Here is a 44,894-nt window from a genome sequence, read left to right as displayed (position 1 = left end):
CAAATCGACCGCCATGATCTTAAACGAATCATCAAATTTTCTATGCATCTCTACAAATTTAAAATTACTCCTTAAATCTGTCTCGCTCTAAAGGTAGCAACTCCACTGATGAGTTTTGCAGAACGCAAAGAACGTTTTATGGATTTTATGGGTTTGGGCGGACCGGCATCGCTAAGCCTAACTATTTTCGCTGAACTTTTCTGCTCTATATTGCTTATACTTGGCCTGGCTACCCGTTTGGCAACCATACCGTTGCTAATTACCGCTTTGGTCATCATGTCGGTTCATCATTGGGAGTTTTTTGGTGATCATGATCTGATTGTGGCGTTGCTCGTTGGCTATGTCGCTGTTTTATTGCTTGGTCCAGGTAGTTTTAGTTTGGACAAACTGATTGCTAGAAAGTAAGTGAGCTCCATTCACGTGCTATCCTGGCGTACTCCACACGACCTTCGTACTAAGGAAAAGCAAGGAAACACAGGGGGATAGTAAAAGGACAGTAAAAGAGAAGGTGGACCTAATGTGGATAAAAGGTGGACTTGACGTGGATTTTAGGTGGATTTAAACTTGTAAAGATGGGTGTTTTGTCTTGTGGCCTGTTGGTTAACAGCAATAAAGGGGAATCGTTTTACAAAAGTAACAAAAAAACTGCAAGTATTAAGCTTTTTAACTAATTTTGCTTCTGTGAGAAAATGGATGTCCATATTTTTTATGGTCGTAACCTTAACCGGTAGTACGGAACTAGGTCAGCTCTTACGTTTACCGATTTTATTTTGGCATTTTCACGAACATCAGGAAAGAGATGAGGCCATGACGTTTGTAGATTTTTTGAAATTGCATTATGAAACGGCGGATAATAAAAAAGAGTTTGACCCAAAGGATAGCAGCCTACCCTTTAAATCCTGCCAATGTGCACTAACGGCACATTTTGTAGCACTTCCTCCAACGACGCTCACGATGCCGCTGAAGCCGATAAGCTTATTTGCGACAACTATTCCACTGAGAAACGATAGCGAAAATCATTCTTCTTACCTCTCCAATATTTGGCAACCGCCAAAATTCGGTTAAGCTTTTTTCTTTATTCCAAATGCAGCAATAGGCAATAAGCCGTATGCTTTAAGCTATTTTGTATAGTATGCAAGGCTATATAATCGGTAAATGCTTATTGCTTAAAGCCTAAAGCGTAATGCTAGGCTTTACACTTTCTTTTAAATTCTGAAGCTTAACCATTTTTCTATGCTAAATAAGATTATTGCTTTTTCTATTCATAATAAACTAATCATTGGACTTTTTATGGTCGCTTTAATTGGCTACGGCGTATATGAGGTACAGCGTCTGCCTATCGATGCCGTGCCTGATATCACCAATAACCAAGTACAGGTGATCACACAAGCGCCATCCTTAGGTGCTACCGATATTGAGCGTTTGGTAACGTTTCCGATCGAGCAGGCTAACAGTAACATTGACGGCTTACAGGAGGTCCGTAGCTACTCGCGCTTTGGTTTATCGCTCGTAACCTTGGTTTTTGATGACGACGTCGATATTTATTGGGCCCGACAGCAAGTAGCAGAGCGCTTGCAGCAAGTACAATCGCAAATTCCTTCGGATATTGAACCGCCCGAATTAGGCCCGATCAGTACAGGCCTCGGTGAAGTGTACCAATATGTGATACGCCCGAAAAAGGGATACGAAGGGAAATACGATATAACAGCGCTACGCACGATGCAAGACTGGATTGTACGACGGCAATTGCTTAGTGTAAAAGGCGTGGCCGAAGTGAGTAGCTTTGGTGGCAAACTCAAGCAATTTGAGGTGGCGGTAGACCCCGCTAAACTGCAAGCCAATCAACTGACCATAAACGATGTGTTTACAGCCTTGGAACAAAATAATGCTAATACGGGTGGCGCTTATATCGATAAGGGAAATACCGTGCTTTACATCCGTAGCGAAGGACTCATTGGAAATTTGGAAGATATCGGTAACATTGCGATTAAACGCGTGGCGGGCATTCCGCTAACGGTTAAAGAAGTGGCTGATGTGCGTATCGGTCACGCCATTCGTTATGGCGCCTTGAACTACAATGATCAGGGTGAGGTGAGCGGTGCCTTGGTGCTAATGCTCAAAGGGGCAAATAGTAATGAGGTGATCCGCGCGATTAAAGAACGGGTAGCGCAGATCCAGAAAACCCTTCCTGAAGGGGTGGTCATCGAGCCTTTTTTAGACCGTACGAAAATGGTGAATAATGCCATTGACACGGTGAAACATAACCTAATGGAAGGTGCCTTGATTGTGGTTTTTGTGCTGGTGCTCTTTCTCGGTAACCTGCGTGCAGGCTTTTTGGTGGCTTCCGTTATTCCCCTGGCAATGCTGTTTGCCGTCATCATGATGAATGTATTTGGGGTGAGCGGTAACCTCATGAGCTTGGGCGCACTTGATTTTGGACTAATTGTAGATGGTGCTGTCATTATCGTTGAAGCGGTGATGCATCGTTTGTCACACTTGGGAAAATCGACTGGAATACAACGCTTCGGCAGATCGGAAATGGATAAGGAAGTGCAACAATCGGCCAGTAAAATGATGAACAGTGCGGTATTCGGACAAATGATTATCCTCATTGTGTACCTACCGATTTTGACCTTGACGGGGATTGAGGGCAAGATGTTCAAGCCGATGGCGCAAACGGTTTCTTTTGCCTTGATTGGTGCTTTTATCTTATCGCTAACCTATATACCCATGATGAGTGCGCTGGTATTGAAGAAGGAAGATGCGGTAAAGCAAAATTTTGCTGATCGCTTAATGGGTAAGGTAGAGGCTCGCTTCAAAAAGGCATTGCAGTGGGCACTGTTACGCACAAAGGCTATTTTGCTGGCGGTAATCTTCCTTTTTGTTGGAGCAGTGCTGCTATTCAGTCGCCTAGGAGGTGAATTTATCCCATCGATTGAGGAGGGCGACTTCGCCGTGGAAACACGGGTCATGACAGGCAGCAATCTACAGACAACATTGGGGAGCATCAATAAGGTTACCCATATCTTATTGCAACGTTTTCCGGAAATTGAAAAAATTGTCTCTAAAATTGGAAGTAGTGAAGTCCCAACGGAACCCTTACCGATGGATATGGGGGATATGATCATTAACCTCAAACCAAAGGATGAATGGACATCGGCTGCCTCTTTTAATGAATTGGCAGAAAAGATGGGGGCAGCGGCAGCGGAGGTGCCGGGTGTGTCAACGAGCTTTCAGTATCCGGTGCAGATGCGTTTCAATGAATTGATGACGGGAGCGCGGCAAGATGTCGTGTGCAAAATCTTTGGAGAAGACCTGGATACCTTGGCGCGCTATGCTCAACGCTTGGGGAATTTGGCAGGAGGCATTAAGGGTACGGCAGGCCTATATGTGGAGGCAGTAAAAGGTATTCCGCAGATTGCAATACAATATAATCGGGCCGCCTTAGCGCAATATGGTATTTCCGTAAGTGATTTGAACCGGATCGTTAATACGGCTTTTGCTGGTCAGGCAACCGGACAGGTGTTTGAGGGAGAACGTCGTTTTGATTTGGTGGTGCGATTGAAACAGGATCTACGGCAGCAACTGGAAGATGTGCAACACCTCTTGATTCCCCTGCCTTCGGGGATGCAAATTCCGTTAAACCAGCTTGCGGAGGTGTCCTTGCAGCCTTCCCCTAACCAGATTCAACGAGAAGATGCCAAACGACGGATTTTGGTGGGCTTCAATGTGCGGGGAAGGGATGTGGAAAGTGTGGTCAAAGAACTACAACAAAAGGTGAGCCAATCGGTCAAATTACCTGCAGGTTATTATGTGGTGTATGGTGGTTCTTTTGAAAACTTGAATGCGGCTAAGGCGCGTTTAAGTATTGCTGTGCCGGTAGCATTGGTATTGATTTTCTTGCTGCTGTATTTTGCGTTCGGTTCGATAAAGCAGGGCATTTTGATTTATACCGCCATTCCTTTATCGGCCATAGGAGGTGCCTTTCTTTTGGCAGCTCGGGGCTTACCTTTCAGTATCAGTGCGGGCGTGGGCTTTATCGCCTTGTTTGGAATTGCTGTACTGAACGGTATTGTGCTTATTGCCGAATTTAACCGGATTCGGACATCGGGGGTAACAGATCTGCGCCGGGTGGTGCTGCAGGGCGCCACAACACGTTTGCGGCCGGTGTTGATGACAGCCTTTGTGGCTTCATTAGGTTTTTTACCCATGGCCTTAAGCAACGGTGCCGGCGCTGAGGTACAGCGCCCCTTGGCAACGGTGGTGATTGGCGGACTGCTGTTGGCTACATTTCTTACCCTTTTTGTATTGCCTATGTTGTATATTTTGTTTGAACAGGGATTTAAAGGACTTCGTCAATTAAATCAACATAAAACACTGAATATCTTGATTTTTATTGGTATAATATTTTTGGGAGGTTTAACTAGTCCGCTTCAAGCGCAAGAGAAAATCTCACTGAAAGCAGCTATTGATACGGCATTAAAAAATAATAATCAGATAAGAAGTCGGGAACTCCTAATGGCGTATCAGGAGGCTTTGTCGAAGACGGCTTTCAGTGTACCGAAAACGGATATCACAGGGGAGTACGGGCAATTTAATAGTAACTACCGCGATAATCGTTTTACGATTAACCAACGCTTTGAATTTCCAACGGTTTACAGTCGACAAAAGCAGGTATACGAAGCAGGGTATCAGGCGGCAGTGGCAGGAAAGAAGTTAGAAGAGGCAGAGGTAGTTCGTTTAGTGACGCAGACCTACTATGCTTTTGCGTACGTAGAGGCAAAACAGCAGATTCTGATGGAGACGGATACGATTTATGCCGACTTTCTGCGTGTGGCTACCCTTCGACTGGAAACGGGTGAAAGTAATGCGTTAGAAAAGGCAAGTGCAGAAATGCAACGGACACAGATCCGGATTCAGCGCGAGCAGCTCAAGCATGATCGTAAGGCTTTGCAGGCACAATGGAACTGGCTCTTGCAGCTAAAACAGCCTTCACTTCCAGCGATCGATACGGGCAAACATCTGGCGGCCTTGGCAGACACGGTTCGAGGGGTAGCGCAGCACCCGCAACTGGAAGTCGCTAAGGAACAGGTGGTTTTAGCAAACGCAGAAACGCGTTTGGAACGTGCAAAATTATTGCCTGACTTGATGATGGGCTATAATAATACGAGTTTGATCGATGCTGGCACTTCTGGCGCAACACGGTTTCACTCGGGGCAGGTAGGGGTGGCTATTCCTTTATTTTTTGGATCGCAAAAGGCTCGCATTAAAGCTGCCGGCCAGAAGGAAGCATTGGCCACACAAGAAATGGATGCACTTCAGGCTTCGTTACAAACGCAATATCAACAGGTGTTAGAACAATATGCCCAAAACCGTATGGCCGTAAGGCAATATGAAGAAAATGCGCTACGGCAAGCGGCATTGATGCAGCAAGCGGCGAAATTACAGTACAGTGAGGGAGAAATCAACTTCATGGAGTGGACGGTATTGAATAATCAAGCCCTAGCGATTCGTACGGAGTATATCGATGCTGTGCGCAACTTGAATAATAGTATTATCACATTAAATTATCTTTCAACAAAATAAACATGCGTTATTTAATCACCTTAAGCGTATGGACGCTTTTATGGATTTATGGCTGCAGTAATGGTTCGTCTTCTAGTCCAACAGCAGCAGCAAGCAACGAAGAACAGATTGCCGAAACGGACAGTATAACCCGCATTACCTTAACGGCGGAACAACTGAAGAATACGGATTTAAAAGTGGGTGAGCTGGAAAAAAGGCCGATATCGGAAACGCTACAGGTTTTTGGAAAAATTGATGTTCCGCCACAGAACATGGTGTCAATCAGTATGCCTATGGGTGGGTATTTACGGACGACCAAGCTGTTACCGGGAATGCATGTGAACCGAGGGGAAGTGCTTGCCCGGATGGAAGATCAGCAATATATCCAATTGCAGCAAGACTACCTGACGACAAAGGCGCAGCTGGCTTCATTGGAGAAGGCTTATCAGCGACAGCTGAAGTTGAATACCAATCAGGCGGGGAGTGACAAGGCATTGCAACAAGCAGAGGCCGACTATAAAAGTGCACGTATCGCCCTACGGGCATTGGGGGAAAGGCTCCGTTTGATCAATATTAGTCCGGATCGTTTGGACGAGGACCATATTTCACGCAGTATTCAGGTGTTATCGCCCATCGACGGATTTGTAAGTAAAGTGAATGTGAATGTGGGGAAGTATGTCAATGCGGCTGAAGTGCTTTTTGAATTGGTTAATCCGGCAGATATCCACCTGAATCTGACCGTATTTGAAAAGGATTTGGATAAATTAAGCGTTGGTCAGGCAGTAAAGGCCTATACCAATAGTAATCCGCAGAAAAAGTATGACGCAGAGATCATTTTAATTAGTCGTGATCTGGACAGTGCCCATACGGCCGAAGTGCATTGCCACTTTGAATCTTATGACCCCAGTTTACGGCCGGGAACGTATATGAATGGGCAAATTGAGTTAGCCAATCAGCAGGCATACGTGGTACCATCAGAGGCTTTAGTGAGTAAAGATGGACAAGATTATGTTTTTTTGCAGGAAGGGCCAACTACTTTTCAGTTAAAAGCAGTAGATCAAGGTGCACGTGAGGAAGGCTATGTGCAACTGAAAACAATTGCGGGCATAGCGGGGAAAAAACTGGTTACGCAAGGCGCTTATGCCTTGTGGATGGAGATGAATAAGGATGGAGAGGAAGAGGAGTAAAATTCAGAAAAAAAGCTTAATTTTCTGCAATGCAAGAATACCTGCTTTTTGTCGATACGGAAACCACAGGTCTGCCCCGGAAATGGACGGCCGATTATGGCGTGCGGGATAATTGGCCTAGTGCGGTGCAGGTCGCTTGGGTGCTTTATACTCGTGATGGCCGTGAAATCAAGCGGGAAAATTTTTACGTCAGCGATAACGATGTGCCCATTACTAGTCGTGCGCAGGAAATTCATGGACTGGAACCTGTTTATTTGGCAAGGCATGGTGTACCGCGTCAATTGGTTATGCAACGCTTGGCAGAAGACCTAAACCAGTATCAGCCTTTGGTTATCGGTCATTTCGTTTTATTGGATTTTCATGTGCTAAATGCTGATTTTATGCGTTGTACTATAGCTTCACCATTGGAGAAGGCAAGGTTATATTGCACTATGTTGGCCAGTGTGAGGCATATCAAGAAACCTTGGAGGAAATACCTTCGCCTGAATGAATTATATCAAGAACTTTTTGGTAAACCCTTAGGTGCTATGCATCATGCTTTAGTAGATGCTGAAGCTACAGCGGCTTGTTTTTTTGAATTATGGAAGCGGGGCGAAATTGATGAAACAGCGGTGGCTGCGCAGCAACATCGATTGCGACAGGGGAGGGAATGCAACGCTACAGGAATAACAAGGCCATGGCAGTGGCTCCTTATTTTTGTGGTAGTATTAATGTTAATTGGGTTTGTTTTTCTAAGAAATTCCGCTTAGTAACAGAAATTCCGACTAAATATGGAAGATAAAAATTTGCTTATACACACGCCGGATGAACAGTATGTATTGTCGGAGCAAACCTATTCTAAAAAAATAAAAGAGCTGGCCTTCCGGGAAATCATCACCTGCAGGGAAACGACACCGGTATATGAGGCTGCGCAGCTAATGGCGGCAAATAAAGTAAGTTGCTTGTTTGTGACCAGCGAAAGCGGCGATATTAATGGTTTTGTAACGGATATTACTTTAAGGGATAACGTTATTGCACGCCAAGTGGATGTACGTCGGCCAATTTATTATGTGATGGACCGAGCCATTCGATCCATATCGGCAGAGACATATGCCTATGAAGCGCTATTGATGATGTACCAAACCAAATCGCGCTACTTGTTGGTTGAAGCGGATGGCAAATATGTAGGCTTTTTAAGTCGGAATAAGCTCATGTCCGAACAGGCGCAATCGCCCTTGGTGTTTATCCAATCGGTAAAACAAGCACGTACAAGCACAGAGCTTAAGGAGAAATGGGCCCGTGTGCCGTTTATGGTTGGACAGCTTTTGGCACAGGGTGTACAAGCGGAAATTGTCAATCAATTGATTACTGCAATTGCCGATACCATTGTCCAGAATGTAATAGAGGAGGTGTTGCTGGAAAAGGGTACTGCACCTTCAAAATTTGTTTTTATGGTATTAGGGAGTGAGGGGCGTAAAGAACAGACCTTGAAGACCGATCAGGATAATGCAATCATTTATGAAGACAAAGCGAATGAACATCGCGAGGCAGTACGGAAATGGTTTTTGGATTTTGCTGCAAAAGTCTCTGATCGTTTGAACGACATTGGTTTTGCCTACTGTACCGGTGGTTTTATGGCTAGCAATCCGCAGTGGACACATTCACTCTCGCATTGGAAAGCGAACTATAAACAGTGGATGGAGGAAGCCTTACCGGAAACGGCGATCAAGTTCTCTACCTTTTTTGATTGTCGGTTAATTTATGGTGACCGTGTCATCATGGATGAACTGCGCGAGTTCTTAGATGTGGAATTGCAACAACCGCTAGAAAAGTTTTTCGCATACCTCGCGAAGAATGCCCTCCAGTATGTGCCACCATTGGCCTTTTTTAAACCGATTAAAACAATAACGGTAGAAGGACGTGAAGTGTTTGATATTAAGAAAGCGATGACTCCTGTTGTTGATCTGGTACGTGTCTATGCCTTGCGGAATCGTATTTTTGTAGAAAATACGGGTGAACGGATGAAGTTATTGCGTGATATGGGGGTTTTCTCAGAAAAGCAATACCAAGAGCTGCATCTTTCCTACTATTATTTAATGGGAATGCGTTTAAAAAGCCAGTCGACTAAAATGATCGTCGGCAAGGGCCAACCGGATAATTACATCGATATCGAACAGCTGACACGCATTGAGCGGGTTACCTTGAAGGAAATTTTTAAGACAATCGAGAATTTCCAATCGGGCATCCGGATTAAGTTTACAAATAATCTGTTGGGATAGGCTTTTCGTTATGAGTTGCCAGTTGCGAGTTATGAGTTGTTGGTTGTTAGTATCAAGTAGCAAGACATATGTATCAAGACTTTTAGTAACGGTGGTAGCGGCAGCAGTATCTTTCTGCTTTCCGCTTTTGACTTTATCGCTTTCCGCTCTTATAACGTAAAACTCAATGGATAACAATACTTAAAAGTAAGGCTCCTATGAGTCCAACAACAGATACGATCGACTCCATCATAGACCAAGAACGTATAGTATCGCCAATACTCAAGTTAAAGTATTCTTTGAACAGCCAGAAACCGGAATCATTAACATGCGAAAAGGCCAGGCTTCCGGCGCCAACAGCAAGAACCATTAGGTTAGGATCCGTTCCGGTAGATTGGATTAAGGGTAAGATCATAGCTCCTGCGGTCAAACCTGCAACGGTGGCGGATCCTATGCAAATGCGGATAATAGCCGCCATTAACCAGCCCAAGGCTAGCGGTGGGATGGGTAATGTGCTGAAGTAGGCGGCGATTTCCTTGCTAACGCCGGTACTGGTAAATACCTGGCTAAGCGCTCCAGAACCCGCAATAATAAGGATGATGGTTGCAACATCTTTAATGGCTTGTGTACAATGCGATAGGAGGATATCCATTTTCTGGCGCTGTAAAACACCTAAAGAAAACAATGCATAGAAAAAGACGATCATCAAGACCACAGAGGGCGCGCCGATAAACGTAAATAGTTGATGCAGCGGACTGCTCGGAGGAAAGGCATGTTGGGTATAAGCGCTTAGCATTAAAAGAATGACGGGCAGCAATGCGGTGAAAAAGCTGTTAAAGGTGCCCGGAAGCTCATCTTCCGATAAATCATCAGCCACAAAAGTATCTAAAGGTTGAGCTGGGATTTTCTTCAAAAATTGTGCAAATAGCGGACCGGCAATGATGATTGCTGGAATAGCTAATATAAAACCGTAAATGAGTGTGAGCCCCATATTGGCATGAAATAAAATGACTAAAGCAGAAGGGGATGGATGGGGTGGAAGAAAACCATGGGTAACCGATAAGGCGGCCAACATGGGTAGACCAATATAAACAGCAGGTAATTTATATTTATAGACCACCGAGAAAATAAGCGGCACCATTAACACAAAACCGACCCCATAAAACAGTGGGATGCCAATAATGAAACCTACGACCATCATCGCCCATTGAATTTTCCGTTCCCCCACAAGGTTCATCATCGTTTGTGCAATGCGTTGGGCAGCACCACTTACCGCGATGATTTTGCCAAACATGGCACCAAAAGTGATTAAGATCAATAACGACGATAAGATATCACCAATACCCTTTTCGATGGCTCCGGGAATTTTAGCTAACGGTAATCCCAGTAGAAGTGCGGCACATACCGATGCAACTAAAAAGGCAGGAAAGGGATGAATCTTACAGGCATTAATGAGCAGAATTAAGACAATGAGAGATAAGGCAATAGACAATAGGGTCATAGCTCGTTTTTTTATACTTGGTTAACGGCAAGATACTATAAATGTTTTATGTACAAAAATGAGGTGGTGAATTTTGTATGAGGAGATGGATAAAAAAAGGCGCCTGATAAAGGCGCCTTAAGTAGTTAACGTTGACTTTTAATAGCCAGGGTTTTGTTTTAAGTTGGGATTGATGGCTATTTGGGTATTCGGAATAGGATATAGCTCTTTGTTTGCATCACCTGTAGCCTTATGATCCCACCAAGAAGTAGTCGTAAACTTACCGAAACGAATCAGGTCTGTACGTCTTTTACCTTCAAAGATAAATTCACGTCCGCGTTCAGCCAATAATTCATCTAGTGTTAAAGTAGCAGTGGTATACTGTGCCTTTGGCCAGTCTGCATCAGAGAAAGCGCGCTTTCTGCTATCATTAATAAGGGTTACGGCTTCTTGTGTGGCGGTACCGCCATTTTTGCGCATCAGGGCTTCCGCTTTATCAAAATAAAGCTCGGTTAAGCGGTAAATCATATAATGGTTTTCCCGATAATTATCATCGGTTATTCTACCGGCTACGTATTTATTGAAACGTGCACCGCTGTTTTCTTCGCCTTCTGCCATGCTGCCCTCGCTGGTCGTATCGCCTTTACTTTCTCGTCGGATACTATTCACGAATACAATGGGTTTGCCGCTATATTCTTCCGTACCTAGTACGGGCGTTTTCGTGCCATATTTGTACTGTGGTCCGAACAAAAACCATTCTTTTTTGCGCAAGTCATTATTTGCATAAGCATTAAAAGCGGAGGGTACGACTACAAAAGCGTTCCATCCACTATAGCCTACATCTAGTACTGCCTGCATATAATCGTAACCCATGAAAAAACCACTCCAATCGAAAGCGAACCCCCCTTTTTGACTGAATGCAAATTGAAAAAGCGCTTCAGTAGCCTCTTGGTTAGTATTGCTAAAGGTGGCTTTTAAATTTGTGGCTAATTTAGGTCCACCACCCAAACCACCAGCTTCACCATTGATGACCTTGTCGCATGCAGCAATACATTCATCCCACATCGGTTTCCCGGCCCATTTCTCGGCATTTAGATATAATTCAGCCAGCATGGCATATCCGGCAGCTTGATTAACACGACCAATTAACTCTGGAGAAAGTTTTGCCAAAGTGGGAACATTTTCCTCTAGCTCCTTTTGCACATAAGCAAAAACTTCTGCTCTGGGTTTGGTTTCCGGATTGGTGATTTCATCGGTAACCTCTTCCACAATCGGCACATTACCCCAAAGATCCATAATCCGCATGTAATGATAGGCGCGGAGTACCTTCAGTTCAGCAATGACCTGGTTAAATTCCGTTTCTTCCATACCTACTTCTTCAAATGTCTTTGTCTGAATTCTATTCAGTGCATTATTGACATATTGAAGGCCTGTCCACATACCAATCCAGGTATCGCGCAAGCGGGTTTCGTTATCATTCCACGTATGGTAATGTTGACGAAAATGGTCGCCCGCATCATAACCATTCCGGCCTTTTTGTGGCCAGGCAAGCTGATCTGCCGAGAGTTCGGAATGGTAATAGTAACCATTTCCTCCTGTTGGTGCCAACCAGGACTGCATATGTGTCATTGGTCGGATGGCTGCCTGAAGAATTTCTCTTCGATTATTGTAGAAATCTTCGTCTTTGATTTCGCTATATGGACTTTCATCCAATTTGGTACACGCTTGGTAACCTAATGCGGAAAAACCAAGTGCGGTTATATATATTGTCTTTTTGATTAGTTGTTTCATCAGTCTTGAAAATTAAAATCCAACATTAACTCCTAAAGTGAATGATCGTGTACGTGGATAAAAGCTTCTACTATCAATACCTGTAGTAAAACCAGTATCTTGCAGCTCCGGATCCAAGCCACTGTATCCGGTAAAGGTGGCCAAGTTTCTACCTGAGGCATAAACGCGAAGATTACGGATATAATTCGTGTTTAATTTAAAGGTATATCCGAGCGTAACATTATCTAGCTTGATAAAATCGCCCTTTTCTAAATAGTAATCGGAGTATTGTGGGTCATCATTAATCTGATTATGTTTGGTAACGGCGCTTTTAAAGATGTTTCTCGGTAAAAACTTCTTGTTTCCGAAATACAATTCTTGGGTATTCAGAATATCAAAACCCAGTTTCCCTCTGAAAAGTACGGTTAAGTCGAAATTTTTATAACGAAGCGAGTTATTCAAGGATACGTTAAATTTGGGAACGCCGTTTCCAATAATAGTCAGGTCGTCATTATTCATTTCACTCGCCAAACCAGTGCTTCCATCGGCTTTGTAGAAAAGCCACTTCCCATCATCAGTGAAGCCAGCGAAACGTTTCCCGTAAAAGTTACCTACTTTTCCGCCTTCTTCCAAACGTATGGTGTTACCTAGCGCACCTGGCGAAGGAAGCCCGCCAAATTCCAAGTAGTTCGCTTGGAAAAGGTCGCTCGAGAGTTCTTTCAATCGATTGCTCTGATAGCTGCCCGCAAAATCGATGTTCCAAGTAAATTTGTCATTCTTAATGGGTGATCCACTCAGTACTAATTCAATACCTTTGTTGGTAATAGACCCAACATTGGTCAGTATTTTATCGCGTACAAAGGCTGGTTGCTGTGCATTATAATCATAAAGCAAGTCGGTAGTTAGGCGATTATACGCATCGATGCTACCCGATAACCGATTGTTCAAGATCGCAAAGTCTACACCAAGGTTCCATTCCGTTTTTTTCTCCCAACGTAAATTTGGATTGGCATTTCGAGATGGACCAAAGGTTTGGAAATAGGTGCCATCCATTAAATAGGTACCTCCTGTGCTTAAGGTGAGTAGTGATTGGTAATTGGCAATGTCCTGATTACCGGTTACACCAAAGCCAGCCCTCAATTTTAAGTTATTGAAGAAGTTGTTATCTTTCATGAAATCTTCTTCACTAATGGTCCAACCTAAGGATGCGGCAGGGAAATTACCCCATTTGTTATTGGCTCCAAAGCGACTAGAGCCTTCGTGTCGTAATACCACTTGTGCCGAATACCGACCCAGATAAGAATAATTCACGCGTCCAAAAAAGGCAACTAACGTATTGTCGTCTTTAAAGCTGCCCATACCGGGTTTTGGTAAGCTGGTATTATTTAATGCACCCCCTCCACCAAGGTCCCAATCAAGCATAGCGTCGTTGGTGAAACCATTGTTGTTTACGTTGAATTTTTCCAGGGTATTGTATTGGTAACTATAGCCTGCCGTTGCATTGATGGAATGATCATCGGCAATAGTAGTGGTATAATCGATGGTGGATTCAAAGGTTCTTGACCAAGTAAGGTAGTTTGCTTTTGCGGCATAGCCAAAACCTTGATATTGTCCTTCTGGCCGTTGATCCCAATCGGCAGTGGAACGATACCTGCGATCATTATATTCGTCTCGTACATAAGAGCCAAATGCTGATACCTTTAAACCGTCCATGATATTATAGGTGAATCGGGCGTCTCCACTAATGGTGGATTGATCGCGCATAAAAATACGATTGGCTAAGCGAGCTAGGGGATTGTAATTATCAAATCCCTGTACCTCTAAAAATGAGCCGTCAGGATTGTATATCGGTGCTGTAGGGTTACGTTGAATGGCTTGATCAAAGTCAGATCCGGTTGTGGTTCCGTAATCAGCAGATGCCAAATCGTCGTTTATTCCACCACCTAATAGATTGGCTTTACTGATGTTAGCAGCAAGGTTAAACTGCATTTCCAAATGATCTTGAAAACCTTTTTGATTAACATTGATACGACCGCCGAACTGCCGTTTGGTATTTTCCTTGGCTATTCCCTGTGCATCGTTAAAAAAAACCGATGCCCGGTAGTTTGACTTCTCCGTTCCGCCCGAAGCTGCAAGGTTATGGTAATGACTAAAGTTGTCTTTTTTCAAGAGCTCTTCATACATGTCCGTTGATCCGCCAAGATCCAGGCTCTTATCTATAATGCCTTGATCAATAAGACTTCTAAAATCACTAGCCGTCATATAATCAGGCTTTTTTGCCACCGATTCATGTTGAATATACGATGAATAGTCATATCGAGGCTCGCCTGCTTTACCCTTCTTTGTGGTAATCAAGATGACGCCGGCATTTGCGCGGGTTCCGTAAATGGCTGCAGCCGACCCGTCTTTCAGTACCGAGAAAGATTCAATGTCATCTTGTTGCAAGAGGTCTAGGTTTCCGCCTGGAATACCGTCAATAACGACTAATGGTGCCGTTCCGCCTTTTAAAGAGTTGATACCACGAAGTTGAATCGAACTCTTGGAATTGGGATTATTCCCTTGTGTACGCGTGATATTCAAACCCGCTACTTTACCTTGGATAAGGTCCATTGGTGATCGTGAACCACCGGAATTAAAGTCTTCGGATTTTACATTGGCCACCGCAGAGTTGATTTCGTTTCGTTTTTGGGTACCATATCCTACGACGACAACTTCCTCTAAGTTATTGCTCTCTTCTCTTAATGCTAAGTTAATAGTGGTTCGGTTACCTACCGCTTGTTCGGTACTTATATAGCCGATATAGCTAAAAACCAATACGTCGTTATTGGCTGCTTCTATTTGAAAGCGTCCATTTTCGTCAGTCGTTACACCTTTAGTAGAGCCTTTGATTAATACGGATACTCCCGGTAGAGGAGCTTGATCCGTAGCGCTGGTTACCGTTCCGGTGATGGTTTGTTGCTGAACATTAACGGATGGAATGGTTTTAATCTTCATGGATCCAAAAGCTTGGATCGGTGATAGACCAAACGGACCTCCAATACCCATTAACACGGCCAAACTCCCAGTTAAGGCCATGTTCCTCATGTGTCTGTTTTTTTGATTAGTCATAGATGTCAATTATTCATTCAATTGTAGATGATTTTTAATGGCAAAAACCTTCCATGCCGAGCAAAACAGCTTAGCAGAAGGTTTAAGCATAAATTAAATGGAAATCGATTAGTGATGAACTCAGCTAAACGGTTTTAGTTTGAGATGCAAAAAAGATGTGTTCATGTTTTCAAGGTGTTTGTGTTTGTTAAAAAATGTTAATTAGGGGGCTAACTTCACAATAAAAAAGTTAATATCAAAGTACTTTTTTAAAAAAAGGCTTTTTGGAATGATCGCCAACGGTATTTTTACAAAGTAAAAAGTTTAAAAAAACACGTATTTCTTTTACTTTAATCTTATCTTTATCGCAAACCTTATCATCATTTAGTAAATTGCATGAAAAGAAATCGAATCTCTATTAAAGATATATCAAAGGCTTTAGGACTTTCCAATACAACTATTTCCTTTATTTTAAATGGTAAAGCAGAAGAGATGCGCATTAGTGCCCAAGTTGCTGAAAAAGTGTTAGCCTATGTAAAGGAAGTGGGATATACACCAAATTATCTAGCTAGGGGATTGGTTACCGGAAAAACCAATACGATCGGATTTATCGTGGAAAGTATTGGCAATCCCTTTTTCTCCCAAATTGCGTCTTTAATTGAAGAACAAGCTTATAACAGCGGCTATAAGATCATCTATAGCAGTACTAATGGAAAGCAGGAAAAGGCTCTGGAATTAATTCGCATGTTTAGGGATCGTGGAGTAGATGGTTATATTATTTGTCCGACAGATGGTTTGGCAGAGGAAATTAAGCAGCTGCGAGAAGAGAATAGATCGATTGTGCTCTTTGACCGTTATCTACCATCAGTTGTAGCACACTATATTGGTATTGATAATGAGCGGGCAATGTATGAGGCTTGTAAGCATCTGGCGGATGGGGGTAAGAAAAATATCGCTATGGTGACAACTGATTCTGAGCAAACACAAATGATTAGCCGACTGGCGGGGTATCAGCGTTTGTTAAAGGAGACGGGATTACAAAGCCATGTGTTACAGGTTCCTTATGATGATATTAAACAACGTTTGCAGCCTGATTTTGAGAGTTTTATAAAAAACAATCCAACTATAGATGCCATTTGCTTTGCTACCAATTATCTAGCTATCGGTAGCTTGGAGATTATGCGTAACCTGCATATTTCCATTCCCGATCAGATTTCGGTAGTCGCTTTTGATGATAATGAGGTCTTGCGTTTGTTTCAACCGGGTATCACGGCGGTTGAACAACCCTTGGAAGAAATGGCTAAGTTAATCATAGATCGTTTGCTATTAGACCTGAAGCTAGGGAAGGTGACCGAAAAAACGGTTCATAAGGAACTGCCTGCTCGCCTAATTATCAGAGCTTCTTCGTTATAATCTAAGGTTTTCAAGGGTACGGCAGATTTCCGTTCAGACAAACGAGATAGCTCGATTCTTTCACTTTAGTCGGAATGATACACTTTTTAAAAAACGAACAACTTTCAGTGAGTAGCTCATGGTTTTTGTCGTGCACTTGGCTCCCAACGGGGAATATCGATATCAAAACCAAATAGGTCTAAAGCGCGAGCAACAGTATGGGTAATCATTTCATCTATCGATTGCGGGTGCATATAGAATGCTGGTACGGGTGGCATAACGATACCTCCCATTTCCGTTACCTGAAGCATGGTTTTGATATGTCCCGTATGTAGAGGGGTCTCCCGAAATAATAGAACCAATTTACGCCTCTCTTTTAACGTAACATCTGCAGCTCTTGATAATAAGGAACTGGTAACACCCGTGGCTATTTCGGACATGGTTTTTACAGAACAAGGTGCAATCAACATTCCCATCGTTTTAAATGATCCACTAGCTATAGCTGCACCCACATCGGCCAAAGAATAAACGTTATTAGCCAACGATATGATCGATTGGTGATGGTATACAGTTTCATAACTCCGAACCAGCTCTGCTGCTTTGCTGATAACCAAATGGGTCTCTATATCTAATTGTTGGAGCAATTCTAACGCCCTTATGCCATACTGAATACCTGTAGCACCACTAATACCAACAATAATTCGTTTTTTATCTTTCATTACCTAATTCGCTTAGCCTATTGCTCCGATTGATAGCCAACCAAATAAATGGTTGAGCTACCAAAGATAATAAAATGCTTTTTGCTGCTATAATCTAAAAATAGCAAGGTATTGAAAATAAAAATGATTATCTGGATGAATACCTAAATGGGAACGTGGAAATAGATTCTTCCACTGCGGTCGAGCTGACGTCTTTAAGCCCTTTGGCTAATTTACCTGTCATATAAGAATATGATGATTATCTAGTAGATTATTTAGGGTCAAAATAATATATTACCTCTATAAAAACAAGCTCTTGATGGCAGAGGAGAGACCGATAAATACATGTGATATGCAACGCGATTATATTGCATATAAAAAGTTATTTATCTAAGTTTACGCTCAGCGGATCAGACAGCAAATTAGTGTTACTAACCTCTGACTTATACAATGAACCGTCCGTGATAAATCTGCCGGCTGGCGGATTTATCACACAAGGAAATGTAAATTTATTCACGGATTTTAAATATTCAATTGATGTTCATGAGCCCTTCGAGGTTTAAACATGGCAAGCTCCATCTAACTGATGGATAAAAAATTATTTGCAAATGAAAAGAAAAGAATTTATTCGGAAGACCCTTATTGGAGCAGCAGGGATCACCATTTTGCCAAGGCACGTATTGGGTGGACAAGGATTTCTAGCGCCCAGCGATCGTATTAACCTAGGTTTTATTGGTACAGGAAAACAAAGCCGCCATCTATTGGGCGCCATCAGTAGTTGTCCGGAAACAATCGTTTTGGCCGCTAGTGACGTAGACCAGCGAAAATTGCAAAACTTTATTACAGCTGCTTTGGGTGAAAATAAAAAGAAAACCAATGCTAAAGTGGATAGTTATGGTCACTATCGCGAATTGTTGGAAAGAAAAGATATTGATGCCGTGGTTATTGCCTCACCGGATCACTGGCATGCACAAATGGCGGTAGATGCGGCCAAAGCTGGGAAAGATATTTACTGCGAGAAACCCTTGGCGCTGACTATCGCGGAAGGCCGGGCAATGGTGGATGCTGCTAGGAAATACAAACGCGTATTTCAAACCGGTAGTATGCAACGGTCATCAAAGGTTTTTCGGGATGCAGCAAACTTAGTAAGCAATGGTTATATTGGCGCAATTAAAGAAATTAACGTATCCGTAGGTAAACCGGTTATGGCCTGTGATTTACCGTCTATGCCCACACCTGATTATTTAGATTGGAACAATTGGATAGGCCCTTCCTTGTATCGTGCTTATCATCCCGTATTATCACCTCCTCTTGGCGATGAGAGTTGGGCCGGGTGGCGTAATTATCGTGATTTTGGCGGAGGATATATTACGGATTGGGGCGCGCATATGTTTGATATTGTACAATGGGCCCTAGGGATGGACAATGCTGGTCCGGTAGAATTCGTTCCGCCCGAGCAACCAATGGCTGAGGAAGGCTTGTATTTTCGATATGCCAATGGCGTTCGGGTAAATCATAAAAATTGGGGTGTTGGTAATGGTATCCAATTTGTGGGTGAAGAAGGAACCATTGAGGTGACCCGAGAGTTTATACGATCTACACCGGAAGGATTAGTAAATACGGAGCTGAAATCTTCTGATAAAAAAGTATACCACAGCGATAACCATTATCAAGATTGGATCGATGCTATTAAAAAGCGATCAAAGCCGATTGCTGATGTAGAAGTTGGGCATCGCACGGCTTCGGTATGTAATGCGGTAAATATCGCTTATGAGCTGCAACGACCATTGCAATGGAATCCTAAGAAGGAATTATTTGAAGATGTTTACGCCAACAAATTGGTGTCAAGGCCTTATCGGGGTAAATGGGATTATACCGATTTTTAAGATCGACTTTTATGAAGAAGATGACCATCCCTAAACCGCTTCAGGCTTTTGCATATTCCCTGTTGATGTGCTGTAGCGTAAACACCGTTATTGATGCACAAGAAATAGCCGCTTATAAGAATCCGGCCTTATCACACGAAGAACGGGCGGAAGATTTGTTGAAACAGCTTAGGTTGGAAGAGAAGGTTAATTTATTAGGTTACCAAAATAAGGCGGTGCCCCGCTTGGGAATCCCTGCCTACAACTGGTGGAACGAGGCGCTTCATGGTGTAGCTCGAGCAGGCGAAGCAACCGTATTTCCTCAGGCCATCGGTATGGCGGCTACATTTGACGATACCTTGCTGCAAACCGTGGCCGATGCTATTTCCACGGAAGCAAGAGCAAAATTCAATATTGCTGATGAGCAAGGGGCACATCGGCAATATTTCGGTTTAACCTTCTGGTCACCAAATATCAATATTTTCCGAGATCCACGTTGGGGAAGGGGGCAGGAAACGTATGGAGAAGATCCTTACCTTACCGGAAGGATGGGGACGGCTTTCGTTCACGGGCTTCAAGGAAATGATCGACAGCACTTAAAGGCAGCAGCTTGCGCTAAACACTTTGCGGTGCACAGCGGACCAGAAAAGGGAAGGGGATCGTTTAATGCGATAGTAACAACCAAAGATTTACGGGAAACGTATCTACCTGCTTTTAATGATCTGGTAAATGCGGGGGTTGAAACGGTAATGGGTGCCTACAATCGGGTAAATGGCGAACCATGTAATACCAGTAAAACCCTTATTGGGATCTTGCGAAAGGAATGGGGATTTAAAGGCCACCTGGTGACGGATTGTGGTGCTCTGGATAATATATGGCACGACCATAAGGCTATTCCCACGCGCATTGAGGTGGCGGCGGAAGCGATTAAAAGAGGGGTTAATTTGGATTGTTCTACACTTTTGCAAGAGGAATTAATGGAGGCTTTTAAGCAAAAATTAGTGACGGAAAAAGAGGTAGATCAAGCGCTGAAGCCCTTATTGTTGACCCAACTGAAATTGGGGTTTTATGATGATCCAAAAGCTTCTCCCTATGCCAACTATGGAGTAGACAGTATCCGAAACGTATACCATGTAAACCTTGCACGAGAAATGGCCCGCAAAAGTATGGTGCTGCTAAAAAATGAAAACCAGGTGCTTCCGCTTGCTAAGCAGCAGCTAAAAAGCATTTTCGTGACAGGACCAGGCGCTTTTAATGCCGATGTGCTCTTAGCCAACTACCGCGGAATGTCTAGTAATTTAGTAACTTTTGCGGAAGGGATAAGTAAAAGTGCGGGGCCAGGCGTTGCGGTAAAATATGAGATGGGCTGTACCTTGGACGATACGGTACACTTTGGTGGAATTAATAATGCCCAAGAAAGTGATGTAACCTTGGCCGTGATTGGCCTCAGTCCGCTGATGGAAGGAGAAGAAGGTGATGCTTTCCTTTCCAGAAATGCTGCCGACAAGCTGGATTTGAGTTTCCCAATGGCGCATGTAGCTTTCTTAAAAGCCCTACGAGCAGCTACTAAAAAACCAATTATTGCCGTCGTAACGGGGGGAAGTGCACTGGATATGGCGCAAATTGAACCTTATACCGATGCCATTATTATGGCATGGTATCCGGGTGAGCAGGGGGGAAATGCACTGGCTGATTTGGTTTTTGGTGATTATTCGCCTTCAGGTAAATTACCAGTCACATTTTACCAATCGGTAAAGGATTTACCCGATTATCGAAATTACAATATGACCGGTAGAACCTATCGTTACTTTCAAAAACCAGTGCCCTATCCGTTTGGGTATGGCCTAAGCTACACCAACTTTAGTTATCAGTGGAATAAGCAGCCCGAAAAGCGTTATCGTAAAGCCGATACGTTGAGGTTTGCAGTAACGATTGCAAATACTGGTGCTTATGCGGGTGACGAAGTGGTACAAGCCTATATCCAATATCCACAACTTCCGGGTATGCCTTTTAAGGAATTGAAACAATTTAAGCGAATTTCCATACCAAAAGGTGGTCAACAACAGGTGCAGCTGGAAATACCCCTGGAAAAGCTTCAAAAATGGAACGAAAAGAAGCAAGCTTGGGAATTATATCCAGGGAACTACGAATTGGTGTTGGGCGAAGATGCACAAGATGCAAAATTAACGGCATCTTTTCAGGTTCATTAATAGTAGTGGGATCCATCAAAATATTCCGATATTGAACCTGCTCTAAGAATTTTGTTGTGTAGCTATATTAAAAATAATATCATGATTAATTTACCCTTGTACTTGCCACGAAAAAAGCATACCAAAGTAGGTAATATACTCGCCGTCGATATTGGAGGTACCAAAACCAGTTTAGGTCAATTTGAGCTTAAGAAGGGAGAACTCAAGTTAATACAGGAAACCACTTATCCGTCAAAAGACTTTTCTTCATTTGATGTACTGTTAGATCGGTATTTAGAAGAGCAGGCTGTTGGTACGTTCGATATCTTGAGTATTGGTGTGGCGGGTCCAGTCGTAAACAATAAAGTAGAGCTTACGAATTTATCGTGGAACATCGATGCCGAATTGATCAAACAGCATCGTAAAATTGCTCATGTTTGTCTGCTGAATGATTTGGAGGCTACCGCTTATGGTTTGGTTGGAATCGAACCGGATGATTTAGCACCTATTCGCGTAGGCATGCAGCAAGCAGGCAATATGGCTATCCTCGCTCCTGGAACGGGCTTAGGTGAAGCAGGGTTATTTTGGGACGGATCGTTCTATCGCCCATTTGCCACAGAAGGAGGACATAGTGAGTTTTCCCCACGTACGGAAACGGATATCGCTTTGTTTCATTATTTACGGCAAGAAACACCGCTAATCAGTTGGGAACAGGTGATTTCCGGAGATGGTATTTATCGAATTTATCGTTTTTTACGTGACGTAAAAGGGTATCGGGAGCCATCGTGGTTGCAGGAAAAACTGGCTACCGAAAACCCCGCGGCCGTGATAAGCCACACCGCGATGCGTGAATTGAATGATACGTGTGTGCAGACCATGCACCTTTTTGTGACCTATATGGCTCGAGAGGCCTCCAGTTTAGTGCTTAAACTGAAAGCTACCGGTGGATTGTTTTTGGGTGGTGGCATACCGCCAAAAATCTACCCTTTGTTACGAAGTGAACTATTTTTGCAACAATTTACGCAAAGTGATCGTATGGATAAGCTGTTGCAAGATATTCCCATCTATGTAACATTGGATAGCAAGGCGGCTTTGATAGGGGCAGCGTACTTTGGGGCTTTTGGAAATCGGGAGGATGAACGATAGGGTACGCCCAAACTGAATTCTTTTTCGTTTGGGCGTAGTATATTAGTTTAACTGAACAGTTTGGGGTCCAAATTCTTCAAAGAAGATGTGTTTATGATCAACACCATACGCAATTAAATCTGCATAGGCTTTTTCAATAAAAGGTTTAGGGCCACATAAGTAATACTCAGCTTCAGGAAGCAGTACACTATCTTTTACTTGTTCGATATTTAAGCGGCCTCGTTTTACGGAAGTATTGTTGCCATCATCGTGTTCATAGAATACAATATGTTCAAACCACTCGTGTGTTTCTTGCCACTTATTCATTTCTTCCTTAAAAGCATGTACATTTTCCGAGCGGCAAGCATGTATCCACTTAACAGAACGGGTATGATCTAGGTTTGTTAAGTGCTCTACCATCGAAATGAAAGGTGTTTGACCAACTCCTCCGCTAAGTAAAATTAAGGGGGCAACGCTTTCTGTGTTAAAGGTAAAGTTTCCTGCTGGGATACTTGCTTCTACTGTACTACCTATCTGAATAGCATCATGTAAGTGGTTGGATAAAGTCCCTTTAACCCCTCTATTGGGATCGATTTCCTTTTTAACCGATATACGATAATAGGTGTTATTGGGTGCCGAAGAGATACTATACTGCCTTGGCTGTGAAATGCCAAGTTGGGGTAAGAATAGTTTAATGCTTAGGTATTGGCCAGGTTTGTGCAAAACAATCTTTTGGCCGTCTGTAGGGTATAGGTAGAAAGACGTAATCTCGTCCGATTCGATAACTTTTTTCTTTACCGTAAAGGAACGCCATCCTTTCCAGCCATCTTGCTGGCTTTCTTTTTGTTGATAAATTTGTTGTTCAAGATTGATCATTAACTTGGCTAATTGTTTATAAGCCGCTGTCCAAGCTTGTAACAGATCGTCACTTGCTTGATCGCCCAGTACTTCCTTGATGGAAGCGATGAGGTGATTACCCACTAGGTCATATTGTTCGGGTTTGATCTGTAAACTGGTGTGCTTATCTCCGATGTGCTGTAAAACCGGAAAAAGGACACTTGGATTTTCAATATGCTCGGCGTAAGCCAGCACACTCATTGCAAGGGCGGTTTGCTGTTTTCCATTCTGCTGGTTTCCCATATTGAAAATGTTCTTTAGTTCAGGATTGAGCCGAAACATACGTTGGTAAAAATGTTGCGTTAAAGCAACACCATGTTCTCTTAAGATGGGTACGGTAGCTTTTATTAAAGCTATTTCAGGTGATGAAAGCATTGTTATAATAATATGTAATTAATAAATGAACGTTGCTATAGCAACGTCTTTAGTTGCAACATTATGAATTGTTTTTCAGTCTTTCTGCTAAGGACAGGGCTTTTGGAAACAGTATATTGTTTTCTAGGTGGATATGAAGGTGCAAATCTTCTTCGAAGTCCTTGAGTGTAGCATACGTAAGTTTGTATGTGTTACAGGCGTCTTCAGGAGCTTGATAATGGCGACTTAATGATGCAATTTTTTCGAAGGTTTCGCCTTCCTGTTCATGTTCTGCCATCATAACTTCGATAGGGAATCCAATATCGCCGAATAGCGGTTGAGGAGGACGCCCACCCTCGTCTTTGGCACTTGCCATTTTTCTAATATAAGGGAAAAGCATCACCTCTTCTTTTTTCATGTGCAAGAAGAGCTCTTCTATTACAAGGGTAAATAACCTTTTAATAACCATTAATTCAGGATGCTTATTTCCATGTATCTCGGTGATTTTATTCAAATGCCTATGTAACCGAGGCGCTTGTTCCAGAATGTAGTGGTGATGTTTCTTTTCAATGTAATGCGCTAGCATATCTAAGCGCCAAGCATTATAGTCCGGTACATTATTTTCCGTTAATGGAACGGATAATACGGTACGTAGTTCCTGTATCAGTGTTGATAAACTGATGTGGTGTTCTATGCAGGCAGTCTTTATACTTTTATTACCGTTACAGTAAAAATCAATTTGATAATTGTTAAATATTGCTGCCGTAGCATAATTCTTGGCAACTATTTGCCCAATAATACTGTCATCAGAGATATCCATCGTCATAGAAATTAAATAAAAAGCTATCGTAGGGGATGAGCAGGGCTGTTTCGATAGTACGCTAGTTTAAATTGAAACATTTCTGCCATTTTATTTGCTCTCCAAAGGGCTTCTTCGGCAATTGCTCCGGAAAAATTTTCTTGGATCGTTTGTTTAAACAAGATCAACCATCGTTCAAAATGTATGTTATCGATCGGCAAACCGGCATGCGGTAAAAAGGGACTACCATAATAGGTATGCTCATCCAAAAGTACTGTCTGCCAAAAAGCATACATCTTTTCCAGATGTTGGGGCCATTGGTCTTGTATGATTTCATTAAATAGAGGTCCGATTAGTTCATCGGCTCTAACTTTATCGTAAAAACAATCGACCAAAACCTTTATATCGTCTATGGTTTTAATTTCATTTCCTGGTTCCATTTTACTATGTTGAATAGAGATAGCGGGCTAAGTAATAAAGGGCCCAACCTACAAAGCCTATTATAATAATCCATACCCAAGATGGAATGCTTTGTGGCGTTTCACTACCGGAGATTAAAAAGTGCGTTTGATCACCTTTGCCATAGGCGTTAATCATGATGGGAATAACTCCATCGACGATATCGTGTTCTTTAATGCCTTCTACAGCGATTGCAGGTCCGTTTTTTACGGTAAAAGGGATACGCCTGATACCTTCTTTACCACTCGGATCTTTACTAACAATCTTGAGCTCATGTTCGCCATCAACTAATTTGCGTGTATCCAATTCAAAATTTAAAGGCGATTGAACCCGGGCAATGGGTTTGGGTTCGTCGTCAATAAAGATATAAACCGTACTTTTATCGTTCATGGTTCTCGTTATTTAAAATAAATCGTTTGATGTGATGTTCTGAACGTTCGCCCGGTTTGATCAACCATTTAATGGAAAAGAATAAGGTGACCAGTACGATGGCGACGGTGACCCACACGATGATATAATCCCAATTGCTTTCAGGGCCAGCTCCATGGGTGATACCGCGAAATAATTTGGGTTGTTGCCGCTCGCAAAGGGGGCAGGCCCATAGACTGTACTGTAGGAGTTGCAATCCGATAATCATCAGCATTCTTTTCATCATCACTATTCGGTAACGTTTAGTTTAACAAAATCCATTATTTTCTTGATCTCTTCTGGGCTTACTTTTTTGGCCTCATTTCCCCAACTACTTCGTTCAAAATTAATGATGGCAGCTACCTCTTTCTCTGTAAAATCCATATTGGTACCCACCGCTGCCATCACACCATATTCAGGTCTAGCATCGTATCCATTCATAATAATAGACACATAAAGTTCCAAGTCATCACCATTCACAATGGGGCTACCTTTTAGTGGAGGAAAGGCACCGGGTAAGCCTTCGCCATTAGCTTGATGACAACTTTGGCAGTTGGCAGCATATAAAGCTGCACCATCTATCGTTTGTTCGTCCGTATCCGCTGTGGCATCTGTTTCTTTTTTCACTCGTTTATAGATGAATTCAGGTGTTGCTGTTCCATCGGGTAATTTGGCTTGCTTCAAAGACTGTAAGTAGGCTACTAACTGTAACGCTTCCTGGGTAGCGACTACTTTGCCCGGTTGCCCGTTTAAAAAGGCAGCAGGTACATTGACGATAATATCCTTTTCAGTGGGATTAGGTTTGACTTCAAAAAGCCAAGGATAGGCAGGCATAATGGACTCTTTGACTACTGTGCGGGGATTAAATAAGTGCACCAAATTCCAGTCGAGGCTTGGCTGCCTGTTGCCTACGTCGGTTAAATCAGGCCCTGTACGTTCGGTTCCCATTAAGGTAGCCGTATTGCGCCAGGTATCTGTCCGCTTGATCGCCGCATAGTCGGCCGCTATGCTGGGTCGATTACCCCAAGTCTTATCCATATCGATATTGCGCACCTGTTGGGTATGGCAGGCAACACAACCATTTGCGATGAATATTGCTTTACCTTTCATCGCTGCATCGCTTAATTTTTCGGCATTTGGAAGAGGGGCATTGTTGCTTTGATTGCGCAGTGCCGGTATAATAGCCACAAACAGGGTGAGCCCTGCAAAGAGAAGAAATGCAGTAAAGAAAAGCTTTTTATGATTATCAAAAAAGTCCATAATGATCGTCAACTTATTATGCCTATACCATGTGCTTAGCCTCTTTGTCAAGCAGGCTGATCGCGTACTCATTTACATCTAATAGCTGTTCGCTCTTAAGCATGCGATATACATTATAAGCGAAGAATAAATGCGATAACCACATCAGACTTCCACCAATGGCACGCCACAGCCAAAAAGGCGCCATAAAAGTTAAACTTTCCAAAAAAGGTTTACCATCTATCCAGCGTAAGCCTCTTAATGTACTACCATACATAAGGGGTATCGTATAAAAAAGAAGGCCAAGTAATGCTAACCAAAAATGAGCGCCAACGGTGATTTGAGGCGGTTCTTTGCCCGAGAGACGGGGAATGATGGCATAGATGCAGGCCCATAGAAAGAAAGAGATGATGCCATACATCGTTAAATGGGAGTGTGCTACCGTAAAATCAGTAAAATGCCATAGCTGATTGGTGAAGCGAAAAGCCTCCGCTGTTCCCTGCATAGAACCGGTAAAGTAAAAAATGATGCCTACTAGAAAGAAAGGTAATGTATAGCTGTTGTTTACCTTATGCCATGCGCCACGAAAGGTCATCAAGAAGTTGGTCGTACCGGCAATAACGGGAATCGCCATACCAGCACTACCCACGATGGCCACCGTTTGTAGCCACCAAGGAATGGAACTAAAAACAAAATGGTGAGAGCCGATCAAGGTATAGAATAAAATTTGCGTCCAAAAAGCCAGAATACCCAAGCTATAGGAGTAAATAGGTTTATTGAGTTGTTGAGGTAAAAAGTAGTAGACAAGCCCCAAGGTAAAAAGCATAAACCACATTCCTACGCCTTGATGCATATAATAGCCTTGCACGATGGTTTCGCCCAATCCATTTTGCCAGAAAGGAATATATGCTACCAAAGCGATGACGAGGGTGAAGATAATTGCCGCTATCATATACCAGTTGGCGATGTAAATCTCTTTCGTGGTACGCTGCGCAATGGTCTGTAAAAAATTAACAAGCGTTAAGGCTAGACCAATACCAAACAGCAGCATGATGGGCCATATGTATTCCCGGTACTCACCACCACCATTATTAATACCCGCCATAAGACTCCATGTACCTAAGATCACTGTTGCATTGATGAGGTATAAGGTATACCATCCTTTTTTTAAGCTGGCAAGCTTACAATTACTGACACGTGGCACGATGTAATAGCCTAAACCGATCATACCGAGTGAGGCCCAGCCCCAAAAAACAGCATTTGTGTGAACTGGACGTAATCGTCCAAAACTCAACCAGCTTAAATGATCAGCATCCGGAGCAATGAATTTAATACCTAAATATTCCCCTATTGTGGTACCAAATAACAGCCAAAAGGTAGCACTGCCTAGAAACCAGATGATTAATTTGCTTAAGGCTGGATCAATATTAGGACGTGGTTGAGCCTTTTTCTTGATCGGCGCAATCGGAAGATCTACCGTTGGACTAATCTGTAATAATGCCCTGTCGTCTTGCGGTGCTTCGGTGCCAGATAATTCATGATGGGTGAGGCTATAGTCGAGCGCTGTTTTCCGTCTAAGCATAGCCGCCTGTTCTTCGGGGGATAAATGGCGTAAATGATCGGCTAAAGTGGCTGCATCCAATTGATTTTGTTTATTCTGAAGCCGTTTAAAGATACGCACGATTCGACTTAACAACAACGCTAAACCCAATAATATGGGGATTAAGATTAATACAATAGTGATAATAATACCAGATTGGCTAAGGAGGTTGATACCACTTTTTATTTGGAGTATCAATGGGTAAGGTATGCATAAGAGTAATGCGCGTTTGTGCTTTTGATATTGACCTAAAATGGTTTGTAATTGCGTGCTGTTGAGTGTACGGCAATAATGCTGAAGTAGCTCCTCTTTGCTGGTCGCTAGTCGCTCTTGATATGCTTTTCGTGTTTTATTGGCCTTACTGTTAAGTGTGACCGCAAAGATCAAGACGATAACAAGTAGTATAAGTACATATATCATCCACCATTTATCGGTATGAAAGGTAAAATCAGACGGAATGTGCTGTCCAAACGAATATGCAGGTGATAACCAGGCGGAAAGGCCGATGCATAAGAATACCGCTTTATGATCTAATGTGTTCATATGAAAGAGATATAAATACCTTTTTATCTTTTATTTAATCAAAAAAAACTAATTCCGCTTTAAAAAGGTTACTTTCTGCACCAGTTCTTCCGTAAAGGCACCTAGTTTTGCCTTTTCAAGCATGGCCTGCATTTGTGCTCTTACTTGCTTAAATTCGTGATGAATAGGGCAGGGTTGAGCTTCCGAACACTGTTTTAGACCTAGGCCACAGCCATGGAAAATTTTATCTCCATCGATAACTTTGATAATATCAGCCAATGATCGATTCAAAGCATCTCCGCTTAAATAAAATCCACCATTTGGCCCTTTGGTAGATTGTACCATGCCTTTTCGGCTCAAATCCTGTAAAATTTTGCCAATAAAATGCTCTGGAGAATCAATTCCCTGAGCAATTTCCTTAATTCCCACTTTATTCTCTTCGTCCGACTTTTGTGCAATGAATATCATAGCACGTATAGCATATTCGCAAGTTTTTGAAAACACGTTGTTATTGAACCTTTCATGCAAAGGTAGTAAAATATTTTCTAATAAAAGATATTTTTGTCTTTTATTATTTATTGAAGATCTTTATTGGATGCCTTACGAATGGCTATTCGTAAATCAGTGATCAAATCATTAGCATCTTCAACGCCTACCGATAAGCGCAAGAGATTATCTTTAATGCCTAACTGTAGTCTTTCAGTTGGAGACATGGCCCGATGTGAAGTAGCGGCAGGAGAACAAATAAGGCTTTCTACACCTCCTAAGCTCACTGCGGGTTGGATCACTTTTAGACTCTTTAGAAAAGTTAAGTATTGATTCGGTGGCAAATCTAATTCAAATGCTAACATACCACCAAAACCTGTCATTTGGGTAAGAGCTAAGGCATGATCTTCATGTGTTGGTAAACCTGGATAATATACACGGCTAATCAGAGAGTGCCTATGCAGGTACTCCGCTAATTTAAAAGCATTGGCATTTTGCCGTTGTACCCGTAAAGCCAACGTTTTTATGCTGCGTTCAGCAAGATAACATTCGTGCGGAGCAAGTGAGCCACCATAGAGCTTAGCCGAAGAAAAAATAGCATCTTGGTAATCGGTGTTACGAGCTACTAATGCACCGTAAGGAAGGTCATTATGCCCACCTAAGTACTTCGTGCCACTATGCACCACGATATCTATCCCGAATTGTATAGGGCGTTGGTTTACGGGTGACGCAAATGTATTGTCAACAATGGTGGTAATGCCATGGGTTTGCGCCAATGTTGCAATTTCCTTTAAAGGGACTAAACGTAATAGGGGGTTTGAAGGGGTTTCTAAATAGAAAAGCTTGGTGTTTGGTTTCAGTTCTTGTTGAAAGCTCGCTAAAGAATTATCGGCATAACTAAAAGAAATATTTCGCTTTACCAGTTCTTGTTCGGCAAATTTCCATGTGCCACCATATAGATCTTTAGAAAAAACAATGTGTTCGTCCGCTTTGACAACGGATAATATCGCTGTGGTAATTGCAGCCATACCGGAGCTAAATGCGATACCCCAACTCCCGCTTTCTAAATTAGCAATAATTTTTCCAAGCCGCTTTTGATTAAAGGTAGAATAGAATCCGGGATAGCGTAATTCTTCACTTTCTAAATAATTATATGCTGTTGAGGTGAGCGTAGGTGCTGTTACCATTCCTGTTTCTTCCTGCTCGCGTAGCGGATGTATGCATAAGGTCTGAAAATTTTTCATTCGAATAATTAGTGATATGTTACTTGTTTCTTAGGACATCAATGAACTCACCACACTCAGTTGCTATTCATGGCTACCTATTTTTATTTCTTCCCGTAAAAATTTGATGAAATAATCAAAATAAATGGGATATTCTCTTTCCCTGATACGGGCGATGTATTGTTGTCGGAAGAATCCTTCCGGATTGATTTTTACTGCGGTAATTGCTTCATTAATATAAGGCTGTAAGGCCCAATTAGCCAATACAATAACACCCATATCAGCCTTAACCAATTCAATGGACGCCTCGGTAAGGGGAAGAACGATCAGTTTTTTGGGTTCAATACCTTTTGGACGTAACTGTGTCCGGAAAATAGAAACCGTATCCAACGGAAGCGAGTGGATAATGAGCACTACATCCTGAAAGTCTTCTGCCGTGACAAATGATCTTTTTGCCCAAGGGTGTTTACGGCTGACTATCGCCAGCATTTCATCGGTAAAAAGCTGGATAAATTCAATTTGCTCGGCTTGTTCTGGATTACTCGTTATGGCCAGATCTAACTCGCCAGCGAGTAACTTAGGGATAGGGTGATGTGTTGCTTCAAATACAATTTCGATTTCTACGTTTGGAAATTCCGCTTTGAATTTTTTTAAAACTGCTGGTAGCCAATGATAGCTGGTGTAACATTCTGTGCTGATACGAATGACCCCAACGTCGCCGTTTACCATTCTTTTGATTTCCGCATCGGCATGGTCTAATTCCTTTAGTACGTTGTTCGCTGTAGCATAAAGTTTTTTTCCTACTGGTGTCAGAATAAGCTTTTTGTTACGACGATAAAAGACCTGTGTACCAACCTGTAGTTCCGCTTCTTTAAGTTGATAACTGAGGGCACTTTGCGATAGATGTAATACTGCCATTGCCCGTGTGATACTTCCTTCTTCAACAATGGCTTTTATTAGTCTAAGGTATCGTATTTCCATGCTGCATCAATTATCCAAAGATACAGATAGCTGGTTTTAAAACGATTCCATTTGAATGAAAAAGCTTCATGTTTCTGATTGAATTTGTTCATATATGAATAGCAGGATCTTCTTCCCCATGTTCTAAACCGCTTACCCCACCAGATACGACGAGCTTCATAGCATCAGTAGCACTCATATTTAATGGAGTAACATGTTTTGCGTTAACGACAACCACCTGGCCTGCAAAAGAATAGGAATAAGGAAAATAGACAATTACATCTTCTGGTAAATTAATTTTTCGGAGATCGTGTTGTGTTAAAAATCCTATTTTTCGTAATCCAGTTTCATTGACTACGACCAAAACGGGTTCATTAAATTTCTTTTCATCACCAACAAAAGCTTCGGTAAAATCCTTAATGGAAGAATACAAGGTATTAAATAGGGGCACCCTATTCAGCAATTTATATAGTCGATTGTAAATCGGTTCGGTTATAAAATTAGTAACAACAATACCTGCGAAGATTAAAATGATAACCATGATGACAATGCCCAATCCTGGGATATAAAGTGGTTTGCCCATATCATCGCGGATTAGCCAACTGAGATTAAGTGCAGAATCTATCGTGGCTACGATCCAGAAAATGAGTAATAGCGCGCCAGCTAATGGCACTAAGAACAAAATGCCCTTGATAAGGTAGTTCAGTAATAATTTTAATGTTCTGTTTGACATATGTTGGTTAAATATTATTCGTAATAATAAATCCGTCTTACACGTTGCGAGATTCCGGTCAATATTTCGTAGGGAATAGTACCAATGGCTTTCGCTAATTGTTCTATGGGTATTTCCGGTCCCATAACCCATACTTCATCACCTTCTACTGCATCGATATCTGTAATATCAAGCATGCACATATCCATACAGATATCGCCCACTATTGGTGCTAATTGTCCATTGACCATCATATGGCCTACACCATTACCAAAACGTCTATTGTAACCATCGGCATAGCCAATCTTCACCGTAGCGATCTTGCCACCGTTGGGTAATTTACCTTTGCGGTTATAGCCAATGGTATCTTCGCTTTTAACGCTTTTTATTTGTGTAATCCCGGTTTTTAAACGAGCTACGGGTTGTAAAAGGAGGGATTGATCTTCCGTCTCATTAATACCGTAAAGTCCGATACCCAGCCTTACCATGTCAAACTGGGCCTCCGGAAAGCGCACGATTGCTGCCGTGTTTGCCAGATGCCGGATAAAGTCGTATTGTAAACTATCGCGCAAACCCGACGCAAAGGTATCAAATAATTGAATTTGTTCTTTGGTAAATGTATCATGCCGCCGATCTCCACTGGCTGCAAGATGGGAAAACACACTGGCAACTTTTACGGTAGGAGATTGTTTAAGCATTTCTACTAAGCCGTCTAACTTATCGGGCTCAAAGCCCAAGCGATGCATGCCGGTATCCACTTTTATATGAATAGGATATGCTTTTCTATCAAGACCTGCTAATAGTTTGATTAAAGCCTGTAATTCAGGAAAACTATAGATTTCAGGTTCGAGCCCGTAGTGTATGAGCTGTTCAAAAGTGTCGATGCCCGGACTCATCACAACAATGGGCAGTTGGATACCATGATTGCGTAACGTTATTCCTTCATCAACATACGCTACCGTAAGGTAATCTACTTGATTAAACTGCAATAAGTTCGCGATTTCAAAACTTCCGCTACCATAAGAAAAAGCCTTTACCATAACCATCAATTTGGTGTCCTTGTTAAGTAGACGTTTATAAGCATTGAGGTTCTGTTCTAAGGCATTTAAATTAATTTCTAAAGTGGTTTCATGGGTTTGCAACGTTAACCTGTTACTCACACGCTCAAAGCCAAAAGAACGCGCTCCTTTAATCAGTATGGTTTGATTCGCTAACGTTAATTGCGGTAGGATTTGTAAGAGCTGCTCAGTGGTCTCAAAAAATTGTGCATCGTGTGGAAAAAGATCCGCATGTCGTTTTAGCGCTTTGCCCACCCCGATTAATTGGTTTACGTGTTTGTCTTGAAGTAGAGAGGCTACCCGGGTATATACGCCGCGTTCATCATTTTCTTCTGTTGGAATATCTGATAAAATTAGTGTTTTGTTTGGATGTTGCTGCTGTTGTTTTAAGAAATCAAGCGCAATTGCTAAAGACGAAAGGTCATTGCTGTAAGAATCGTCAATTACCGAGCAATTATGGATTCCCTTCTTTAACGTTAGACGCATATTGACGGGGAATAAGCGTTGAAACCGAGGTGCAATAGTGGGCGTTTGATAACCGAGGGCCAGCAATAATGCCCAGCAAGAAATGCTGTTCTCTATGGATGCCTGATCGATGAAAGGGATCGTCAGTTGAATAGGCTTGTCTTGAAAGAAAGCTTTTAGTTGCGTGGTATGATCATTTAATTTTAAAACTTCTACTACGTTTAGATCAGCGTTATGATGGTGCGTATCCGCTGTGTACCATTGCCAGGCAAATTTTCTTTTCCCCGGAATACGAATGGATTGCGGTACACAGCTGGGCGAGTAAACGACTAATTCGGATTCCTTAAATAAAGACCATTTTTCGGCTGCTTTAACCGTTTGAGAAGCAAAGCCTTCATCATGTGCCGGCCCTAAATTGGTAAAAATACCAATAGTAGGTTTTACCATCGCTTCAATGGCTGCCATTTCTCCGGTCTTACTGATACCGGCTTCTATAATAGCTAGATTATACTGTGCATCTAGCTGCCATAATGAAAGCGGAACGCCGAGTTGTGAGTTATAACTCTTCGGACTTCTGATAATACGATAGTCTGGCGATAACAATTGGTATAACCATTCCTTTACAATTGTCTTACCGTTACTGCCCGTAATAGCAATTATAGGATAACGAAATTGTTTACGATGATAGGCTGCTAAATCTTGCAGTGCCTGCAGCGGCTCATTGACCTGTAAAAAGCTAGCTTGAGGAAATGCCTTTGCCTGATCGGCAAATGGTTTATGGAACAAGTCTTTTTTTACCACAAAATGCCGAATGCCTTGCTGATAGGCATCGCGTATATATTGATGACCATCTCTTTGTCCACTTAAAGCAAAAAATAGGGCATGAGCAGGGTTGCTGATTTTACGGCTATCATAGCAGAGTGTGTGGATAATACTTGTGTCATTTGCTAAATGTTCTGAATCCGCAGCGATGATGCTTGCTATCTCTTGTATGGTATATCGTCCTTGATCCATTACCGCTGTCCTAAGTGATCTGGTTTTTTGATGCCACAAAATTGATGATTTTTCAGGAATACGGCAATTTTTTACGATTTTAGACCAATGGATTACGAAGAAGCGAACAATAAGAAGCGATTAACTCCGGCGCAGGCAAAATTAAAAGCTGAACATTATTGCGCTTATCAGGAACGTTGCCAACAAGAAGTGCGTGATAAGCTTTATAGTTGGGGTTTATATCCAGAAGCTGTTGAAACGATTATTGCTGAACTGATTTTGGATAATTTTTTGAATGAGGAGCGTTTTGCAAAAGCGTATGTTTCCGGAAAGTTTACCATGAAAGGCTGGGGGAAGCGAAAAATACAACAAGGATTGAAACAAAAACAGGTACCTACCCGCATGATAAAGGAAGCCTTAGCTGGTATCGATGCAACTACTTATTATGATCAATTATGTACGATTTTAACAAAAAAAGGAAGGCTCATAAAAGAAGTTGATGCCTACAAACGGAAAGCTAAACTTGCGCAATATGCTATCGGTAGAGGCTATGAAAGCGACTTAATTTTTGATATACTGAATAACAATAACTTATAAAGTTTTTGTGTTTTTTTAAAAAAATAATTTGCTAGAAATGTAAATCTGCCTATATTTGCATCACCAAAACGGAAAAATAATCCTTGAAAGAGGATAATGAAATAAGCGAAAGTAGCTCAGTTGGTAGAGCGCAACCTTGCCAAGGTTGAGGTCGCGAGTTCGAACCTCGTCTTTCGCTCCGAATCCTTTCTATTACAGAAAGGATTTTAATTTTAAAAGCTATACACAGCTGCCTAGGTGGTGGAACTGGTAGACACGCAGGACTTAAAATCCTGTTCGCCCTAAAGCGAGTGCGGGTTCGATTCCCGCCCTAGGTACAAATGAAGTCGGCGCTTCAAACTTTATAGGGTTGCTCATAAACGGGCAACCTTTTTTTATTGTCTTCAATTCCTTATTAAGGAACATAGAATCAATCACCGGTGTTATAAATGTTCCTTCAAAATACACGAGTTTTTCTTCTTCCTTTTATCCAATTGAGAGACCTTCTGTTTTCGGACAGTGCGTTTGCATCCGAATAATAATCCTAAAATAAAATTGGCTATACAGGCTGAATAATGCGTTTTTAAAGATGGCTGGTTTGCTTGCCGTGGTAATTGCTTTGCTAACGATGGGCCTGCAGTCGTTGAAGGCGGCTTTGATGAACCTGGTAAATCCTTGAGATCGGAATGAATTAACCTGGTTTATGGAGATTCATTAAAGCGTCTGTATAAACATACGATTCAAAACTGACAAATTCTGGTAATTTTTGAAATAGTTATCATCCTCTTAGAAAAGTTGATTGATCCCAAATTTTAAGACCTGTTACCAAAGTTGCCTGTATTTGGAAAAATTGGATTGACTTTTGTCCTAAGTTCTGGCAACTTGGTGTTTCAATATGGCCGTTTCAACCAAAATTAACTAGATTATTAGCATATAGTGTAGCAACTTCGTGTCATTGATAAACATAAAACGAATAAAATCATGACACAAAAAACAGTAACAACAATCTATTGGATCGGAACTATATTAACCGCTATGTGGTTTGGAGCAAGTGGCTTTTTTGAAATTACTGGAAACCCCATTGTATGGGAAATAACCCGGCAATTAGGCTATCCACCACATTTCATTTACCTGCTTGGTATAGCCAAACTATCGGGAGTTATCACACTCTTAATTCCTGGTAAATTATTGCGGTTAAAAGAGTGGGTTTTCGCGGGAATATTTTTTGATATCATTTTTGCGTTTGTTTCTAAACTGAGTGTACTCGGATTATCGGCTACCGGAGATGCGTTGGTTGCTCTGTATGGTTAGTATTACCTATGGCATGTTCAGAAAAATTTATCCCGGCCTAAATGGGCATTTTGCAAGACATTTTAATAGTGCACAGTAAATGCTAAACTGCTTTTTGAACCAAACGTAAAGATTAAGTACTTGGGTTAGTAAAAGGCCATTCGATAAAGAGAGGCGTAGTTATAAATCTATTCTGTGGCAATAGATGACCAATAGATCATTTTGAGGCCCGGTACAGAAAAATAGGTAAGTTGTTCCACCATCTTTTATCTGGTGTTTTTTCTTAAGTTGTTCAGGTTTTAAAGGAAAATTTCTAGTGGTTACATTCGCCCTTAGCGGTTCTTTTCGTTTTTTGAAGCTAGTATAGGTTTCAAAAGTGCCGATCTCAAAACAGCGGCCGATAAAAGATGGAATGATGGTTTCTGACGTATACAAATGGGTGTGCAAATGAAGCTTGTCGATACCGTAGCTAATGGCTATTGATTTAAAGCCGCCACTTTTTAGCAAAGCGGCGTCAGGCTCATATAAATAACGGAGCGGCTCACTATATGTCGGATGATTGTTCTTTTCTTGATCCAGCGAAAAAATAAATTTCCGATAGCGGCCTTCTGCTAAAGCAATGCTGTGATAAGTGGTTGTTCCATGGTAATTAGCGTTTATAACAAACAGTAATTCTTTACATTCATTATGAACACTGAGTATATGTACCTCTTTTACCTGTGTCAATTCGTCTAAAGCGGCTTTGATATCTAACAAAGGAGCTGCTTTGATTAACAAGCTAGGGCACTTTTGCAATAAAAAAGGTAGTTCTTCCACTACATTTGGCTCACAATCGCGTAGACGGAATACCTTTTGTTGTTTTACTCGTCGAGAAGGATCTAAGTAGATGACGTCAATTGGTAGATCCGTGCTACCTAAATAATCGAGTCCGTCTTTGGCGATAAAGGTTATATTAGCTGCTTTTAATCGTTGTGCGTTATAGGCAGCAATTTGCGAAAGTTCCGGATTGCGCTCGCAATGAATCACCGTTTTTGCACGTTGGGAAAAATAATAGCTGTCTATACCAAAGCCGCCAGTTAAATCCACCACTTGCGCCTTATCAGGAATAAGCTGACTTTTATACATTGCCGTTTCGGCAGATGATGCCTGTTCTATGGATAGTTTTGACGGATAATAAATGGTTGGCGTATCAAACCATAGCGGAAGCTTTTTACGGGCACGTTTCATTCCGTCTAATTGATCAGCTAGTTCGGCGCTGCTTACTGCTGAAAACGGACTTTTCCGTAAAGCCAACTCTGAAGGAGATGCGTCAAGATGTGCTCGCAGAAAATCTTGTACTTCCGGTGTTAAAATTGCGTGATTCATTTCACGGGTTGGATAAGCATTTGGCAAGTATAATTATCTTGCAGTTGCATAATTACTTCTTTATTGATCAGCACACGCGCAATGGTTTGTGCATTATAGTGCCTTATCGTAACCAGTTCTAAATCGCGCTTAAATTCTACATCATATTGTTGTTTGAGCTCTTTGATTAGGGAAACAATGTTTTTTTCATCGTAATCTACACTGACAGAAAAACTTACTGCACTATTGTGCATCATATTGATTTTAAGCTTGTGTTTAGCGAAAACATTAAAAATATGACTGAAGTTATCTTCAACGATAAACGAAAAATCCTTTGGTAAAATCGAAATCAATACTTGATTTACCTTAAAGATAAATGAAGAAACGGGAAGTGTGGTGTTTGTTTTTTTGATAATCGTTCCATGCTGATTTAGATCTACAAAAGAACGTACTGCTAAGGTTATACCTTTATTTTGTAAAGGTTTAATGGTTTTTGGATGAATAACAGTTGCCCCATAATAGGTCAATTCGATAGCATCTAAATAGGATAACTCCGGAATTAACTCTGTGGCATCAAACCATTTAGGATCTGCATTTAGTACACCTGGAACATCTTTCCATATGGTAACCAGGTCAGCATTTAAACAGGAAGCAAAGATGGCGGCGGTATAATCAGACCCTTCACGACCAAGTGTAGTGGTAAAATTCTCTGAAGTACTTCCGATAAAGCCCTGTGTAACCAAAATGCTTTTCCCTAATAATGCGGGAATAGAAGCGTGGATACTTTCAGCTGTTTTTTCCCAGTTGACATTTGCTTCCCGGAAATTATTATCGGTATGGATATAATTTCTGGCATCAATCCATTGGCTAGGCAGTCCGGATATTCCAAGATAGGCTTCTATAATACGTGATGAGACCAGTTCTCCTATGGAGACGATCTGATCGAAGAGGTAGTCATAAGTGTCTTGAGGTTCCTCTTCGATGATCCAATCGATTTCTACAAATAAATTGGCTACTTGATCAAAAATGGGATGGGATGTATCTTCAAATAGTTGATTTAGTATTTCTTCGTGAAAACGTTTGGCTTCTTCAAAATAACTAACCGCTTCGGGCTCTTGGTTAAAATACGCTTTTGTTAGTTTTTCCAATAAATTTGTGGTTTTACCCATAGCGGATACCACAATAAGTAGGGGCTGGTCTTTACTCTGTTCTACAATACGCGCAACATTTCTAACTCCCTCTGCATCCTTTACAGATGCTCCTCCAAATTTATATACTTGCATGAATGGTTATTCGTTCTATTCTATTTTAACTGTTTACGGATCAATTTTGCCTCCGGTGTGATGATGGAATCTAGCTGTTCATAGGGAATGAGTAATTCTGTAATCCCTGAAGCATAAGGTTTAATCTCATATACATTATACAAAAATAATAAACCTTTTGGCGTAAGCGTAAAATTCGTATTTAAATGAAAGGTATTGTCTTCAAAAAAATAGGCGTCATCTAACGATTGGTCTGGGGCTAAACCTTCCTGTTTTCTAAAAATTCGTCCAGCAATTGCCGTTAGGGTATCCTGTTTTGCCAAAGGTACTATGTCTGCCAAGCCAATAGTGTCTTTTTTTGTTGGTTCATAATTGAAGAATAACGTTCCGTAATTACCATGTGCGCCACCGGTATAATCGTTAATTTCGGTGGATAAAGCGAGGTAATGCGGTGTGTTTTGGATGACTTTTGTGCGAGATTCGCTGTACCATGCCCTAGGGTACTCGTCCATGTTAATGAAATCATCAAAATTCTGTATAAAAGCTTTTGCTTCCTCTTCAAATGATTGATGGAGTGTATCCGAAATCAAATGCCTAGTAACCACTTGATTAATTTCCTGATTTTCAAAGGTGGGATAAATAGCTTTAAAATAGGTTGTATCTTTCTTTCCATCGTTATCTACCAAGTGCTTGCTCGCGAGATAAAAATTTTGATACGTATAACGCAAAGTGTCACTAGAAGTGTCGCTTCGTTTTTGATTATCGGATGAGTTACAAGCAGAAAAAGCAATAGGAATAGTGAAAAATAAAATAGTACGTGAAATTTTCATGATCTTAACTATTGAACATAGAAGGAGTGAACATATAAAGCTAATAACAAGCTGGTGACTTAATTGTTTATCGCAACATTGATCCAGCCGGCATCAAATGTAGCTTGATATTTTTTGTAAAAATTGATGGCCGGTTCATTCCAGTCTAACACTTGCCAAACCATTCCGCAATAACCCTTGCTTTTTGTTTCATTTAATACACTGTCAAATAATAATTTACCCAATCCTCTTCCGCGCATTTCTTCTGTAACAATTAAATCCTCAAGGTAAATGCGCCTTCCTTTCCAAGTTGAGTAACGGATATAGTATAAAGCAATGCCTTGAATAAGGCCATCGATTTCAGCTACAAAGGCTTCCCAGACAGGGTGTTTCCCAAATCCGGCATCTTCCATCTCCGCTAAGGTTACGGTCACTTCTTCTGGCGCTCGTTCGTATCGTGCTAATTCCTGTATGAGTTCTAAAATTCGTGGACAATCTTCTTTTTTTGCTTTACGTATCATTTTAAAGTATTTAGTGATAGTAGTTAAGTAGTGATAGTAGTTAAGTAGTGAAGTGGGTAATGTTAATCCGTACATTTTTCTTTTAACGACTCAACAACTTGACAACTCAACAACTTGACAACTCAACGTCTCAACAACTTAGCTACCGTGCTCCAAAAATCGTACTTCCCAATCTAATCATGGTGCTGCCTTGTTCGATGGCTATTTTATAGTCGGATGACATGCCCATAGATAGTTCTTTGAATTGATCGTTTTTTCTGAAGAAACTGGTTTTAATACCATTAAAAAGGGTTTTTAACTCATAAAACTCTTCTTTGATAACTTTTTCGTTATCGGTATTGGTAGCAATTCCCATTAGGCCAACGATACGGACATTTTCTAAATTGGGAAATCCTTCTGATCGTAGCAGCTCAATTAATTCGTCATAGGCCAATCCAAATTTGGTATCCTCATCTGCAATATGCACCTGCAAAAGACAATCAATGATCCGATTATTCTTTTTTGCCTGTTTATTGATTTCTATCAGTAGTTTTAAACTATCTACGGAGTGGATCAGTGTAATAAAGGGTGCTATATACTTGACTTTGTTGCTTTGCAAATGGCCAACCATATGCCAGGCGATATCTTTCGGCAGGGCTTCTTGCTTTTCTACTAATTCCTGCACTTGATTTTCTCCAAAGATGCGCTGTCCAGCAGCATATGCCTCTTGTATAGCCTCAACAGTTTTCGTTTTAGAAATGGCGACTAAAGTAATGCCTAAACTATCGGTTTCTTGTTTGATCTTCAATAAATTATTCGTAATACTCATGTATGTATATCATTTACAAAACACCCTAATGAATACTATTGATATGCGATTTGCGTAAGTTGCATATAAAGGGGTTTTTATCTAAGTTTGTGCGAAGTTACAGAAATGAGTCGGTTAATAATAGGAATTTTTGCATTGGCTTTATGGATCGCTTGCGAAGGGAATAAAGTGCCTAAAGATATTATTCCGCAGAAGCAGATGCTTCCTTTGTTATGCGATTTCCACTTAGCTGAGGGATATATTTCGTCATTACCTATCGATTCATCAAGATTATTAGCAAATCGATATTATGCTTCTGTCTTTAAGAAGTATCACACCGATTCGGCGGGTTTTCATAAGAGCTTACTTTACTATTCAAAACAGCCAGGCGTTTTAGATCAGCTATATATCGATGTTCAAAAGAAACTCCAGCAGATGCAGAAGGATGAGCAAGCCTTGATTGATGCGAAGATGCGAAAAATTTTTGTTGCTGACTCTATCAAAAATGCGCACGTTAAGGATAGCCTGAATAAAATAAAATCCGATTCGGTTAACTTAAGGCTTTCAAAAAGCTTGTTCTATTGGAAGAATGCCGATTCTATAAAATTCAAACCAAAATCATGGTCGCTTCCTTTATACGAAGCATTAGTAAAACGCTCATTGAGGTTGCAAGGAAGCGACGACGAAGTGAATAGACTGCTAATGGAACCTTTAGATTCTATTGCTAAGCAGCGAGCTGCCGATTCGGTGAAGCGGTTGAACAACAATAAAACGGCTAAATAAAAAGTTCGGTTAACTACTCCGATAAAGCAGGTTGCCATTGTAATCGGTACGGTGCAATTATAATTTTCTTATTTTTATGTTGCGAAAGGCAATTGGAGTCCCTTCATTTTGAAAGAGCAGATGACCTTTTTTTGCCTTTCCGAAATTCTTCAGATCTTTATACTTGCTTGCTTCAATTAATTGGGCAAAAGAAGCGGTGCTTCTATCATAGGTTACAACTTCGCGATTGTTTAGCCAATGGCTAATTTGATTGCCCTTTACCATAATGCTAGCGGTATTCCACTCGCCTAGGGGTTTCGTATCTTTATGCTGATCGGCCGGTATAAGATCATAGAGCGAAGCCAGAGAGCGGAGATACCCCCGTTCGGGATAGTTATAGTTAATATCATCTAAAATTTGGTACTCCAAACCTAGATAGGTATCTTTTTGACCTGGAAAATCGTTTGTTACGAGGTATTTAACGCCACTATTTGTGTTTTCTGAAAGTGCAAACTCAAAGCTTAATTCAAAGTTACCGAAGGTGTCTTTGGTAATAATATCCATTTGCCTTCCGTGTGGGATGGGCGTTGCCAGTAGCGTTCCATCTTTAATTTCCCAACCACCCTCGGCTAGTTTTTGCAGTCCGTTAAAGCTTTTTCCGTCAAAAATCAATTGCCAACCAGCGGCCTTTTCTGCTGGCGTTAATGTGTTTGGTGTTTGCGCATGCACATAGCAGCCATAGCATAGGAGAAAAGATAATACCATATTTAACGTTTTCATCTCACATAAGGTGTTTTCGATACAAAATTTGTTAAAGAAAAGAAAGGAAGCTGCAAAAAGAGGTATATGGGACATATAGACCTCTTTTTGTAGCCTCCTTAAACCATTATATTTTAGGTTCCCATCCGGGTTCATAACTACGGCTCCAAAGCTTTTCAGCTTCCGGATCGTTTATAATATGCCCATTTTCTGGGTTTAATTTCAAATCGCGACCTACCCGCCAGGAGATATTTCCCAGTAGCATAGCGACGGTGCTTTTGTAGCCCAATTCGATATCGCAGTTTGGACGGCGGTTATTCCGGATGGCATCTAGAAAGTCGGCCGCATGTAAACTGTCCATGCCTAAGCTCGGGCTGGCTGTATTCCGGCCTTGTAAAGCCCCGGTTTCTGCTTCAGATTTAACCTCTTTTATTAATTTACCTTGGAGGTCGTATAGGCTATATGCGTCTTCGCCGGTATCTAAACTTCCCTTCTCTCCATAAAAGATAATTCCTCTTTCCAGTCCTTCTACTTTCCGTCCATTGCAGCTTCTATTTTCCCAGACTATCGTTGCTTCGGGGTACTCAATGGTAACAACTTGTGTGTCAGGTGTCTCCCAGTCGTCTTGAAACTGATAACGGCCACCAATAGAGCTTACTCTTGTGGGGAAATCTACGCCCAGGCCCCAGCGGGCGACGTCAATCTCATGCGTACCATTATTCAGTGCTTCGCCGGTTCCCCAATGCCAGAACCAATGCCAGTTATAATGAATTAAGCCATCTTTGTAGGGCATTCGGGGGGCAGGACCTTGCCAAAGGTCATAATCCAGCCAAGACGGAACAGGAGCCGGCTTTAGAAAGGTTTCTTTCCGCGTATTTGTATACCAGGTTTTAGCCATATAAACCTTGCCGATAATACCATCATGTAATAATTCAATACCTTTGGTAAGTGTTGGAGCCGAACGGCGCTGTGCACCCATTTGAACAACGCGCTTGTATTTACGTGCTGCTGCTACAGCCATTTCTCCCTCTGCCGGATTATGGGCCATTGGTTTTTCAACATATACGTGTTTACCGGCCTGGCAACCCATGATCGTTAGCGGAGCATGCCAATGATCGGGAGTTGCCGTATAGATAGCATCAATATCCTTGTTTTCCAACACTTTACGCAGATCTTTTTCAGAACCCGGAGTACGGGTTTGGCCGACTTCCATAATACGTTTAATGGCTTTGGGTATTGCTCTTTCGTCAACATCGCATACGCAGGCGATTTCCGCATTTTTTTGACGCGCAAAAGTGCCGCTCATGCTATTTCCCCTGCTATTTACACCGATCATTGCTAAATGGATTCTATCATTCGCACCGATAATATTACGGTAACTTTTCGCGCTGAAAGCCATAGCGGGATGGTTTAGTAAACTGTTTCCAACGGAAAGTGCTGCCGTGCCTATGCCTATTTTTTTGATAAAATCTCTTCTTGACTTGGATTTCATAATATCTTATCTTAAAGGGTTATAACGCTTTTATTTTCACATTTTTAAAGTAAACCACATCACCATGATCTTGAAGCATGATGTGTCCTTTGTTTACAGCGCCGAAGGCAGGTTTGGCATCTTTGAATTTACTTAATTGCCTTGCCTTTTCGAAGTCGGCACTTTTACGATCAAACTTAATACCTTCTGGTAGTTAGATATTGGATGACATAGCTATCAGGGATTTTTAAATTGATAATCTATATGGTTTATGTTTACGAAGCTACTAAATGATTTTAACGTTTCTTTAATATTAACAAAAAAAATCGTGTCGAACTTATAATGACTTCATATTAATACTACATTACACTTTGGGTTTAAAGTTTAAGCATTTGGATTTTACTGCCTTGCAGGCTATTTAAATAGCGTAAAACAGACGTATTGCCTATTGCTGAATTTAGACTAATGGTTTTGATTCCTGTTATATTCCTAGTAGAAATCGTTACCTTTGTGCTCTTTTTCAGTTCTAGAACTGCTAAAAAT

Annotated in this window: 37 protein-coding genes and 2 tRNA genes; 15 read left to right on the top strand and 24 right to left on the bottom strand. The window is 41.6% G+C overall.

The features are described 5' to 3' along the window. Positions 1 to 108 precede the first annotated feature (108 nt). From ABD930_RS10800 to ABD930_RS10775, 6 genes are all read left to right on the top strand, one after another. The gene (locus ABD930_RS10800; protein WP_345231727.1) at positions 109 to 405 is read left to right on the top strand and encodes a DoxX family protein; all 297 of its coding nucleotides are present in this window, start codon (positions 109 to 111) and stop codon (positions 403 to 405) included. Positions 406 to 693: 288 nt separating this feature from the next. Further along, complete coding sequence (locus ABD930_RS10795) at positions 694 to 1,065, top strand: hypothetical protein (RefSeq protein ID WP_345231726.1); 372 nt, start codon at positions 694 to 696, stop codon at positions 1,063 to 1,065. A gap of 168 nt (positions 1,066 to 1,233) precedes the next feature. Next, positions 1,234 to 5,586, top strand: a complete 4,353-nt coding sequence (locus tag ABD930_RS10790) for a CusA/CzcA family heavy metal efflux RND transporter (protein ID WP_345231725.1) — start codon at positions 1,234 to 1,236, stop codon at positions 5,584 to 5,586. 2 nt (positions 5,587 to 5,588) lie between these two features. Continuing rightward, positions 5,589 to 6,752 carry an efflux RND transporter periplasmic adaptor subunit gene (locus tag ABD930_RS10785; protein WP_345231724.1) on the top strand — a complete coding sequence of 388 codons (1,164 nt, stop codon included), beginning with the start codon at positions 5,589 to 5,591 and terminating at the stop codon, positions 6,750 to 6,752. Between the two features lie 29 nt (positions 6,753 to 6,781). Beyond that, positions 6,782 to 7,501 (top strand): 3'-5' exonuclease, encoded by a 720-nt coding sequence (locus ABD930_RS10780; protein WP_345231723.1) that lies wholly within the window; start codon positions 6,782 to 6,784, stop codon positions 7,499 to 7,501. A 21-nt stretch (positions 7,502 to 7,522) separates the two neighbouring features. Beyond that, positions 7,523 to 9,010 (top strand): DUF294 nucleotidyltransferase-like domain-containing protein, encoded by a 1,488-nt coding sequence (locus tag ABD930_RS10775; RefSeq protein WP_345231722.1) that lies wholly within the window; start codon positions 7,523 to 7,525, stop codon positions 9,008 to 9,010. Positions 9,011 to 9,173: 163 nt separating this feature from the next. On the opposite strand, the gene ABD930_RS10770 is transcribed toward ABD930_RS10775, so the two are convergent. From ABD930_RS10770 to ABD930_RS10760, 3 genes are all read right to left on the bottom strand, one after another. Continuing rightward, on the bottom strand, positions 9,174 to 10,490 hold the full coding sequence (locus ABD930_RS10770; RefSeq protein ID WP_345231721.1) for a gluconate:H+ symporter: 1,317 nt from the start codon (positions 10,488 to 10,490) through the stop codon (positions 9,174 to 9,176). Positions 10,491 to 10,628: 138 nt separating this feature from the next. Further along, positions 10,629 to 12,260, bottom strand: coding sequence for a RagB/SusD family nutrient uptake outer membrane protein (locus ABD930_RS10765; RefSeq protein WP_345231720.1), 1,632 nt, complete (start codon positions 12,258 to 12,260; stop codon positions 10,629 to 10,631). Positions 12,261 to 12,272: 12 nt separating this feature from the next. Then, positions 12,273 to 15,323 (bottom strand): SusC/RagA family TonB-linked outer membrane protein, encoded by a 3,051-nt coding sequence (locus tag ABD930_RS10760; protein ID WP_345231719.1) that lies wholly within the window; start codon positions 15,321 to 15,323, stop codon positions 12,273 to 12,275. A 399-nt stretch (positions 15,324 to 15,722) separates the two neighbouring features. On the opposite strand from ABD930_RS10760, the gene ABD930_RS10755 reads away from it, so the two are divergent. Beyond that, positions 15,723 to 16,739, top strand: coding sequence for a LacI family DNA-binding transcriptional regulator (locus tag ABD930_RS10755; protein ID WP_345231718.1), 1,017 nt, complete (start codon positions 15,723 to 15,725; stop codon positions 16,737 to 16,739). A 116-nt stretch (positions 16,740 to 16,855) separates the two neighbouring features. Here ABD930_RS10755 and ABD930_RS10750 read toward each other — a convergent pair whose 3' ends face one another. Further along, entirely contained in the window at positions 16,856 to 17,437 is a 582-nt protein-coding gene (locus tag ABD930_RS10750) for a UbiX family flavin prenyltransferase (RefSeq protein WP_345231717.1), read from the bottom strand. Between the two features lie 587 nt (positions 17,438 to 18,024). Here ABD930_RS10750 and ABD930_RS10745 point away from each other — a divergent pair. The 3 genes from ABD930_RS10745 (at position 18,025) to glk (ending at position 22,616) form a co-directional block, all read left to right on the top strand. Then, positions 18,025 to 19,302 (top strand): Gfo/Idh/MocA family protein, encoded by a 1,278-nt coding sequence (locus tag ABD930_RS10745; RefSeq protein WP_345231716.1) that lies wholly within the window; start codon positions 18,025 to 18,027, stop codon positions 19,300 to 19,302. A gap of 11 nt (positions 19,303 to 19,313) precedes the next feature. Next, on the top strand, positions 19,314 to 21,491 hold the full coding sequence (locus ABD930_RS10740) for a glycoside hydrolase family 3 C-terminal domain-containing protein (RefSeq protein ID WP_345231715.1): 2,178 nt from the start codon (positions 19,314 to 19,316) through the stop codon (positions 21,489 to 21,491). Between the two features lie 81 nt (positions 21,492 to 21,572). After that, positions 21,573 to 22,616, top strand: coding sequence for a glucokinase (gene glk / locus ABD930_RS10735; RefSeq protein ID WP_345231714.1), 1,044 nt, complete (start codon positions 21,573 to 21,575; stop codon positions 22,614 to 22,616). A gap of 42 nt (positions 22,617 to 22,658) precedes the next feature. On the opposite strand, the gene hmpA is transcribed toward glk, so the two are convergent. The 12 genes from hmpA to ABD930_RS10675 all read right to left on the bottom strand — a co-directional run bounded on the left by hmpA (position 22,659) and on the right by ABD930_RS10675 (position 34,791). Continuing rightward, positions 22,659 to 23,867 carry an NO-inducible flavohemoprotein gene (hmpA, locus tag ABD930_RS10730; protein ID WP_345231713.1) on the bottom strand — a complete coding sequence of 403 codons (1,209 nt, stop codon included), beginning with the start codon at positions 23,865 to 23,867 and terminating at the stop codon, positions 22,659 to 22,661. A gap of 61 nt (positions 23,868 to 23,928) precedes the next feature. Beyond that, complete coding sequence (gene ric, locus ABD930_RS10725) at positions 23,929 to 24,666, bottom strand: iron-sulfur cluster repair di-iron protein (protein WP_345231712.1); 738 nt, start codon at positions 24,664 to 24,666, stop codon at positions 23,929 to 23,931. A gap of 23 nt (positions 24,667 to 24,689) precedes the next feature. Continuing rightward, positions 24,690 to 25,085: a group III truncated hemoglobin gene (locus ABD930_RS10720; protein WP_345231711.1), complete on the bottom strand. Its 396-nt coding sequence runs from the start codon at positions 25,083 to 25,085 to the stop codon at positions 24,690 to 24,692. Between the two features lie 4 nt (positions 25,086 to 25,089). Next, entirely contained in the window at positions 25,090 to 25,494 is a 405-nt protein-coding gene (locus tag ABD930_RS10715; RefSeq protein WP_345231710.1) for a cytochrome C, read from the bottom strand. Continuing rightward, positions 25,484 to 25,759, bottom strand: a complete 276-nt coding sequence (locus ABD930_RS10710) for a hypothetical protein (RefSeq protein WP_345231709.1) — start codon at positions 25,757 to 25,759, stop codon at positions 25,484 to 25,486. The genes ABD930_RS10715 and ABD930_RS10710 overlap by 11 nt, the downstream gene beginning before the upstream one ends. A gap of 2 nt (positions 25,760 to 25,761) precedes the next feature. Then, positions 25,762 to 26,772: a cytochrome c gene (locus ABD930_RS10705; protein WP_345231708.1), complete on the bottom strand. Its 1,011-nt coding sequence runs from the start codon at positions 26,770 to 26,772 to the stop codon at positions 25,762 to 25,764. A 22-nt stretch (positions 26,773 to 26,794) separates the two neighbouring features. Continuing rightward, on the bottom strand, positions 26,795 to 28,894 hold the full coding sequence (locus ABD930_RS10700) for a cbb3-type cytochrome c oxidase subunit I (RefSeq protein ID WP_345231707.1): 2,100 nt from the start codon (positions 28,892 to 28,894) through the stop codon (positions 26,795 to 26,797). Positions 28,895 to 28,942: 48 nt separating this feature from the next. Then, positions 28,943 to 29,377 (bottom strand): RrF2 family transcriptional regulator, encoded by a 435-nt coding sequence (locus ABD930_RS10695; protein WP_345231706.1) that lies wholly within the window; start codon positions 29,375 to 29,377, stop codon positions 28,943 to 28,945. Positions 29,378 to 29,448: 71 nt separating this feature from the next. Further along, positions 29,449 to 30,603, bottom strand: a complete 1,155-nt coding sequence (locus tag ABD930_RS10690) for a trans-sulfuration enzyme family protein (RefSeq protein ID WP_345231705.1) — start codon at positions 30,601 to 30,603, stop codon at positions 29,449 to 29,451. 63 nt (positions 30,604 to 30,666) lie between these two features. Further along, on the bottom strand, positions 30,667 to 31,563 hold the full coding sequence (locus tag ABD930_RS10685; RefSeq protein ID WP_345231704.1) for a LysR family transcriptional regulator: 897 nt from the start codon (positions 31,561 to 31,563) through the stop codon (positions 30,667 to 30,669). 88 nt (positions 31,564 to 31,651) lie between these two features. Further along, entirely contained in the window at positions 31,652 to 32,275 is a 624-nt protein-coding gene (locus ABD930_RS10680) for a DUF502 domain-containing protein (RefSeq protein WP_345231703.1), read from the bottom strand. A gap of 14 nt (positions 32,276 to 32,289) precedes the next feature. Then, complete coding sequence (locus tag ABD930_RS10675) at positions 32,290 to 34,791, bottom strand: bifunctional UDP-N-acetylmuramoyl-tripeptide:D-alanyl-D-alanine ligase/alanine racemase (protein ID WP_345231702.1); 2,502 nt, start codon at positions 34,789 to 34,791, stop codon at positions 32,290 to 32,292. 87 nt (positions 34,792 to 34,878) lie between these two features. On the opposite strand from ABD930_RS10675, the gene ABD930_RS10670 reads away from it, so the two are divergent. The 4 genes from ABD930_RS10670 to ABD930_RS10655 all read left to right on the top strand — a co-directional run bounded on the left by ABD930_RS10670 (position 34,879) and on the right by ABD930_RS10655 (position 36,657). After that, positions 34,879 to 35,367 carry a regulatory protein RecX gene (locus tag ABD930_RS10670; RefSeq protein WP_345231701.1) on the top strand — a complete coding sequence of 163 codons (489 nt, stop codon included), beginning with the start codon at positions 34,879 to 34,881 and terminating at the stop codon, positions 35,365 to 35,367. 105 nt (positions 35,368 to 35,472) lie between these two features. Beyond that, positions 35,473 to 35,545: transfer RNA gene (locus ABD930_RS10665), tRNA-Gly, on the top strand. Between the two features lie 53 nt (positions 35,546 to 35,598). Next, positions 35,599 to 35,684: transfer RNA gene (locus tag ABD930_RS10660), tRNA-Leu, on the top strand. Between the two features lie 643 nt (positions 35,685 to 36,327). Continuing rightward, positions 36,328 to 36,657, top strand: coding sequence for a DoxX family protein (locus tag ABD930_RS10655; RefSeq protein ID WP_345231700.1), 330 nt, complete (start codon positions 36,328 to 36,330; stop codon positions 36,655 to 36,657). Between the two features lie 159 nt (positions 36,658 to 36,816). On the opposite strand, the gene ABD930_RS10650 is transcribed toward ABD930_RS10655, so the two are convergent. The 5 genes from ABD930_RS10650 to ABD930_RS10630 form a co-directional block, all read right to left on the bottom strand. Beyond that, positions 36,817 to 38,001: a class I SAM-dependent methyltransferase gene (locus ABD930_RS10650; RefSeq protein ID WP_345231699.1), complete on the bottom strand. Its 1,185-nt coding sequence runs from the start codon at positions 37,999 to 38,001 to the stop codon at positions 36,817 to 36,819. Further along, the gene (locus tag ABD930_RS10645) at positions 37,998 to 39,263 is read right to left on the bottom strand and encodes an aspartate kinase (RefSeq protein ID WP_345231698.1); all 1,266 of its coding nucleotides are present in this window, start codon (positions 39,261 to 39,263) and stop codon (positions 37,998 to 38,000) included. The genes ABD930_RS10650 and ABD930_RS10645 overlap by 4 nt, the downstream gene beginning before the upstream one ends. A 20-nt stretch (positions 39,264 to 39,283) precedes the next feature. Beyond that, the gene (locus ABD930_RS10640) at positions 39,284 to 40,072 is read right to left on the bottom strand and encodes a DUF3298 and DUF4163 domain-containing protein (RefSeq protein WP_345231697.1); all 789 of its coding nucleotides are present in this window, start codon (positions 40,070 to 40,072) and stop codon (positions 39,284 to 39,286) included. A 59-nt stretch (positions 40,073 to 40,131) separates the two neighbouring features. Continuing rightward, entirely contained in the window at positions 40,132 to 40,572 is a 441-nt protein-coding gene (locus ABD930_RS10635; protein ID WP_345231696.1) for a GNAT family N-acetyltransferase, read from the bottom strand. Between the two features lie 142 nt (positions 40,573 to 40,714). Next, on the bottom strand, positions 40,715 to 41,380 hold the full coding sequence (locus tag ABD930_RS10630) for a YggS family pyridoxal phosphate-dependent enzyme (RefSeq protein WP_345231695.1): 666 nt from the start codon (positions 41,378 to 41,380) through the stop codon (positions 40,715 to 40,717). A 105-nt stretch (positions 41,381 to 41,485) separates the two neighbouring features. Between ABD930_RS10630 and ABD930_RS10625 the strand changes: the two genes are divergently transcribed. After that, positions 41,486 to 42,142 carry a DUF4296 domain-containing protein gene (locus ABD930_RS10625; RefSeq protein ID WP_345231694.1) on the top strand — a complete coding sequence of 219 codons (657 nt, stop codon included), beginning with the start codon at positions 41,486 to 41,488 and terminating at the stop codon, positions 42,140 to 42,142. Positions 42,143 to 42,199: 57 nt separating this feature from the next. Here the strand turns inward: ABD930_RS10625 and ABD930_RS10620 are convergent, their stop codons facing one another. From ABD930_RS10620 to ABD930_RS10610, 3 genes are read right to left on the bottom strand one after another with little or no spacing between them, the layout of a single operon-like run. Next, complete coding sequence (locus ABD930_RS10620; protein WP_345231693.1) at positions 42,200 to 42,976, bottom strand: 3-keto-disaccharide hydrolase; 777 nt, start codon at positions 42,974 to 42,976, stop codon at positions 42,200 to 42,202. A 31-nt stretch (positions 42,977 to 43,007) separates the two neighbouring features. Beyond that, entirely contained in the window at positions 43,008 to 44,372 is a 1,365-nt protein-coding gene (locus ABD930_RS10615) for a Gfo/Idh/MocA family oxidoreductase (RefSeq protein ID WP_345231692.1), read from the bottom strand. A gap of 19 nt (positions 44,373 to 44,391) precedes the next feature. Next, complete coding sequence (locus ABD930_RS10610) at positions 44,392 to 44,553, bottom strand: 3-keto-alpha-glucoside-1,2-lyase-like domain-containing protein (protein ID WP_345231729.1); 162 nt, start codon at positions 44,551 to 44,553, stop codon at positions 44,392 to 44,394. Between the last annotated feature and the right edge of the window lie 341 nt (positions 44,554 to 44,894).

Source organism: Olivibacter ginsenosidimutans (genome assembly GCF_039542865.1).
In the GTDB taxonomy this organism is placed as follows: domain Bacteria; phylum Bacteroidota; class Bacteroidia; order Sphingobacteriales; family Sphingobacteriaceae; genus Olivibacter; species Olivibacter ginsenosidimutans.
Note: the sequence above shows the minus strand (reverse complement) of the source record. Positions and strands in the feature narration are given on the sequence as shown.

Excerpts from the sequence above, each read along its gene's own strand:
- ABD930_RS10800 (WP_345231727.1), top strand. The coding sequence starts at position 109 with ATGAGTTTTGCAGAACGCAAAGAACGTTTTATGGATTTTATGGGTTTG.
- ABD930_RS10795 (WP_345231726.1), top strand. The coding sequence starts at position 694 with ATGTCCATATTTTTTATGGTCGTAACCTTAACCGGTAGTACGGAACTA.
- ABD930_RS10790 (WP_345231725.1), top strand. The coding sequence starts at position 1,234 with ATGCTAAATAAGATTATTGCTTTTTCTATTCATAATAAACTAATCATT.
- ABD930_RS10785 (WP_345231724.1), top strand. The coding sequence starts at position 5,589 with ATGCGTTATTTAATCACCTTAAGCGTATGGACGCTTTTATGGATTTAT.
- ABD930_RS10780 (WP_345231723.1), top strand. The coding sequence starts at position 6,782 with ATGCAAGAATACCTGCTTTTTGTCGATACGGAAACCACAGGTCTGCCC.
- ABD930_RS10775 (WP_345231722.1), top strand. The coding sequence starts at position 7,523 with ATGGAAGATAAAAATTTGCTTATACACACGCCGGATGAACAGTATGTA.
- ABD930_RS10770 (WP_345231721.1), bottom strand. The coding sequence starts at position 10,490 with ATGACCCTATTGTCTATTGCCTTATCTCTCATTGTCTTAATTCTGCTC.
- ABD930_RS10765 (WP_345231720.1), bottom strand. The coding sequence starts at position 12,260 with ATGAAACAACTAATCAAAAAGACAATATATATAACCGCACTTGGTTTT.
- ABD930_RS10760 (WP_345231719.1), bottom strand. The coding sequence starts at position 15,323 with ATGAGGAACATGGCCTTAACTGGGAGTTTGGCCGTGTTAATGGGTATT.
- ABD930_RS10755 (WP_345231718.1), top strand. The coding sequence starts at position 15,723 with ATGAAAAGAAATCGAATCTCTATTAAAGATATATCAAAGGCTTTAGGA.
- ABD930_RS10750 (WP_345231717.1), bottom strand. The coding sequence starts at position 17,437 with ATGAAAGATAAAAAACGAATTATTGTTGGTATTAGTGGTGCTACAGGT.
- ABD930_RS10745 (WP_345231716.1), top strand. The coding sequence starts at position 18,025 with ATGAAAAGAAAAGAATTTATTCGGAAGACCCTTATTGGAGCAGCAGGG.
- ABD930_RS10740 (WP_345231715.1), top strand. The coding sequence starts at position 19,314 with ATGAAGAAGATGACCATCCCTAAACCGCTTCAGGCTTTTGCATATTCC.
- glk (WP_345231714.1), top strand. The coding sequence starts at position 21,573 with ATGATTAATTTACCCTTGTACTTGCCACGAAAAAAGCATACCAAAGTA.
- hmpA (WP_345231713.1), bottom strand. The coding sequence starts at position 23,867 with ATGCTTTCATCACCTGAAATAGCTTTAATAAAAGCTACCGTACCCATC.
- ric (WP_345231712.1), bottom strand. The coding sequence starts at position 24,666 with ATGGATATCTCTGATGACAGTATTATTGGGCAAATAGTTGCCAAGAAT.
- ABD930_RS10720 (WP_345231711.1), bottom strand. The coding sequence starts at position 25,085 with ATGGAACCAGGAAATGAAATTAAAACCATAGACGATATAAAGGTTTTG.
- ABD930_RS10715 (WP_345231710.1), bottom strand. The coding sequence starts at position 25,494 with ATGAACGATAAAAGTACGGTTTATATCTTTATTGACGACGAACCCAAA.
- ABD930_RS10710 (WP_345231709.1), bottom strand. The coding sequence starts at position 25,759 with ATGATGAAAAGAATGCTGATGATTATCGGATTGCAACTCCTACAGTAC.
- ABD930_RS10705 (WP_345231708.1), bottom strand. The coding sequence starts at position 26,772 with ATGGACTTTTTTGATAATCATAAAAAGCTTTTCTTTACTGCATTTCTT.
- ABD930_RS10700 (WP_345231707.1), bottom strand. The coding sequence starts at position 28,894 with ATGAACACATTAGATCATAAAGCGGTATTCTTATGCATCGGCCTTTCC.
- ABD930_RS10690 (WP_345231705.1), bottom strand. The coding sequence starts at position 30,603 with ATGAAAAATTTTCAGACCTTATGCATACATCCGCTACGCGAGCAGGAA.
- ABD930_RS10685 (WP_345231704.1), bottom strand. The coding sequence starts at position 31,563 with ATGGAAATACGATACCTTAGACTAATAAAAGCCATTGTTGAAGAAGGA.
- ABD930_RS10680 (WP_345231703.1), bottom strand. The coding sequence starts at position 32,275 with ATGTCAAACAGAACATTAAAATTATTACTGAACTACCTTATCAAGGGC.
- ABD930_RS10675 (WP_345231702.1), bottom strand. The coding sequence starts at position 34,791 with ATGGATCAAGGACGATATACCATACAAGAGATAGCAAGCATCATCGCT.
- ABD930_RS10670 (WP_345231701.1), top strand. The coding sequence starts at position 34,879 with ATGGATTACGAAGAAGCGAACAATAAGAAGCGATTAACTCCGGCGCAG.
- ABD930_RS10655 (WP_345231700.1), top strand. The coding sequence starts at position 36,328 with ATGACACAAAAAACAGTAACAACAATCTATTGGATCGGAACTATATTA.
- ABD930_RS10650 (WP_345231699.1), bottom strand. The coding sequence starts at position 38,001 with ATGAATCACGCAATTTTAACACCGGAAGTACAAGATTTTCTGCGAGCA.
- ABD930_RS10645 (WP_345231698.1), bottom strand. The coding sequence starts at position 39,263 with ATGCAAGTATATAAATTTGGAGGAGCATCTGTAAAGGATGCAGAGGGA.
- ABD930_RS10640 (WP_345231697.1), bottom strand. The coding sequence starts at position 40,072 with ATGAAAATTTCACGTACTATTTTATTTTTCACTATTCCTATTGCTTTT.
- ABD930_RS10635 (WP_345231696.1), bottom strand. The coding sequence starts at position 40,572 with ATGATACGTAAAGCAAAAAAAGAAGATTGTCCACGAATTTTAGAACTC.
- ABD930_RS10630 (WP_345231695.1), bottom strand. The coding sequence starts at position 41,380 with ATGAGTATTACGAATAATTTATTGAAGATCAAACAAGAAACCGATAGT.
- ABD930_RS10625 (WP_345231694.1), top strand. The coding sequence starts at position 41,486 with ATGAGTCGGTTAATAATAGGAATTTTTGCATTGGCTTTATGGATCGCT.
- ABD930_RS10620 (WP_345231693.1), bottom strand. The coding sequence starts at position 42,976 with ATGTCCCATATACCTCTTTTTGCAGCTTCCTTTCTTTTCTTTAACAAA.
- ABD930_RS10615 (WP_345231692.1), bottom strand. The coding sequence starts at position 44,372 with ATGAAATCCAAGTCAAGAAGAGATTTTATCAAAAAAATAGGCATAGGC.